The organism is Pseudomonas anguilliseptica (assembly GCF_021375795.1).
GTDB classification, from domain to species: domain Bacteria; phylum Pseudomonadota; class Gammaproteobacteria; order Pseudomonadales; family Pseudomonadaceae; genus Aquipseudomonas; species Aquipseudomonas anguilliseptica_A.
On the sequence record NZ_JAEIOI010000002.1, the window covers coordinates 392,355 to 448,090 of the forward strand.

At 59.3% G+C, this 55,736-nt stretch carries 55 protein-coding genes and 4 tRNA genes (2 of these 59 cut by a window edge); 29 read left to right on the top strand and 30 right to left on the bottom strand.

All coding sequences use genetic code 11. From position 1 onward, the window contains the following. Together IOD17_RS09660 and IOD17_RS09665 are read left to right on the top strand one after the other, a co-directional pair. On the top strand, positions 1-2,654 hold the 3' portion of the coding sequence (locus IOD17_RS09660) for an efflux RND transporter permease subunit (RefSeq protein WP_233684885.1). Its footprint begins 454 nt before the window's first position; only the last 2,654 of its 3,108 coding nucleotides appear in the window; its start codon lies off the left edge, out of view; it ends in the stop codon at positions 2,652-2,654. Then, the gene (locus tag IOD17_RS09665; RefSeq protein ID WP_233684886.1) at positions 2,651-4,138 is read left to right on the top strand and encodes an efflux transporter outer membrane subunit; all 1,488 of its coding nucleotides are present in this window, start codon (positions 2,651-2,653) and stop codon (positions 4,136-4,138) included. Before IOD17_RS09660 ends, IOD17_RS09665 begins: the two co-directional genes overlap by 4 nt. Here the strand turns inward: IOD17_RS09665 and IOD17_RS09670 are convergent. Further along, on the bottom strand, positions 4,086-4,937 hold the full coding sequence (locus tag IOD17_RS09670) for a LysR family transcriptional regulator (RefSeq protein WP_233684887.1): 852 nt from the start codon (positions 4,935-4,937) through the stop codon (positions 4,086-4,088). The two genes, IOD17_RS09665 and IOD17_RS09670, sit on opposite strands and share 53 nt — an antisense overlap. A 105-nt stretch (positions 4,938-5,042) precedes the next feature. Here IOD17_RS09670 and IOD17_RS09675 point away from each other — a divergent pair, with 105 nt between their 5' ends. Together IOD17_RS09675 and IOD17_RS09680 are read left to right on the top strand one after the other, a co-directional pair. After that, positions 5,043-5,501 (top strand): nucleoside deaminase, encoded by a 459-nt coding sequence (locus IOD17_RS09675; RefSeq protein WP_233684888.1) that lies wholly within the window; start codon positions 5,043-5,045, stop codon positions 5,499-5,501. Then, positions 5,494-6,711 (top strand): CynX/NimT family MFS transporter, encoded by a 1,218-nt coding sequence (locus IOD17_RS09680; RefSeq protein WP_233684889.1) that lies wholly within the window; start codon positions 5,494-5,496, stop codon positions 6,709-6,711. Before IOD17_RS09675 ends, IOD17_RS09680 begins: the two co-directional genes overlap by 8 nt. 9 nt (positions 6,712-6,720) lie before the next feature. Here the strand turns inward: IOD17_RS09680 and IOD17_RS09685 are convergent, their stop codons facing one another. The 5 genes from IOD17_RS09685 to IOD17_RS09705 all read right to left on the bottom strand — a co-directional run bounded on the left by IOD17_RS09685 (position 6,721) and on the right by IOD17_RS09705 (position 9,680). Further along, complete coding sequence (locus IOD17_RS09685; protein WP_233684890.1) at positions 6,721-7,725, bottom strand: TRAP transporter substrate-binding protein; 1,005 nt, start codon at positions 7,723-7,725, stop codon at positions 6,721-6,723. A gap of 282 nt (positions 7,726-8,007) precedes the next feature. Continuing rightward, entirely contained in the window at positions 8,008-8,508 is a 501-nt protein-coding gene (locus tag IOD17_RS09690) for a disulfide bond formation protein B (RefSeq protein WP_233684891.1), read from the bottom strand. Positions 8,509-8,581: 73 nt separating this feature from the next. Next, the gene (locus IOD17_RS09695; protein ID WP_233684892.1) at positions 8,582-8,986 is read right to left on the bottom strand and encodes a hypothetical protein; all 405 of its coding nucleotides are present in this window, start codon (positions 8,984-8,986) and stop codon (positions 8,582-8,584) included. 81 nt (positions 8,987-9,067) lie between these two features. Next, positions 9,068-9,466, bottom strand: a complete 399-nt coding sequence (locus IOD17_RS09700; RefSeq protein ID WP_233684893.1) for a hypothetical protein — start codon at positions 9,464-9,466, stop codon at positions 9,068-9,070. Between the two features lie 25 nt (positions 9,467-9,491). Next, entirely contained in the window at positions 9,492-9,680 is a 189-nt protein-coding gene (locus IOD17_RS09705) for a hypothetical protein (protein ID WP_233684894.1), read from the bottom strand. A 231-nt stretch (positions 9,681-9,911) separates the two neighbouring features. On the opposite strand from IOD17_RS09705, the gene katG reads away from it, so the two are divergent. The 3 genes from katG to IOD17_RS09720 all read left to right on the top strand — a co-directional run bounded on the left by katG (position 9,912) and on the right by IOD17_RS09720 (position 13,254). Further along, a complete protein-coding gene (gene katG / locus IOD17_RS09710; protein WP_233684895.1) occupies positions 9,912-12,122 on the top strand; it encodes a catalase/peroxidase HPI in 2,211 nt (736 codons plus the stop codon). Between the two features lie 154 nt (positions 12,123-12,276). Continuing rightward, a complete protein-coding gene (locus IOD17_RS09715; RefSeq protein WP_233684896.1) occupies positions 12,277-12,822 on the top strand; it encodes an ATP-dependent zinc protease in 546 nt (181 codons plus the stop codon). Positions 12,823-12,957: 135 nt separating this feature from the next. Then, a complete protein-coding gene (locus tag IOD17_RS09720; RefSeq protein ID WP_233684897.1) occupies positions 12,958-13,254 on the top strand; it encodes a DUF2388 domain-containing protein in 297 nt (98 codons plus the stop codon). On the opposite strand, the gene IOD17_RS09725 is transcribed toward IOD17_RS09720, so the two are convergent. Further along, positions 13,251-14,072, bottom strand: a complete 822-nt coding sequence (locus IOD17_RS09725; protein ID WP_233684898.1) for a helix-turn-helix domain-containing protein — start codon at positions 14,070-14,072, stop codon at positions 13,251-13,253. The two genes, IOD17_RS09720 and IOD17_RS09725, sit on opposite strands and share 4 nt — an antisense overlap. Before the next feature lie 108 nt (positions 14,073-14,180). Between IOD17_RS09725 and IOD17_RS09730 the strand changes: the two genes are divergently transcribed. After that, entirely contained in the window at positions 14,181-14,507 is a 327-nt protein-coding gene (locus IOD17_RS09730) for a DUF2834 domain-containing protein (RefSeq protein ID WP_233684899.1), read from the top strand. Next, the gene (locus IOD17_RS09735) at positions 14,504-14,935 is read left to right on the top strand and encodes an MAPEG family protein (RefSeq protein ID WP_233684900.1); all 432 of its coding nucleotides are present in this window, start codon (positions 14,504-14,506) and stop codon (positions 14,933-14,935) included. The genes IOD17_RS09730 and IOD17_RS09735 overlap by 4 nt, the downstream gene beginning before the upstream one ends. Before the next feature lie 93 nt (positions 14,936-15,028). Here IOD17_RS09735 and IOD17_RS09740 read toward each other — a convergent pair whose 3' ends face one another. From IOD17_RS09740 to IOD17_RS09755, 4 genes are all read right to left on the bottom strand, one after another. After that, positions 15,029-16,432, bottom strand: a complete 1,404-nt coding sequence (locus IOD17_RS09740) for an efflux transporter outer membrane subunit (protein WP_233684901.1) — start codon at positions 16,430-16,432, stop codon at positions 15,029-15,031. Continuing rightward, on the bottom strand, positions 16,429-19,608 hold the full coding sequence (locus IOD17_RS09745; protein WP_233684902.1) for an efflux RND transporter permease subunit: 3,180 nt from the start codon (positions 19,606-19,608) through the stop codon (positions 16,429-16,431). The genes IOD17_RS09740 and IOD17_RS09745 overlap by 4 nt, the downstream gene beginning before the upstream one ends. A gap of 100 nt (positions 19,609-19,708) precedes the next feature. Next, positions 19,709-20,947: a multidrug efflux RND transporter periplasmic adaptor subunit MexE gene (mexE, locus tag IOD17_RS09750; RefSeq protein WP_233684903.1), complete on the bottom strand. Its 1,239-nt coding sequence runs from the start codon at positions 20,945-20,947 to the stop codon at positions 19,709-19,711. Between the two features lie 173 nt (positions 20,948-21,120). Continuing rightward, on the bottom strand, positions 21,121-22,038 hold the full coding sequence (locus IOD17_RS09755) for a LysR family transcriptional regulator (protein WP_233684904.1): 918 nt from the start codon (positions 22,036-22,038) through the stop codon (positions 21,121-21,123). Positions 22,039-22,299: 261 nt separating this feature from the next. On the opposite strand from IOD17_RS09755, the gene IOD17_RS09760 reads away from it, so the two are divergent. Next, positions 22,300-23,322, top strand: coding sequence for a zinc-dependent alcohol dehydrogenase family protein (locus IOD17_RS09760; RefSeq protein WP_233684905.1), 1,023 nt, complete (start codon positions 22,300-22,302; stop codon positions 23,320-23,322). Positions 23,323-23,501: 179 nt separating this feature from the next. Here the strand turns inward: IOD17_RS09760 and IOD17_RS09765 are convergent, their stop codons facing one another. Together IOD17_RS09765 and gorA are read right to left on the bottom strand one after the other, a co-directional pair. Further along, entirely contained in the window at positions 23,502-24,125 is a 624-nt protein-coding gene (locus tag IOD17_RS09765; RefSeq protein WP_233684906.1) for a trimeric intracellular cation channel family protein, read from the bottom strand. A gap of 7 nt (positions 24,126-24,132) precedes the next feature. Beyond that, a complete protein-coding gene (gorA, locus tag IOD17_RS09770; RefSeq protein ID WP_233684907.1) occupies positions 24,133-25,491 on the bottom strand; it encodes a glutathione-disulfide reductase in 1,359 nt (452 codons plus the stop codon). An 82-nt stretch (positions 25,492-25,573) separates the two neighbouring features. On the opposite strand from gorA, the gene IOD17_RS09775 reads away from it, so the two are divergent. Continuing rightward, positions 25,574-25,996, top strand: coding sequence for a VOC family protein (locus IOD17_RS09775; RefSeq protein ID WP_233684908.1), 423 nt, complete (start codon positions 25,574-25,576; stop codon positions 25,994-25,996). A gap of 51 nt (positions 25,997-26,047) precedes the next feature. Here IOD17_RS09775 and galU read toward each other — a convergent pair whose 3' ends face one another. The 8 genes from galU to IOD17_RS09815 all read right to left on the bottom strand — a co-directional run bounded on the left by galU (position 26,048) and on the right by IOD17_RS09815 (position 30,850). Beyond that, on the bottom strand, positions 26,048-26,887 hold the full coding sequence (galU, locus tag IOD17_RS09780; protein WP_233684909.1) for a UTP--glucose-1-phosphate uridylyltransferase GalU: 840 nt from the start codon (positions 26,885-26,887) through the stop codon (positions 26,048-26,050). Positions 26,888-27,101: 214 nt separating this feature from the next. After that, positions 27,102-27,188: transfer RNA gene (locus IOD17_RS09785), tRNA-Leu, on the bottom strand. A gap of 112 nt (positions 27,189-27,300) precedes the next feature. Beyond that, positions 27,301-27,374: transfer RNA gene (locus IOD17_RS09790), tRNA-Cys, on the bottom strand. Positions 27,375-27,414: 40 nt separating this feature from the next. Next, a tRNA-Gly gene (locus tag IOD17_RS09795) sits at positions 27,415-27,490 on the bottom strand. 67 nt (positions 27,491-27,557) lie between these two features. Next, positions 27,558-28,118, bottom strand: a complete 561-nt coding sequence (gene pgsA, locus IOD17_RS09800; RefSeq protein WP_233684910.1) for a CDP-diacylglycerol--glycerol-3-phosphate 3-phosphatidyltransferase — start codon at positions 28,116-28,118, stop codon at positions 27,558-27,560. Positions 28,119-28,151: 33 nt separating this feature from the next. Continuing rightward, the gene (gene uvrC, locus IOD17_RS09805; protein WP_233684911.1) at positions 28,152-29,993 is read right to left on the bottom strand and encodes an excinuclease ABC subunit UvrC; all 1,842 of its coding nucleotides are present in this window, start codon (positions 29,991-29,993) and stop codon (positions 28,152-28,154) included. Further along, complete coding sequence (gene uvrY, locus IOD17_RS09810; protein WP_233684912.1) at positions 29,980-30,624, bottom strand: UvrY/SirA/GacA family response regulator transcription factor; 645 nt, start codon at positions 30,622-30,624, stop codon at positions 29,980-29,982. The genes uvrC and uvrY overlap by 14 nt, the downstream gene beginning before the upstream one ends. A gap of 136 nt (positions 30,625-30,760) precedes the next feature. After that, a tRNA-Ser gene (locus IOD17_RS09815) sits at positions 30,761-30,850 on the bottom strand. A 132-nt stretch (positions 30,851-30,982) separates the two neighbouring features. Between IOD17_RS09815 and IOD17_RS09820 the strand changes: the two genes are divergently transcribed. The 6 genes from IOD17_RS09820 to IOD17_RS09845 all read left to right on the top strand — a co-directional run bounded on the left by IOD17_RS09820 (position 30,983) and on the right by IOD17_RS09845 (position 34,192). Then, a complete protein-coding gene (locus IOD17_RS09820) occupies positions 30,983-31,651 on the top strand; it encodes a Bax inhibitor-1/YccA family protein (RefSeq protein ID WP_233684913.1) in 669 nt (222 codons plus the stop codon). Positions 31,652-31,824: 173 nt separating this feature from the next. Continuing rightward, a complete protein-coding gene (gene tusD / locus IOD17_RS09825) occupies positions 31,825-32,217 on the top strand; it encodes a sulfurtransferase complex subunit TusD (protein ID WP_233684914.1) in 393 nt (130 codons plus the stop codon). Between the two features lies 1 nt (position 32,218). Next, a complete protein-coding gene (tusC, locus tag IOD17_RS09830; protein WP_233684915.1) occupies positions 32,219-32,578 on the top strand; it encodes a sulfurtransferase complex subunit TusC in 360 nt (119 codons plus the stop codon). Further along, positions 32,578-32,877, top strand: coding sequence for a sulfurtransferase complex subunit TusB (tusB, locus tag IOD17_RS09835; protein ID WP_233684916.1), 300 nt, complete (start codon positions 32,578-32,580; stop codon positions 32,875-32,877). The genes tusC and tusB overlap by 1 nt, the downstream gene beginning before the upstream one ends. Continuing rightward, complete coding sequence (locus IOD17_RS09840; RefSeq protein ID WP_233684917.1) at positions 32,874-33,209, top strand: TusE/DsrC/DsvC family sulfur relay protein; 336 nt, start codon at positions 32,874-32,876, stop codon at positions 33,207-33,209. Before tusB ends, IOD17_RS09840 begins: the two co-directional genes overlap by 4 nt. Further along, entirely contained in the window at positions 33,206-34,192 is a 987-nt protein-coding gene (locus IOD17_RS09845) for a glycosyl transferase family protein (RefSeq protein WP_233684918.1), read from the top strand. The genes IOD17_RS09840 and IOD17_RS09845 overlap by 4 nt, the downstream gene beginning before the upstream one ends. On the opposite strand, the gene cysG is transcribed toward IOD17_RS09845, so the two are convergent. The 6 genes from cysG to ftsK all read right to left on the bottom strand — a co-directional run bounded on the left by cysG (position 34,177) and on the right by ftsK (position 41,856). Further along, entirely contained in the window at positions 34,177-35,571 is a 1,395-nt protein-coding gene (gene cysG / locus IOD17_RS09850; RefSeq protein WP_233684919.1) for a siroheme synthase CysG, read from the bottom strand. The genes IOD17_RS09845 and cysG overlap by 16 nt on opposite strands. Before the next feature lie 78 nt (positions 35,572-35,649). Next, positions 35,650-36,930 carry a serine--tRNA ligase gene (serS, locus tag IOD17_RS09855; protein WP_233684920.1) on the bottom strand — a complete coding sequence of 427 codons (1,281 nt, stop codon included), beginning with the start codon at positions 36,928-36,930 and terminating at the stop codon, positions 35,650-35,652. Positions 36,931-37,039: 109 nt separating this feature from the next. After that, positions 37,040-37,420, bottom strand: a complete 381-nt coding sequence (gene crcB / locus IOD17_RS09860) for a fluoride efflux transporter CrcB (protein ID WP_233684921.1) — start codon at positions 37,418-37,420, stop codon at positions 37,040-37,042. Next, positions 37,417-38,742 (bottom strand): replication-associated recombination protein A, encoded by a 1,326-nt coding sequence (locus IOD17_RS09865; RefSeq protein WP_233684922.1) that lies wholly within the window; start codon positions 38,740-38,742, stop codon positions 37,417-37,419. Before IOD17_RS09865 ends, crcB begins: the two co-directional genes overlap by 4 nt. A 32-nt stretch (positions 38,743-38,774) precedes the next feature. After that, positions 38,775-39,401, bottom strand: coding sequence for an outer membrane lipoprotein chaperone LolA (gene lolA / locus IOD17_RS09870; protein WP_233684923.1), 627 nt, complete (start codon positions 39,399-39,401; stop codon positions 38,775-38,777). Positions 39,402-39,450: 49 nt separating this feature from the next. Then, positions 39,451-41,856 (bottom strand): DNA translocase FtsK, encoded by a 2,406-nt coding sequence (gene ftsK, locus IOD17_RS09875; RefSeq protein ID WP_233684924.1) that lies wholly within the window; start codon positions 41,854-41,856, stop codon positions 39,451-39,453. A 230-nt stretch (positions 41,857-42,086) separates the two neighbouring features. Between ftsK and trxB the strand changes: the two genes are divergently transcribed. The 4 genes from trxB (at position 42,087) to infA (ending at position 44,863) form a co-directional block, all read left to right on the top strand. Continuing rightward, complete coding sequence (gene trxB, locus IOD17_RS09880) at positions 42,087-43,037, top strand: thioredoxin-disulfide reductase (RefSeq protein ID WP_233684925.1); 951 nt, start codon at positions 42,087-42,089, stop codon at positions 43,035-43,037. Positions 43,038-43,100: 63 nt separating this feature from the next. Then, entirely contained in the window at positions 43,101-43,781 is a 681-nt protein-coding gene (gene aat, locus IOD17_RS09885; RefSeq protein ID WP_233684926.1) for a leucyl/phenylalanyl-tRNA--protein transferase, read from the top strand. Between the two features lie 55 nt (positions 43,782-43,836). Then, positions 43,837-44,544 (top strand): arginyltransferase, encoded by a 708-nt coding sequence (locus tag IOD17_RS09890; protein WP_233684927.1) that lies wholly within the window; start codon positions 43,837-43,839, stop codon positions 44,542-44,544. Between the two features lie 100 nt (positions 44,545-44,644). Next, positions 44,645-44,863 carry a translation initiation factor IF-1 gene (infA, locus tag IOD17_RS09895; protein ID WP_002553999.1) on the top strand — a complete coding sequence of 73 codons (219 nt, stop codon included), beginning with the start codon at positions 44,645-44,647 and terminating at the stop codon, positions 44,861-44,863. A gap of 106 nt (positions 44,864-44,969) precedes the next feature. Here the strand turns inward: infA and clpA are convergent, their stop codons facing one another. Then, a complete protein-coding gene (gene clpA, locus IOD17_RS09900) occupies positions 44,970-47,240 on the bottom strand; it encodes an ATP-dependent Clp protease ATP-binding subunit ClpA (protein WP_233684928.1) in 2,271 nt (756 codons plus the stop codon). Between the two features lie 29 nt (positions 47,241-47,269). Further along, on the bottom strand, positions 47,270-47,632 hold the full coding sequence (gene clpS / locus IOD17_RS09905) for an ATP-dependent Clp protease adapter ClpS (protein WP_108488264.1): 363 nt from the start codon (positions 47,630-47,632) through the stop codon (positions 47,270-47,272). Positions 47,633-47,859: 227 nt separating this feature from the next. Between clpS and cspD the strand changes: the two genes are divergently transcribed. Beyond that, positions 47,860-48,123 carry a cold shock domain-containing protein CspD gene (gene cspD / locus IOD17_RS09910; RefSeq protein ID WP_233684929.1) on the top strand — a complete coding sequence of 88 codons (264 nt, stop codon included), beginning with the start codon at positions 47,860-47,862 and terminating at the stop codon, positions 48,121-48,123. An 80-nt stretch (positions 48,124-48,203) separates the two neighbouring features. Here the strand turns inward: cspD and icd are convergent, their stop codons facing one another. Further along, on the bottom strand, positions 48,204-49,460 hold the full coding sequence (gene icd / locus IOD17_RS09915; protein ID WP_090253672.1) for an NADP-dependent isocitrate dehydrogenase: 1,257 nt from the start codon (positions 49,458-49,460) through the stop codon (positions 48,204-48,206). Between the two features lie 324 nt (positions 49,461-49,784). Between icd and IOD17_RS09920 the strand changes: the two genes are divergently transcribed. The 7 genes from IOD17_RS09920 to IOD17_RS09950 form a co-directional block, all read left to right on the top strand. Further along, entirely contained in the window at positions 49,785-50,225 is a 441-nt protein-coding gene (locus IOD17_RS09920) for an NUDIX hydrolase (protein WP_233684930.1), read from the top strand. Positions 50,226-50,286: 61 nt separating this feature from the next. Then, the gene (gene mnmA, locus IOD17_RS09925) at positions 50,287-51,405 is read left to right on the top strand and encodes a tRNA 2-thiouridine(34) synthase MnmA (protein ID WP_233684931.1); all 1,119 of its coding nucleotides are present in this window, start codon (positions 50,287-50,289) and stop codon (positions 51,403-51,405) included. Continuing rightward, complete coding sequence (gene hflD, locus IOD17_RS09930) at positions 51,402-52,022, top strand: high frequency lysogenization protein HflD (RefSeq protein ID WP_233684932.1); 621 nt, start codon at positions 51,402-51,404, stop codon at positions 52,020-52,022. Before mnmA ends, hflD begins: the two co-directional genes overlap by 4 nt. Positions 52,023-52,026: 4 nt before the next feature. Continuing rightward, complete coding sequence (locus IOD17_RS09935; RefSeq protein WP_233684933.1) at positions 52,027-52,887, top strand: DMT family transporter; 861 nt, start codon at positions 52,027-52,029, stop codon at positions 52,885-52,887. 76 nt (positions 52,888-52,963) lie between these two features. After that, on the top strand, positions 52,964-54,334 hold the full coding sequence (purB, locus tag IOD17_RS09940) for an adenylosuccinate lyase (protein ID WP_233684934.1): 1,371 nt from the start codon (positions 52,964-52,966) through the stop codon (positions 54,332-54,334). Between the two features lie 78 nt (positions 54,335-54,412). Then, on the top strand, positions 54,413-55,579 hold the full coding sequence (locus tag IOD17_RS09945) for a cupin domain-containing protein (RefSeq protein WP_233684935.1): 1,167 nt from the start codon (positions 54,413-54,415) through the stop codon (positions 55,577-55,579). Further along, positions 55,572-55,736, top strand: the 5' end (the start) of a protein-coding gene (locus IOD17_RS09950) for a GNAT family N-acetyltransferase (protein ID WP_090253657.1). It continues 261 nt past the right edge of the window; only the first 165 of its 426 coding nucleotides appear in the window; it begins with the start codon at positions 55,572-55,574; the stop codon falls past the right edge of the window. Before IOD17_RS09945 ends, IOD17_RS09950 begins: the two co-directional genes overlap by 8 nt.

Genomic DNA, 55,736 nt, shown 5'->3' on the forward strand with positions numbered 1-55,736 from the left:
GTCAGCTGTACGACGTGGCCTCGACCATCCTGGCGCAGAAGCTCGCCCAGGTCACCGGCGTCGGTGAAGTGCAGATTGGCGGCAGCTCCTTGCCAGCGGTGCGCGTGGCCCTGGAGCCGCGCTTGCTTGATCACTACGGAATTGCCCTGGATGAAGTGCGCCAGAGCATCAGCACGGCCAACGCCAAACGGCCGAAAGGCGCGGTGGAAGATGGCGAGCGGCACTGGCAGGTGCAGGCCAGTGATCAACTGGAAAAAGCCGCTGATTACCTGCCGCTGATCATTCGTTACCAGGACGGCGCGGCGGTACGCCTGGGCGATGTGGCCAAGGTCACCGATGGCGTCGAGGACCGCTACAACAGCGGCTTCTTCAATGATGAGCAGGCCGTGCTGCTGGTGATCAACCGCCAGACCGGGGCCAATATCATCGAAACCATCGCCGGTATTCGCGAGCAACTGCCGGCTCTGCGTGCAGTGATTCCCGCCAGTATCGACCTGCAAGTGGCCATGGACCGCTCGCCGGTGATTCGCGCCACCCTGCACGAGGCTGAGCAGACCCTGCTGATTGCCGTGGTGCTGGTGATTCTGGTGGTGTTTGCCTTCCTCGGCCGCTGGCGTGCGGCACTGATACCGGCGCTGGCCGTGCCGGTATCGCTGGTCGGCACCTTTGCTGCCATGTACCTGCTGGGTTTCTCCCTGAACAACCTGTCGCTGATGGCGCTGATCATCGCCACCGGACTGGTGGTGGACGACGCCATCGTCGTGCTGGAAAACATCTCGCGGCATATCGAGGCCGGCGAAACGCCCATGGCGGCGGCCCTCAAGGGCGCGCGCGAGGTGGGCTTCACCTTGCTGGCGATGAACCTGTCGCTGGTCGCGGTGTTTATCTCGATTCTGTTTATGGGCGGTATCGTCGAGCGCCTGTTCCGCGAGTTCTCCCTCACCCTGGCGGTGGCCATTGTCATCTCGCTGCTGGTGTCGCTGACCCTGACGCCGATGCTCTGTGCGCGCTGGCTCAAGGCCGAAGCCATTGAGCCGCAACCCAGTGCCATGCAGCGTTGGGGCGGGACCCTACAAACGCGGGTATTGGCGTTCTATCAACGCAGCCTGGACTGGGCGCTGCGCCATTCCCTGCTGATGCTGTTCAGCCTGCTGGCAACCATCGCGCTGAACATCTTCCTGTTTGTCAGCGTGCCGAAGACCTTTATGCCGCAGCAGGACACTGGCCAGCTGATCGGGTTTATCCGCGGTGATGACGGCCTGTCGTTCCAGGTCATGCAACCGAAGCTGGAAATCTACCGCCGTGCGGTTCTCGCCGATCCGGCGGTGGAAAGCGTGGCCGGGTTTATCGGCGGCGGTGGCGGTATCAGCAACGCCTTTATGATCGTGCGCCTCAAACCGATCGGCGAGCGTCAGGCCAGCTCCCAGGAAGTGATCAATCGCCTGCGTCAGTCGGTGCCCAAGGTGCCCGGCGGGCGCATGTTCCTGATGCCGGACCAGGATCTGCAGATTGGCGGGCGGGAAGGGCGCAGCTCGGAAAATGAATACATGCTGCTGTCGGGCGATCTCGACGAGCTGCGCAAGTGGCTGCCGCCCGTACGCGAAGCCCTGCGCGCCTTGCCGGAGCTGACTGACATCGATGCCAAGGAGGCCGATGGCACTCAGCAAATTCGTCTGGTGGTCGAACGTGATGTGGCCAAGCGCCTGGGCGTGGACATGAACATGATCACGGCGGTGCTGAACAACGCTTTCAGTCAGCGTCAGGTGTCGACCATCTATGACAGCCTGAACCAGTACAGCGTGGTCATGGAGATCAACCCGCAGTTCGCCCAATACCCGGAAACTCTCGATCAGATTCAGCTGATCACGGCTGATGGTGGGCGCGTGGCGCTGTCCAGCTTTGCCCGTTGGGAGCGCAGCCTGGAAGAAGACCGGGTCAACCACCAGGGCCAGTTTGCTGCGGAAAACATCGGCTTTGCCCTGGCCGAAGGGGTCAGCCTTGATCAAGCCAGTCAGGCGATCAACACCGCGATTGCCCGAGTCGGCCTACCCACTGAAGTGCAGGGCGTGCTCGGTGGCACCGGTGGAGCCTTTCAAAAGACTCAGCAGAACCAGCCATGGATGATCCTGATGGCGCTGGTGGTGGTGTATATCGTGCTTGGCGTGCTCTACGAGAGCTATGTGCACCCGCTGACCATCCTCTCCACCTTGCCTTCTGCCGGCGTCGGCGCGCTGCTGGCGTTGCAGCTGATGAGCATCGAATTCAGCCTGATCTCGTTGCTCGGTCTGTTTTTGCTGATCGGTATCGTCAAGAAGAACGCCATCCTGATGATCGACCTGGCGCTGCAGCTGGAACGCCAGCAGCACCTGAGCCCGGAGGAATCCATCCGCCAGGCCTGCCTGCTGCGCTTTCGCCCGATCATGATGACCACCCTGGCCGCCATCCTCGGGGCATTGCCACTGATGCTGGGCAGCGCCGAAGGCTCGGAAATGCGCCAGCCGCTGGGCATCACCATTGTCGGCGGGCTGGTATTGAGCCAGCTGCTGACCCTGTACACCACTCCGGTGATTTATCTGTATTTCGACCGCCTGCGCCACCGGGTCAACCGCTGGCGCGGTGTGCGCACTGACGCTGCCCTGGAAACTCCGTTATGAAAGCCCTCGCTGCCTATCGTTTACCCACCTTGCTGGCGTTGAGTCTGGCCCTGAGCGCCTGTGCACTCGGCCCGGACTATCAGCGCCCGCAGCTGCAAACCCCGGCGCAGTTCAAACAGATCGAAGGCTGGACCCAAGCCCAGCCCGGTGATGCGCTGGCGCGTGGCAACTGGTGGCAGCTGTATGGCGATGCCGAGCTGAATGCTCTGGTTGAGCGGCTGAATGTCTCCAACCAGAACCTGGCCGCCAGCGAGGCGCAGTATCGCCAGGCCCGCGCTCTGGTGCGTGGCGCGCGAGCGGCGTTTTATCCAAGTCTGTCGAGCAGCGCCGGTGCTACCCGCAGCAGTCAGGGCAGCGGCACCACCAATACCAGCAGCAGTACCAGCGGCGTCAGCAAGAGCTATGACCTGAGCCTGAATGCCACCTGGGAGCTGGATATCTGGGGCAAACTGCGCCGCTCGCTGGAGTCCAGCCGCGCCGGCTTCGAGGCCAGCGCAGCGGATCTCGCCGCGCTAAAACTCAGCCTGCAGGCGGAACTGGTGCAGAACTACCTGCAACTGCGCGTGCTGGATGATCAGCAGCGCCTGCTCGATGCCACCGTCGCCGCCTATGCTCGGTCGCTGAAACTCACGGAAAACCAGTACAACGCCGGCATCGTGCCGAAATCCGATGTCAGCCAGGCCCTGACTCAGTTGAAAAGCACCCAGGCCCAGGCGATTGACCTGCAATGGCAGCGTGCGCAGTTGGAGCATGCGATTGCTGTGCTGATCGGTGTGCCGCCGAGCGAACTGAGTATCGCCGTGCGTGAGCAACTGCCGACCCTGCCGGAAATCCCCGTGGCACTGCCGTCGCAACTGCTGGAGCGTCGTCCGGATGTCGCCGCCGCCGAGCGTAGGGTGATGGCCGCCAACGCCGAAATCGGCGTCGCCGAAGCCGCCTGGTATCCGGACCTGAGCATCTCCGCCAGCGGCGGCTACCGTGGCAGCAGCTTTGCCGACTGGATTGATCTGCCCAACCGCTTCTGGTCCCTCGGCCCGCAGCTGGCACTGGCACTGTTCGATGGCGGCGCGCGCAGCGCCGAGCTGGAACGCAGCGAAGCGGCCTACGACCAGACCGTTGCGCAATACCGCCAGGCGGTGCTCGACAGCTTCCGTGAGGTGGAGGACTACCTGGTGCAACTGCGTGTGCTGGAGCAGGAAGCGCTGATCCAACAGGAAGCGCTGCAAGCTGCCCGCGAATCCCTGCGCCTGATCGAAAACCAGTACCGCGCCGGCACCGTAGACTTCAACAGCGTGGTTAACGTGCAAGCCACGGCGCTGAACAACGAACGCAGCAATCTCAGCCTGCTGGGCAGCCGTTTGACCGCCAGCGTGCAACTGATCGCCGCGCTCGGTGGTGGCTGGCAACAACAGGCATTACAGGAGCTGCCGCCTAAAGCTGAGCGCCAGCCTGCTCCTGACACAACAGGTACAAGCGCTCCTTGAGGGCATTGCCGGCCGGGCCGAGGTTCGCCCGGGCGTATAACGTCAGGTGCAGGCCTTCGATCACTGGCAGGCTGTCGATGACCCGGTGATCCGCCTGCACTACCCGACGCGGGAGCAGGCTGATACCCAGGCCGGCAGCCACGGCTGCACAGACGCTGGCCAGGCTGCTGCTGGCGTAGCTGATCCGCCAGGCACGGCCCTGCATGTCCAGGGTCTGGATCATTTCCTGGCGATACAAGCCGCCTGGGGCAAACACCACCAGCGGTAAAGGCTCGCGCTGCAAGGCCGGCTGCTGCCGGCTGTCCAGCCAGCACAGCGGTTCCGCCCAGGCTGCCAGGCAATCGCTGCCGGGGTTCATCTGCTTGCTCAGCAGCACATCGAACTGACCGTCACGGTACTGGCGCAACAACTCCGGACTGAGCCCACTGGTGACCTCCAGGCGCACGCTGGTTTGCGTGGCAGCAAAGTCGGCGAGCAGTGGCATCAGGCGTTCGGCAGCAAAGTCCTCTGGCACGCCCAGGCGCAACACGCCTTCACTTTGCTGGTGGCGCAGTACATCTTCAGCCTCATCGTGCAGCGCCAGGATACGACGGGCATAGCTGCACAGTTGTTCGCCTTCGGCGGTCATCAGTACCTGCCGTGCGCTCCGGTCGAGTAAACGGCAGCCAAGGTCATCTTCCAGACGCCGTATCTGCTGGCTGACCGTCGATTGGGTCAGGTGCAGGCGTTCAGCCGCGCGGGTGAAATTGCCGCAATCGGCAACGGCAACAAAAGCGCGTAGCAACTGGTGATCGAGCATCAGACTATTCCTGGATCAACTGATAGGCATGCTTATATTTAATTTCAGCATACTTGGCTGGCTCGGGATAATCGCCTGCCGTGATCAGTTGATAATGAGTACGCCATGTGCGATGAGCGCGATTTTCTCGAGCAGGCCGTTGGCCTGGCTGCTGCCAACCTGGCCCAGGGTGGTCGACCTTTCGGCGCAGTGTTGGTGCGTGACGGCCAGGTGATCAGTGCGGCAAGCAATCAGCTGCATATGCGCCACGACCCCAGCGCTCATGCCGAATTGTTGTGCATACGTCAGGCCAGCGAGTTGCTGGGCAGCAACCGCCTGGATGGCTGCGTGATCTACGCCAGTGGCCAGCCATGCCCCATGTGTTTGAGCGCCATGTACCTGTGTGGCGTCAACCGGGTGGTGTTTGCCGCCGCGAATGCCGACGCAGAACCTTTTGGTTTGTCCACGGCGGCGTTGTACCAGCAGTTGAGCCGGCCTCTGGCAGAACAGACCCTGCGCATCGAACAGCAGCCGCACAGCGCCATGCGCGGGTTGTATCAGCGCTGGCAGGCGCAGCATGCATAAACGCGAATCCGCTTGGCGCAGCCTGGTCTGGCTGCTGGTGGTGATCAGTCTGGCGCTCAACCTGCGGCCGAGCCTGACGGCCATCAGCCCGCTGCTCAATGACATTCGCACAGACGTTGGCCTGGGGTTCCAGATGGCGGGTCTGCTGACTACCTTGCCAGTGGTGTGCATGGGCCTGGTGGCGCTGCTCAGCGCTCAGGTCGAGGCGCGTCTGGGCGAGGGCAGGGGCATTGCCTGCGGCTTGCTGTGCATCCTGCTGGCCGGTGCGGCCCGCGGCGTGGCCGATCACAGCCTGTTGCTCTTGCTCACGGCGCTGCTGGCCGGTTTGGGCATCGCCTTGGTTCAGGTGTTGGTGCCTGGATTGATCAAACGCCGTTTTGCAGGGCGGGTGGCAATTGCCATGGGCTTGTACAGCGCTGCCCTGATGGGCGGTGGTGGCCTGGCCGCATGGCTCAGCCCGCATCTGGCGCAACGCACCGGTCACTGGCAGATGGGGCTTGCGGCATGGGCACTGCCGGCGTTGTTGGCGCTACTGATATGGCTACGCACGCCCTTGCGTGAGGCCCAGGCACTTGCAGCGGATCAGCGTCTGGGACGGTTTGTACGTAATCGACGAGCCTGGACACTGGCCCTGTACTTCGGCTTGAGCAACTGCGGCTATATGACCGTGGTGGCCTGGCTGCCGGCCTATTACCAGCAGTTGAGTTGGAGCAGCCAGAACAGCGGGGCGCTGTTGGCCTGGATGACACTGTTTCAGGTACTGGCAGCCCTGGCCATGCCGGCGCTGGCTCAGCGCACCCGAGAACGTCGCGGCTTGCTGAGTATCAGCCTGTTGGCGCAGTTACTGGGGTTTGCCGGGCTGTTGTTCTACCCGCAGCAGTTGCCCTTGCTGTGGGTGGCACTGATCGGTTTCGGCCTGGGTGCCTGTTTTGCCTTGAGCCTGATCCTCAGCCTCGACCATTTGCAGGAACCACGCGCTGCCGGGCAACTGGCGGCCTTCGTGCAGGGCATTGGCTTTCTGCTCAATGCCATGGCACCGGCGGCGGGCGGCTGGTTGCGCGAACACTCGGGCAGCTTTGCCAGTACCTGGCTGCTGATGCTGTTCTGCGTTGCACTGATGCTGGCACTGACGCAGCGCTTCAGCCCGGCCAGTTACTGGCGTATTTCCAGCAACCACCAGCAACCAACCGGCAGCGCCGTGCCTGAGTAAGGCCTGAATTCAGTCGCGCTTGCGGTTGACCGTTTGCGCGGCCTTCATCACGTCCGCGCCGATCGCCCCTGCAAACTGCTGCCAGACGGGCTGCATGGCCTTGCGCCAGGCCTCCCGTTGTTCGGCATTGAGGGTGATCACCTGGCTGCCGCTGGCCGCGGCAATGCGCGCCCGATCAGCCTGGTTGGCGGCTTCGGCCTGGCGGTTCACTTCAAAGGTCACTTCATCGATGATGCCTTCCAGCTGCATACGGACCTGGTGTGGGATGGCGTACCAGAAGCGTGGATTGCTCACCAGCATGTAGTCGAGCACGCCGTGGTTGGTCTCGGTTATAAACGGCTGCACGCTGTGCAGTTGCTTGCTGTAGATATTTGACCAGGGGTTTTCCGCCCCCTTTACCTTGCCGCTTTTCAACGCGTCGAAAACTTCGGCAAACGGCAGCGCCAGTGGTGTGGCACCGAGCTGGTTGAACTGCGCTTCAAGCACGCTGGACGGTTGAATACGGAACTTCAAACCGGCTGCATCACTGGGCAGCAACAGCGGTTTGATTGCTGAAAGCTGCTTCATACCATTGTGCCAATAGGCCAGGCCGACGATGTTGTGGTCTTCCATGGAACGCAACAGCTGACGACCCTTGGCACGTTTCTGAAAGCGGTTGACCGCGTCCAGGTCATCGAACAGAAACGGCAGGTCGAACACCTGCAACTGCTTGGTGTACTTCTCGAATTTGGCCAGCGACGGGGCCAGCAACTGCACTTCATTGTTGGTCAGGGCCTGGAGTTCATTGGCATCGCCATACAAGCTCGAGTTTGGGTAGACCTCAACCTTTACCTGGTCGCCCAGGCGCTCCTCTACGAGCGTCTTGAACAGCAGTGCGCCCTGGCCTTTGGGCGTGTTGTCTGCCACCACATGGGCAAACTTGATAACAATCGGCCCGCTGTCACTGGCCGCGTGCAGTGAGGTGGACGCGAGCAGCAGGCTGCCAACGGCGATGGCGCAGATCGACTTGAACATAGCGGTGTCCCTGTTCTTCTTATGGAGGGGGTGACGGCGGCCAGAGAACGTCTCGGCAGTCTGGCGGGGGCTGTCACTGCATTGCTCTGCGCAATGCCAGGGCTGTATCGCAATGCCTATGCCAGAGTGGCTGGCACGCTGGAGGGCAGGGAGGCTGAGAAAAGGGGTGTGATCAGGCGCACAGTGCGTGGCGACAAGTCGCCATTTTCACGCGAATATCGGCAATAAACCGCTTATTGGGAGCAGGGTTGGCGTGTTGCCGCCAACCCCTCAGGCCATTGATCAGCGGCGAATGGCACGCCAGCTGGCCAGCAGACTCATTACCAGCAGCACCACCACACTCAGCAGCGTCCAGTAGGTGAACGACAGCCCGAGAATGCGGTGATCGTTTTCGCCACACACACCAGCGCTCATAAACACCTCAGGCAGCCACTCATGCAGCGGCAGGTAGAAGGCGTAGAACGGGAAGGGCGAGCAGCTGGAGCTTTCCAGCACACCGCTTTCGATCAGCACCAGATGGCTGTTGTCGTATACCGCCATACCGGCAGCTACCAGCAGCAACGGCCATAAGGGCAAGGTCAGCCAGCGAAGGCCGACGCCTTCAAGCAGCAGGATCAGCAGACTCAGAACGCCGCCACAGAGCAGCCACAAGCGAATCTGAATGCACAGGGTGCAAGGCTCCCAACCGAGCAGGTGTTGCAGCAGCAAGGCACCGCCGAGCATGGCGAAGCAGGCAAGGCAAATCAGGACGAGCAGGGGCTTGAGTGAGGTGGGGCGGGACATCTGAATCTCCGAAAGGCCTGGTTGATAGACTCAGGCAGGTGGTGTGCTGCGCATCAGATGCGCAGTGCAGGCTTTAAGTTGCACTGCTGGGTGAGCGCTGCAGGTACAAGGCCAGCAGCGCAAGGATGATCGCCAACGTATAGGCAAACAAGCCCAGGTTGATACCCAGAATCAATTTTTCCGAACCATCGGAAAGCACCATCGAGCCCCCATAACTGTCACGCAGGGCATAGGCCAGCAGAAAGCCGCCCGTCACGAAGAACGTCAGCAGGCTGCTCAGGCGTAGGTTCGACCTGAACCACACCAACCAAAAGGAAAACGCGCCAATCGCACAGTTGGTCGCCAGCTGCCAAACCTCATGCAACCGGGCATGGGCTTCCCAGCCTGGATTGAATACATGGGAATCGTTCAGTTCGAAGATTGGCACCACCACGGCATAAAACACGATGCCTAGAGTCACCAGTAATTTGCTCAGCATGCACACCCTCTCTGTAGATCAGTAATAAAGACACGCCAAATGTTGGGCAACCCCTGACCTGAAGTGCAGCGACATAACCCGTCAGACTGGGCGATGCTCGGTACCCACGCCAGGGGTAAGAAACAGCAGGGTAGTGGGTTGCGTGGTTTTGGCTGTATGCCATACGCCCTGTGGCACCAGAACGTAGCTGCCGACGTGATCGAGCCGCAGGGCGCTCTCACCGCCAGGCTCCTCAAGCAGCAACAACGCACGGCCGCTTAACAGCATGACCAGCTCTTCACCTGCCGGGTGGCGCTCCCAAGTGGGCCAGTCTGCCGAGAAGCTGAAGGCAGACATCAGCCGCCCCTGATCCAGTTCAGGTCTGGCACCGCTGAGCAACTCACCCCAGAACTGCTCGGTGACAGTAATTGGCGCGGTTTTTCCGCCGTCCTGCACATGCAAGTACGTGTGCAGAATGTCCTCAGGCGAGTCGATGCTCATCCGCTGCTCCTTGGCCTGCTCAGGTTCAACGTTTGAGCAGCGCTGAATCCAGTTGGTTGAAGCACTGCACGATGCGCTCATGGCTGACATCGGCAAAGGTCTTTTGCGTCAGGCTGACCAGTACACCGGGTTTCACGCGGCCGGAACGCAACTGGCGTTGCATGTAGGCCAATACTTCGGCGTCAGTGGCGGGAGAAGGGCTGGGTTGATCCACGGTCGGCGGCTCTTGCTGGATAAAAATTCGACGTTCGATGAGTGTGCCCGATTCGCTGTGCTTTAAGAATATTCACTCACAATTGCCAGCGCAGTGCCGGGCATTAATCCATCGTCCTGGCGTCATATTCCCTGACTACTATAAAGGTCATACCGAAATCCTATTGGCCCGTTCGCCGTCCAGCTACCAAGCTGAGTCCACCCCGTTAGGTGAATACAACAGGAGAGAATCATGTCCAATGAAGCGAAGTGCCCGTTCTCGGGCGGTGCCGGCAAGAACAGCGTGACTGGTGGCGCCCCGAAGAACGCCGATTGGTGGCCCAACCAGCTCAACCTGAAAATTCTCCACCAGCATTCTGCCAAGTCCGACCCCATGGGCGCGGGCTTCAACTATGCCGACGAGTTCAAGAGCCTTGATCTGCACGCCGTGGTCAAAGACCTCACCGCCCTGATGACCGATTCTCAGGACTGGTGGCCCGCTGACTGGGGCCACTACGGCGGCCTGATGATTCGCATGGCCTGGCACGCTGCCGGCACCTACCGCATCCACGATGGCCGTGGCGGTGCAGGCACCGGCAACCAGCGTTTTGCTCCGCTCAACAGCTGGCCGGACAACGGTAACCTGGACAAGGCCCGTCGCCTGCTCTGGCCGATCAAGCAAAAGTACGGACGCAAACTCTCCTGGGCCGACTTGTTCGTACTGGCCGGTAACGTCGCACTGGAATCCATGGGCTTCAAAACCTTCGGCTTTGCCGGTGGTCGTCCGGATATCTGGGAGCCGGAAGAAGACACCTATTGGGGCTCGGAAACCGAGTGGCTGGCCACCAGCGACAAACCGCACAGCCGCTACACCGGCAATCGCGAGCTGGAAAATCCGTTGGCCGCGGTGCAGATGGGCCTGATTTACGTCAACCCGGAAGGCCCGGACGGCAACCCGGATCCCGTTGCCTCGGGTCGCGATGTGCGCGAAACCTTCGCCCGCATGGCCATGAATGATGAAGAAACCGTAGCTCTGGTAGCCGGCGGCCACACCTTCGGTAAAGCCCACGGTGCTGGCGACCCCGCACTGGTAGGCCCCGAGCCGGAAGCCGCTCCGCTTGAAGAGCAGGGCCTGGGCTGGATCAACAAACTCGGTAGCGGCAAGGGTGTGCACACCACCACCAGCGGTATCGAAGGTGCCTGGAAACCCAACCCCACCACCTGGGATAACGGCTATTTCGACATGCTGTTCGGCTACGAGTGGGAACTGACCAAAAGCCCGGCAGGCGCCAAACAGTGGACGCCGAAAAACTGCAAACCCGAGCACCTGATTCCGGACGCTCATGACCCGGCGAAGAAACACCCGCCGATGATGACTACTGCCGATATGTCGCTGCGCATGGACCCGGCCTACGAGAAGATCTCGCGCCGCTTCCACCAGAACCCTCAGGAGTTCGCCGACGCCTTCGCCCGCGCCTGGTTCAAACTGACCCACCGCGACATGGGCCCGCGCGCCCGCTACCTCGGCCCGCTGGTACCGGCCGAAGTGCTGATCTGGCAAGACCCGGTGCCGGCCGTCGACCATGCACTGGTGGATGCGCAGGACATCGCCGGCCTCAAGGCCAAGGTATTGGCATCCGGTCTGTCGATTGGCCAGTTGGTCAACACCGCTTGGGCTTCAGCTTCCACCTTCCGTGGCAGCGACAAGCGTGGCGGGGCCAATGGCGCACGTATTCGTCTGGCGCCGCAGAAAGACTGGGAGGTTAACCAGCCCGCCGAACTGGCCAAGGTATTGGCTGTACTGGAAGGCATCCAGAAGGACTTCAACGCAGCAGCTGCTGGCGGCAAGAAAATCTCCCTGGCCGACCTGATCGTCCTCGCCGGTGGCGCCGCTGTCGAAGCCGCAGCGAAGAAGGGTGGTGTCGATGCCGTGGTGCCATTCACCCCTGGCCGCACCGACGCCACTCAGGCGCAGACCGACGTCGACTCCTTCGCAGTACTGGAGCCCAAAGCTGACGGCTTCCGCAACTACACCCGCAAGGGTTACGAAGGCGTGGCAGCCGAGCTGTTGATTGACAAGGCGCAACTGCTGGAACTGACCTCACCGGAGCTGACCGTGCTGATTGGCGGTCTGCGTGCACTGAATGCCAATGCTGGCAAAGCCCAGCACGGAGTATTCACCAAACGCCCGGAAACCTTGAGCAATGACTTCTTCGTCAACCTGCTCGATATGGGCACCAAGTGGCAGAGGTCGGCTACCGACGGTGTGCTGGAAGGCCGCGACCGCAAAACCGGAGACCTGAAATGGACCGGCACCCAGGTGGACCTGGTGTTCGGCTCCAACTCCCAGCTGCGCGCACTGGCTGAGGTCTACGCCACCAGCGATGCACAAGCGAAGTTCGTGCAGGACTTCGTCGCCGCCTGGACTAAGGTGATGAACCTGGATCGCTTCGATCTGAAGTAACCCCACTAACGGCTTAACACGCCGCATGTGAAACCACTTCGCCCCGTCATGGTCATTCATGACGGGGCGAAGTGCTTATAAGTGCCTGATTCAGTTTGAATTCAGCCAGCATCGTTATTGTGGCCCCACGTTCAATCTCGACTGGAGCCTCAGCATGCGTAACCTCGTACCGTCCCCACAGATCACCGCAACGCTGGCATTGTGCGCCGCACTGTTCAGCACCGGCGTGATGGCCAACCAGCCGCAGATCTATGGCCTGCATGAGAAGGTTTCCCTGCATGAACTGGCCCTGGAGCTACCCGCCAAACTCGATACCGGTGCCGAAACCGCTTCGCTCAGCGCCAAGAACATCGAAATGTTCAAACGCGATGGCGGCGAATGGGTGCGCTTTCAGGTAGGTCTGGATAACGCCAAGCAGGCCCCGATCATCGAGAAACCACTGGCGCGCATGAGCTATATCAAACGCCGCGCCGACGACCGCCAGCCCGGTGACAAACAGCTCTACAGCGCACGCCCGGTGGTCGAAATGGACATCTGCGTGGGCGATGAACTGAAAAACATCGAGGTCAACCTGACCGACCGCAGCGCCTTTGAATTTCCGCTGCTGATTGGCTCAACCGCCCTAAAAGAATTCAACGCTGCAGTCAGCCCTGGCGTGCGTTACTCGGCTGGGCAACCGAGTTGTACGCAGGCCAGTTGATATGCGGGTTGACCGCAATGATTTCATTCGTCATAACGCGACCTTCCAAACAATTTTCGAGTTCTGCCTTTTTTATGCTGGCGACTCGAACAAAAGGTAATGGGAGCAGAGACATTGAAACGAATCCATCCATTGATGCTCACCACTCTCCTGGCAACTATTGACCAGGCCTGGGCGATGGAGGGACGTGGTAATTCGGTTGAACAGTTCTCCGTGGCTACCATCCTGGGTACAGCAGGTATCAGCATAACCACCAGTAACGCCATACAGGGCTACGCAAGCGCTCGCGACGATGCGCTGGTTTACGTTGCGAGCGCTGGAGGCATCCATGGTGCACAACTGGAGCAAGCACTGCGCCACTACCGCGATGCACACCCCAAGTCCACGTTAAGCAATATGCAAATAGCATTAGCCATCGCCAGCCAGGGCTAAACAGTTTCAGGAGCTTCCAACGAGCGTTCATAGGCCTGGGTCATGATCTGCCAGGTCGGCGCATCGGCGGGAATCAGGTGTTCGATGCGCAATGAGGCCACGGTAATGTCGAGTGGCATACCGAACGTAGTGAAAGTGGAGAGGAAATTCAGTTCGCCCTGTGCGGAGTCGACCCGAGTCATCAGCAGTGGGGGAAACTCATTCGCCAGTAGTGCAGGGCTAGAGGCTGCTGGCAGGGTTTCCAGCACTCTGGCCAGTTCAGGGTTGTCCAGGGCCTCGCGTGCAGCGCGCTGCCAGGCCACTGCGCGAACTTCTTCGGCATTGAGCAGGTGATCGCCTAGCCCACCCGGTTGCAGCAATGTACGCAACAGGTTCAAACCCTCGACGGCATCCGTAGGCAGCCCGATCAGGTCGAACAGCACGGCGGTGCTGGCGTTGGCGGCCAGAACGTCCCAGTTGCTGCCTAGTACGATGGCCGGTGCCGGGTTATTGGCCTGCAGCACATGGCCAATCGCCCCACGAATGGCATCCATCGCCGGGGCTGCGAGCGGTGATGCCTCGTAACGCGGCGCATAGCCGGCCGCCAGAAAAACGCTATTGCACTGCTCCAGCGGTGTATTCAGAGCCATCAGCAGGGCATGTAGTGTACTGGGGCTTGGCTTGGCGCGGCCGGTTTCGATGCAGCTCAGGTGTCGTTGGGAAATCCCCGTTATCAAGGCCAGATCGAGCTGGCTCAAGCGGGCTTGTTGTCGTAGCAGGCGCAACTGCGAACCGGCTGTTGCCGAGGATATCGTTCGAGAAAGCGGGCGCGAGTTCATATGCAGACTCTGGCAGTGCGAGCGGGGCAGCGTCTATGACCTGTCAGGTCATTGAACGCGCGGCGACGATATCACTAATTTTTCCTGGTCATTGATTAGGAGCAGAACATGAACCGACCCTATATTGCGCTAGCCGTCTTGCTGGCGTTTTCTCTGTATACCGCCTGGACCATGCTTATGGCCGAACAGTCGCTGCTGGCGTTCGGGCTTGAGCTGATTTCTCGACCGGACACGGCACAGGTGGTGATTGACCTCTATCTGCTGGGCGTTATGGCCTGCATCTGGATATACCGTGATGCCCGTTCGAAAGGCCGCTCGCTCGCTGCGATTGTGCCGTTCTTCGTGGTTACGGCTATTTTCGTCTCCATTGGCCCGCTGTTGTACATCGTCATGGATGGATTCACCCGCCCACGCCAGCCTGAGAGGTTGGCATGAACACTGTGCTGCACGCATACACGGTCTGTGTGCTGCTTTTGTTCCTAAAAATGCTGGCGATATCCTGCTATCAGGGTTATTTCCGCCTCAGGTACCTGGCTTTCGTCAATGCCGAAGACGCTGGCTTTTTCAAACGCACGCGTTCTCCAAATGAATTGCCGCATGTACAACGCGCTGCCAAGGCCTGGGCGAATGACTTGGAGAACATCCCGCTGTTTTTCGTTTTGGGCGCACTCGCTGTAGTGCTGAATACGCCCAACGAAGCGACTGTCGGAATTTTCTACGTGTTCACCAGTGCTCGTCTGCTTCACACCCTGATGTACCTGAACAGGCTGCAGCCATGGCGCACCATCGCTTATGGCGTAGCAGTCATCTGCCTTCTGTTGCTGGCGGCATTACTAGGGTTTGCAGTTTTTAGTGGCGTATAGCAGCAGGTCAAAAAAAGCCCCACGGCAAGGAGCAACTGCCATGGGGCGGGAAGGGGTTGGCCAGGCCAACCTGGGGGAGAGTCGTTAAGCAGATCAGGCGTTTGGCTGCCACCCACCGCCAAGGGCCTTGTAGATGGCGACGATGCCGCGATACAGCTCGACTTCCGCCTGGGCCTGGGCGTCTTCGGCGCTCAGGCGTTCGCGTTCGGCGTCGAGCAATACCAGAAAGTCCACTTCACCTTCGCGGTAGCGCACACGGGCTTGTTCGGCGGCGGCGCGGCTGGCGTCGGATTGGCGTAGCAGGGCGAGCAGGCGCTGTTGGCGTTTTCCGTAGTCGCTAAAGGCGTTAGCCGATTCCTCCAGGGCCAGCAGCACGTGCTGCTCATAGTTGGCCAGCGCGCCATCGGCTTCGGCTTCAGCCCCACGCAGACGTGCACGCACGCTGCCCAGGTCAAACGCGGCCCAGCTGATGGTCGGTGCCAGGCCCCAGGCTTGCGCTGCTGATGACCCCAGCTGCGAACCACGCCCGGCAGTGAAACCAAGGAAACCGGACAGACTCACCCGTGGAAACAGGTCTGCTGTGGCCACGCCTATATTGGCGGTAGCGGCGGCCAGTTGCCGTTCGGCGGCGCGAATATCCGGGCGGCGGCGCAGTAACTCGCCTGGGTCGCCCACCGGTAGCGCCTTGGCGATAGCGGGCAGTTCTTGCGCCGAGAGGTCCACACTCAACTGATCCGGGCGCTGGCCGAGCAGGGTGGCGATGCGGTGCTTGGCGCGCTGCTGCTGCGCCTGAAGTTGCGGCAGGCTGGCTTCGGTGCTGGCTAGGCGAGCGTCACTGCGCAGCACATCCAGCTGGCTACCAACACCAGCTTCACGCAACTGCTCGGTTATGGCGCGGGATTCCTGCTGGTTTTTCAGGTTGGCGCGGGCAATGCGCTCACGCAGCTGTGCGCCACGCAGGCTGCCGTAAGCATCCACAAGCTCGGCAATCAGGCTGACCTGCAGTTGCTGGTAATCCGCTTCGGCCACGTCCAGTTCGGCGTCGCTGGCTTCCAGTTGGCGCTGGATGCGGCCAAACAGGTCCAACTCCCAGAGCATGTCCAGCCCCAGGTCATAACGCTCGCCGCGCACGCGCTGCTCGGTCACGCCGGGTTGCTGTGCCTTGCCGAACTCACCGCTGGCACGACTGGTGATGGTCGGTAACTGATCGTTGCCGAGGTCATCACGGATGGCCTGGGCCGCCCGCAAGCGGGCAAAGGCCACGCGCAGCTGGCGGTTATCCTTGAGAGACTGCTCGACCAGTTGGTTGAGCACCGGGTCGTCGAACTGCTGCCACCAGCTTGCTTCAAAGCGCGAACGATCGTAGCTACTGCCTTGCGCGTTGCTCAGCTGGGCATCTGCAGTTTGCGGTGCCTGGTAGTCCGGGCCGACGGCGCAGGCTGTCAGCGCCAGGGTCAGCAGGCTGATGGCCAGCGGTTTGGCGTTAAAGGGCTTCATGCCTGCACCTCCTGCAAACGTACCGCTTTCTGTGCTTCGCGTTTCTCCACAAAACCGCGAATCAACACATAGAACACCGGGGTCAGCAGCAGGCCGAAGAAGGTCACTCCGAGCATGCCACTGAATACCGCCACGCCCATGGCATGACGCATTTCTGCGCCGGCGCCGGAAGACATCACCAACGGCACCACCCCCATGATAAAGGCGAAGCTGGTCATCAGAATCGGCCGCAGACGCAGGCGGCAGGCTTCCAGCACTGCACTCACGCGATCCATGCCTTCTTCCTGTTTCTCCTTGGCGAACTCGACGATGAGGATGGCGTTCTTACAGGCTAAGCCCACCAGTACGATCAAGCCGATCTGGGTGAAGATGTTGTTGTCGCCCCCCGCCAGAATTACCCCGGTGATGGCCGACAGCAGGGTCATCGGCACGATCAGGATCACCGCCAGCGGCAGGCTCCAGCTTTCGTACTGAGCGGCCAGTACCAGGAAGGCCAGCAGCACGCAGAGCGGGAAGACGAAGATCGCGCTGTTACCGGCCAGAATCTGCTGGTAGGTCAGGTCGGTCCACTCGAAGCTCATGCCGTTGGGCAGTTCTTCCTTGAGCAGCTTGGCCATCGCCGCTTCAGCCTGGCCGGAGCTGTAGCCGGGCGCTGCCGCACCGTTGATCTCGGCTGTGAGGAAGCCGTTGTAGTGCATCACCCGATCTGGCCCGGAGCTGGCGCTGACTTTAAGGAAGGCCGACAGCGGCACCATTTCGCCACGGTTGTTGCGCACCTTGAGTTGGCCGATCTGCTCCGGCTCCAGACGGAACTGCTGCTCGGCCTGTACGTTGACCTGGTAGGTACGGCCAAAGCGGTTGAAATCGTTGGCGTACAGCGAGCCCAGGTAGATCTGCATGGTGTCGAAGATGTCGCTGATCGCCACGCCGTGGGTCTTGGCCTTCTCGCGGTCGATGGCGGCATCGATCTGCGGCACGTTCACCTGATAGCTGGTGAACACCGACATCGGGTCCAGCTCTGGCAGCGCGCGGGCCTTGGCGATGACGTTCTGGGTTTGCACGTACAGTTCGTCGTAGCCGAGGTTGCCACGGTCCTGCACCTGCAGGCGGAATCCGCCGATGGTGCCCAGACCCTGCACCGGTGGTGGTGGGAAGATGGCGATATAGGCGTCCTGAATCTCGCTGAACTGCGCGTTCAGCTCGGCCGCAATCGCCGTGGCGCTCATCGACGGATCACTGCGCTCATCGAACGGTTTCAGCGGCGTAAAGACGATGCCGCTGTTCGGGCTGTTGGTGAAGCCGTTGATCGACAGGCCAGGGAAGGCCACGGTGTTTTCCACACCGGGGTGCTTGCCGGCGATTTCCGACATCTTCTTGATTACGTCTTCGGTGCGGTCCAGGGTCGCCGCATCCGGCAGTTGGGCAAAGGCCACCAGGTACTGTTTGTCCTGCGCCGGTACAAAGCCTGTGGGCGTAGTGGCAAAGCCCAGATAGGTCAGGCCCATCAAGCCGGCGTAGACGAACAGGGCGATGCCGCTGCCGCGCAGCACACGTTTTACGGTGCCGACATAGCCATGGCTGGCGCGGTCGAACAGGCGGTTGAACGGCGTGAACAGCCAGCCGCCAAACAGTTTGTCGAGCACCTTGGAGAAGCGGTCTTTCGGCGCGTCGTGGCTTTTCAGCAGCACGGCCGCCAGGGCAGGGGACAGGGTCAGCGAGTTAAAGGCGCTGATCACGGTCGAGATGGCAATCGTCAGGGCGAACTGCTGGTAGAACTGCCCGGTAAGCCCGGAAATAAACGCCGTGGGGATAAACACTGCGCACAGCACCAGGGCCGTGGCCACGATCGGCCCGGTCACTTCTTTCATCGCCTGCTTGGTCGCTTCCACCGGCGACTTACCGAGGCCGATATTACGCTCGACGTTCTCCACGACGACGATGGCGTCGTCCACCACGATGCCGATAGCCAGCACCAGGCCGAACAGCGACAGGGCGTTGAGCGAAAAGCCAAACATGTGCATCACGGCGAAGGTGCCGATCAACGACACCGGCACGGCAGCCAGCGGGATGATCGACGCGCGCCAGGTTTGCAGGAACAGAATCACCACCAGCACCACCAGGATGATGGCCTCGAGCAAGGTATGCACCACCGCCTCGATGGAGCCCCGCACGAAAATGGTCGGGTCGTAGACGATTTCGTAGTCCACGCCCTGCGGGAAGCTCTGTTTCAACTCGGCCATGCGGGCGCGCACCGCATCGGAAATCTCGATAGCGTTGGAGCCGGGACGCTGGAACACCGGGATGGCAACCGCCGGTTTGTTGTTGAGTAAGGAGCGCAGTGCGTACTGACTGGAACCCAGTTCAATGCGTGCGATGTCTTTCAAACGGGTGATTTCACCGTTCTCACCGGCGCGAATGATGATGTTCTCGAACTCTTCCTCGCTGACCAGACGTCCCTGGGTGTTGATCGACAGTTGGAAGCTGTTGCCGGCATCCGAGGGCGGCGCACCGAGCGAGCCGGCTGCAACCTGACGGTTCTGCTCGCGAATGGCATTGACCACGTCGCTGGCGGCCAGGCCCCGTGACGCGACCTTGTTCGGATCGAGCCACACGCGCAACGAATAGTTGCCCAGGCCAAACAACTGCACATCGCCCACGCCATCCAGACGCGCAAGCTCGTCCTTGACGTTGAGCGCGGCATAGTTGGACAGATACAGCATGTCGTAGCGGTCGTCCGGAGAGGTCAGGTGCACAACCATGGTCAGGTCGGGTGAAGCCTTGTCGACGGTCACACCGAGACGCTGCACTTCGGTGGGCAGGGTCGGCATGGTTCGGGTTACGCGGTTCTGTACCTGCACCTGGGCTTTGTCCAAGTCGGTACCGAGGGCGAAGGTCAAGGTTAGGGTCATCTTGCCGTCGGCCGTGCCCTGGGAAGACATATAGAGCATGCCTTCCACCCCGGTAATCGCCTGTTCCAGCGGCGAGGCAACGGTTTCACCGATTACCTTGGGGTTGGCACCGGGGAAGGTGGCGCGCACCACCACGGTGGGCGGCACCACTTCCGGATATTCGCTGATCGGCAACTGGAACAGCGAGATGGCTCCGCCGATCAGGATTAACAGTGATAGCACAGCTGCGAAGATCGGCCGCTGAATAAAGAATTGCGAGAAGTTCATCAGAAAGTCCTCGGACGCTGGTGCGCCAGGCCCAAACGGCCACGCGCACCCTACGAATCAGGTTGTCGGGTAGGGGGCGCAGTACGCCCCAGGCGTCATGTCAGCCGCGCGGCTTGCCGCTGTTGGTGTCCTGCTTGGCGACCCGTGGCGCATCGTGCTCATCGACTGACTGGCGCAGGCGCAGCAGTTGCGCGAGGGTTGCTTCGTCTGCCATCGGCACGCTCTGCGGATCAACCGTGGAGCCGGGGAAGGCGCGTTGTAGGCCGTTGACCACGATCTTCTCGCCCTTGACCAGGCCCTGACGCACGATGCGCAGGCCTTCCAGCTTCGGCCCCAGTTCAATGGCGCGGTATTGCACGGCATTGTCCTTATCGAGCACCAGGACGAATTTCTTGCCCAGGTCGGTGCCGACCGCTTCATCCTTGATCAGCGCGGCAGCGTACTGACCGCTGCCAACCAGCTTCAGGCGTGCATACAGGCCTGGAGTAAAGCGGCCATCACGGTTATCAAACACCGCGCGGCCACGGATGGTGCCGGTCTGCGGGTTAACCTGGTTGTCGAGAAAGTCCAACTGCCCCAGGTGCGGGTGGCCGTCTTCGCTGGACAGCCCCAGGTACACCGGGCTGGCATCGCGCGTCTGACCGCCGGCCTGGCGCGCCAATTCGACGTACTTGAGGAACACGCGCTCATCGGCATCGAAGTAGGCGTACACCTTGTCGGTGCTGACCAGGGTGGTCAGCAGGCTCTGCCCTGCATTTACCAGGTTGCCCTCGGTGATTTCTGCCCGGCTGACACGGCCATCAATCGGCGCGGTAACTCGGGTGAAGCTCAGGTTAAGACGGGCGTTATCCAGTTCCGCCTGGATGCCGGCCACAGCGGCTTTGGCTTCTGCGGCGGCGCTGGCGCGGGCATCAGCCAGTTCGGCAGAGATGGCGTTACTTTGGCGCAGGCGTTCGCCACGATTGGCTTCAGTTTGCGTGCGCGCCTGGCTGGCACGGGCCTGTTGCAGCTGAGCTTCGAAGCGTTTGACTTCGGCCTGGAACGGTCGTGGATCGATCTGAAACAGCAGATCGCCTTTCTTCACCAGGCTGCCTTCGGCAAAGGCAACGCGATCAACGAAACCGGATACCCGTGGGCGAATTTCCACTGACTCTGGCGCTTCCAGGCGGCCGGTAAATTCATCCCATTCGTTGATCGGTTGTTCGATGACGGCTGCTACGCTGACTTTTGCAGCAGGCATCTGCTGTGCGGTTTCCGGCGCTTTACCGCATGCACTCAAGACCAGCACTGCGGCCAGGGCCAAAGGGAAATGCCAGCGATTGTTATTGGACTGTTCCATGTGTGTATCCGCCCGAGGGTGTTGTGATGGGGCGGAGTCTGCTGCGCGCTTTGGCGTGGAACGAATCGAATGCCGCGAAGGTGACTATCATCGTGAATGATGATGAAGGGGGTTATATCGATTTCAACTATGTGAGCAAGGTGCTCGGGCGCACCTTGATTGCGAGGCAGGGCTTATTCCAGGCTGTCCGGATCACCGCAGAACATCTGGATGCGCGAACGCAGCCAGCGTTCCGCTGGATCGTTATCCTGAGCGCCACGCCAGGCCATGTGCAGTTCGAAGGTCTGCGTCGGCAGGGGCAGTTCTTCGGCACGAACCCCGCCCGCAGAGGTCAATGCTGCTGCGGTGTAATCCGGCACGGTGGCCAGAATATCGGTGCCGGCGAGCAGGGTGCCCAGGCCATTAAACTGGGGCAGGGCGAGTACTACGCGACGCTTGCGACCCAGTTTTTCCAGTTCGGTATCGATAAAACCACCCAAGTCGCCGGCAAAGGACACCAACGCGTGCGGCCTGGCGCAGAAGTCATCCAGGCTCAGCGCGCCTGGTGCGGTATCGGCGCGTAGCAGCTTCGGTTTGCTACGGCGCAGCACTTTGCGCTTGGCGTTGGCCGGCAATTCCTCGGTATAGGCAACGCCCACGGAAATCTCCCCGGAGGCCAGCAAAGCAGGCATCAGCAGGTAGTTGGTACGGCGAATCACCAGTACCACGCCGGGTGCTTCGGCGCGCAGGCGTTTGATCAGCGGTGGCAATAAGCCGAATTCGACATCATCCGACAGGCCAATGCGAAATACCGCATTGCTGGTGGCTGGATGAAAATCTGCTGCACGACTGACTGCCGTAGAGATCGAATCCAGCGCTGGCGAGAGCAGGGCGGCAATCTCCATGGCGCGGGCGGTGGGTTCCATGCTGCGGCCGGTGCGCACAAACAATGGGTCATCGAACAGGCTGCGCAAACGGGCGAGGGCAGCACTGATAGCCGGCTGGCCGAGAAACAGTTTTTCCGCCGCACGGGTCACGCTGCGTTCATGCATCAGCGTTTCAAAGACGATCAGCAGGTTGAGATCGACGCGGCGAAGATCGTTACGGTTCATCCGGTGTCCATTCTGGAGTGGCTGCGGTTTTGCGCGCGAATCAGGCTAATGCCGAATGCTGTCACCAGGCAATATGCGCGGAGAAATGATGTGTGCGTGACGCATCATCACCGACAAGCATGGTGAATATCAGCCCTGAGCGGTGGAATTGCTGGCAAAGCCCGGATAAAGTCCGTGGCCATAAGAGGTCGCCATGACTGTATCGCGCAGAAATGCTGAACAGCTGCCGCGACCTGAATGGGTCAAACGAAGAGGTTTGCGATGTCCCGCATAGTGCGTTTCCACGAATTTGGTGAGGCCGATGTCCTCAAGATCGAAGAGCGCCAAGCACCTGCGCCCGCTGCAGGTGAAGTGCTGGTCGGTGTTGAAGCTGTAGGTGTCAGCTGGTACGACGTGCTCTGGCGGCAGAACCTGGCCAATACACCGACACAACTACCAGCAGGCCTGGGCCACGAACTGGCCGGCGTGGTGCTAGCCGTCGGCGATGGTGTGACTGATCTGGCTGTCGGTGATCGAGTAGCTAGCTTCTCGGGGCACAGCGCCAACCGTTATCCCAGTTATGCCGAGCACGTGGTGTTGCCACGCAGCTCCTTGGCGCGTTACCCGGACAACCTGACCGTACAACAGGCCGCCGTGCACTATCTGCCGTCGATGGTCGGCTGGTTCGGTTTCAGCGAACTGGCACGTTTGCAGCCTGGTGAAACCGTGTTGGTAACGGCCGCAAGCCGCTGTTGGGGTCCGTACATCGTGCAAATGGGCAAAGCCTTGGGCGCAACGGTCATTGCAGCCACAGCTTTTGCCGAGGACAGCGACTTTCTCAAGCAGCTGGGCGCTGATCACATCATCCTCACTGAGGAGCAGGATCTGGTCAGCCGCGTCAGCAAGCTCACCGATGGCCGTGGCGTGAACGTGGTGATGGACGCACTCGGAGGCCCGCAGATGTGCCTGCTGGGTGATGCCATCGCGCCACGCGGTCGACTGATCCTGTTTGATCTGCAAGGCGGCAACGAAACGCCGTTCCCAGCCTGCGCAGCGTTCCAGAAGAACATTCAGTTCTTCGTGCATTGCATCGGCAACTTCACCGGCAAGGAAGAGCTGAATATTCCGCAGGATGCAGCCGCTGTGGCCAAGGCCGTGCAAGGCATCAATCAGCTGACGGCAGATGGTTTGCTCAAGCCGTTGGTCGACAAGGTGTACAGATTCGACGAAGTAGTCGAAGCGCATCGTTACATGGAAACCTGCCCAAGCCGTGGCCGTGTAGTGCTGGATCTCGGCGCGGGTTAAACATAACTCACATTATACGGAGCCCGAATTAGGGCGAGAGCAGTGAATCCTGAGTGATCTGGGTTCACCGCTCGGAGCATTATAGTTCGCATAATGTATATTATGTTAAATTAAATATATTGAATGTGAGTGCTGCAACAGTCTTTGAATCCCCGTTGCAGCCTTCAACTCTCTCCTGTTCAGTCGCGATCCAATAAATGAAAGCTGGGCAACGCTATATGCCAACGAATGGCTGCCAGACGAATCAGTAGCACGGTGAGCATGGCCACACCCGTATCCAACCAGTGCGGCGTACCCAGCGCGCGCATTGCGATAAATACCAGTGCACCGGCAATGCATGCTGTGGCGTAGATTTCTTTCTGGAAGATCAGCGGGATTTCGTTGCAGATCACATCACGCATCACACCACCAGCAACCCCAGTCATCACCCCCATGATCACGGCTGTGCTGTGCGGTACGTTATGCTGCATGGCGACTTCGGTACCGATCACGGTAAATACCGCTAAACCGAAAGCATCGGCCAGTAGCAGGCCTTTCTCGTGAATTGGTTGGGTCAGCCGCACCCAGACCACCGTACCAACGGCTGCCAGCGATGCGACGACGATATACAGGTCGTTGCGAATCCAGCTGACCGGATGGTTGTCCAGAATCACGTCACGCAGCGTGCCGCCGCCCAGCGCGGTGACGATGGCAATCACCAGCACGCCGAACAGATCCATGGATTTGCGCCCGGCCATCAGCGCGCCGGTGATAGCAAATACTGCGACGCCGAACAGATCGGCCAGATAGAACAGTTGCGCCATGCTGACCTCAGAACGAAACAGGAGTACGCATGGTGACGAATTCTTCGGCGGCCGTTGGGTGCACACCGATGGTTTCATCGAACAGCTGCTTGGTCGCACCTGCTTTAAGTGCCACAGCCAGGCCTTGAACAATTTCCCCGGCATCCGGGCCGACCATATGGCAGCCCAGTACGCGGTCTGTGGCAGTGTCCACCACCAGCTTCATCAGCGTGCGCTCCTGACTTTCGGTCATGGTCAGTTTCATCGGGCGGAATCGGCTTTCAAAGACTTTAACGCTGTAGCCCTCCTCCTTTGCCTGCTCCTCACTGAGCCCGACTGTGCCGATATTCGGCAGGCTGAATACAGCCGTCGGGATCAATTGGTAGTCGACCTTGCGGTATTCCTCCGGCTTAAACAGACGTCTGGCGACCGCCATGCCTTCGGCCAGCGCAACAGGCGTCAACTGCACGCGGCCGATCACATCACCAATGGCGAGAATTGAAGGCGTGCTGGTCTGATACTGCTCATCGACCTTGATAAAGCCGCGCTCGTCCAACTCGACCTGGGTGTTTTCCAGCCCCAGGTTATCCAGCATCGGGCGGCGCCCAGTGGCGTAAAAGATGCAGTCAGCCTCCAGCACACGACCGTCCTTGAGGGTGGCCTGCAGGCTGCCATCGTTCTGTTTATCGATGCGGACGATATCGCTGTTAAATTGCAGATCCACACCGCGTTTGTTCAGTTCGTCCTGCAGATGCAGCCGTACGGCCTTGTCAAACCCGCGCAGGAACAAATCACCGCGATAAAGCAGCGAAGCGCGCGCGCCCAGTCCGTTGAAGATCGAAGCGAATTCCACAGCGATATAACCGCCGCCCACCACGAGCACCCGCTTGGGCAGTTGCTCAAGGAAGAAGGCTTCATTCGAACTGATGGCATGTTCATGCCCCGGGATTTCAGGAATTTGCGGCCAGCCGCCAGTGGCGATCAGGATGTGCTTGGCGCTGTAACGTTGACCGCCAAGCTCAACACTGTGCGCGTCGACAATCCGCGCGTGGCCTTCCAGCAAGGTCACGCCACTGTTTACCAGCAGGTTGCGGTAGATGCCATTGAGTCGTTCAATTTCGCGGTTCTTGTTGGCAATCAATGTAGCCCAGTCGAAGTTCGCGCTGCCCAGTGACCAGCCGAATCCCTGGGCTTGCTCGAAGTCTTCGGCGAAATGCGCGCCATACACCAGCAGCTTTTTCGGCACACAACCAACGTTGACACAGGTGCCACCCAGATAACGGCTTTCGGCAACGGCCACCCGTGCACCGTAGCCAGCGGCAAAGCGCGCCGCACGCACACCGCCGGAACCGGCACCGATCACAAACAGGTCAAAATCGTAGGTCATCTCAGCCTCCAGAACAGGCCGTCAGCATACCCCAAGGCGCGCCAGCGCCTAAACTTGCAACATGCGAAACAGGAGAACAGTGATGCGCCCTACCCTTACTCATCTGGCCTTGCACGTGCCGGACTTGGATGCGTGTGTAGTCTTTTATGAGCAGTTCTGTGCGATGCAGGTGATTCACCAGCGCGCCGGTAAAGGCTCAAAGATTGTCTGGATGGCCGAGCCCGGAAAGGAACATAGCTTTATCTTCGTGATTATGCCCGGCGGTCAGGACCGTCAACTGGCTGCGGATGACTACAGCCACTTTGGCTTTGCTCTGGAGAGTCGCGAGCAGGTCGACAGCATTGCAACCCAGGCAAGGATTGCCGGCTGCCTGGTCTGGGAGCCGCGTGATGAGCCCTACCCCGTTGGCTACTACTGCGGCCTGCGTGACCCGGCAGGCAACTATGTGGAATTCAGCTACGGCCAGCAATTAGGGCCTGGCGCTGAACATATGTCGTTGCCCTGAACGCACACAGCCACCCGAAGGTGGCTGCGTGGTGTAGCGGTCAAGCCTTAATCAGTAGGCTTTGCCGGTCTTGTAGAGGTTCTCGAAACAGAAGTTGGTCGCCTCGATATAGCCTTCAGCACCGCCGCAATCGAAGCGCTTGCCCTTGAACTTATAGGCCATCACGCAGCCGTTCTGCGCCTGCTTCATCAGCGCGTCGGTGATCTGGATTTCGCCGCCCTTGCCGGGTTCGGTTTGCTCGATCAGTTCGAAGATATCCGGGGTTAGGATATAGCGACCGATGATCGCCAGGTTTGACGGTGCATCTTCCGGACGCGGCTTCTCGACCATGCTGTTGACCCGGTAGATGTCGTCACGAATCATCTCGCCGGCGATCACGCCATATTTGTGAGTCTCTTCTGGTGGCACTTCCTGGATGGCCACAATCGAGCAGCGGAATTGGTTGTACAGCTTGACCATCTGCGTCAGTACGGCGTCGCCTTCCAGGTTCATGCACAGGTCGTCAGCAAGCACCACGGCGAAAGGCTCGTCACCAATCAGCGGACGGCCACAGAGAATGGCGTGACCGAGGCCTTTCATCTCCACCTGGCGGGTGTAGGAAAAGCTGCATTCATCGATCAGACGACGGATGCCAACCAGATACTTTTCCTTGTCGGTGTCGCGGATCTGGTGCTCAAGCTCGTAGCTGATGTCGAAGTGATCTTCCAGGGCACGCTTGCCGCGACCGGTAATCATGGCGATTTCTGTCAAGCCAGCTTCCAGCGCCTCTTCGACGCCGTACTGGATCAACGGCTTGTTCACAATCGGCAGCATTTCCTTAGGCATAGCCTTGGTGGCTGGCAGAAAACGAGTACCGTAACCGGCTGCTGGGAACAAGCATTTCTTGATCATGAGAGACCTTGGAGGATGAAGGGGTGAAAATTGCGTGCGCAGTTTATCAGGCCCTACGGGCCTTACAATGGCCTGCACACAGCCTTTTCGGTTACTGGCGCAGGTCGCACTGAATCGGACAAAAGCCCCGGCCCATTGTTCAGTTGAGCCATATGCCGGGCACAAAAAAACCGGCTGCTTGGGCCGGTTTTTGCGTTCAGATGAACTGTACTTATGGTGCCCGAAGCCGGGGTCGAACCGGCACGAGGTTACCCTCGAGGGATTTTAAGTCCCTTGCGTCTACCGATTTCGCCATTCGGGCGGTAGCGCTACGTTGCGAGGCTTGGACTATATACAGCCCTTGGATACCTCGCAAGGCCTCAAGCTTAAATGAAAAAGCCTCGTAAATCAGTGATCTACGAGGCTTTTCTAATTGGAGGCTGAGGTCGGAATCGAACCGGCGTTCACGGATTTGCAATCCGGTGCATAACCACTCTGCTACTCAGCCTTGAAACTAAACGGACCGTATCAGACGGTCCGTTGAAAACTGGAGCGGGAAACGAGACTCGAACTCGCGACCCCGACCTTGGCAAGGTCGTGCTCTACCAACTGAGCTATTCCCGCTTGTCGTGTTGACGGGCGCCATTCTATAGCTTCGGAGCTTTCCGTCAACACCTTGATTCAAAAAAGCTTATTTCTTTTCAGAGGTGATCCGCAGGTGCGGCCACGCAGCCAGCAGGTACTGCACCATGGACCAGAGCGTAAGCACTGCAGCAATGATCAGTAATGCATAACCGAGTAAAACCCAAATAGTAAAGGTTGGCGGATTGGCCAACAGGATCACCAGAGCCATCATCTGTGCGGCGGTTTTCCACTTCGCCAGCTGAGACACCGCAACCTGCGCCCGAGCACCCAGTTCCGCCATCCACTCGCGTAGGGCTGACACGACAATTTCGCGACCGATAATGATTGCTGCCGACAAGGTCAGCCACAGGTTGGAGTGCTCATCCACCAACAACACCAGCGCAACAGCCACCATCAGCTTGTCGGCGACCGGATCAAGAAAGGCGCCAAAGGGGGTGCTCTGCTCCCAGCGGCGCGCCAGGTAACCATCCAGCCAGTCGGTGGCCGCTGCAATGGCGAACACTGCACTGGCGGCCCAGTAACTCCAACTGAAGGGAAGGTAGAACAGCAGAATAAACACCGGAATCAGCAGAACCCGGAGCACGGTAAGCAGGTTGGGGATATTCATCGACACAACTTGGCTGTAAAGAGAGCCGGCATTCTACTCGCTGTGCAGTGCGGCATAAATCGACTCGGCAAGCTTTTTACTGATACCGGGCGCTTTGGCAATTTCTTCGATGCTCGCACGGGACAATTCCTGCAGCCCGCCAAAATGATTGAGCAACTCACGCCGCCGCTTGGGGCCTACACCGGCAACCTCTTCAAGCGTCGACGTGCGTCGGGTCTTGCCGCGTCGGGCGCGGTGGCCGGTAATGGCAAATCGGTGCGATTCATCGCGGATTTGCTGGATCAGGTGCAGGGCTGGCGAGTTACCCGGCAAGGTGAACTCATGCGCGGCATCATTCAGGTACAGGGTTTCCAGACCCGGCTTGCGCGTGGTGCCTTTGGCCACGCCGAGCAAAATCAGATCAGGCACTGCAAGCTCTTCCAACACTTCCCGCGCCATGGCTAATTGGCCTTTGCCGCCGTCTACCAAGAGGATATCGGGCAACTTGCCTTCGCCCTCCTTGATCTTGCTGAACCGCCGCGTCAGCGCCTGATGCATGGCAGCGTAATCATCGCCCGGCGTCACACCTTCGATGTTGTAGCGACGGTAATCGGATTTCAGCGGGCCTTCCGGGCCAAATACCACGCAGGAGGCCACGGTCGCCTCACCACTGGAATGACTGATGTCGAAACATTCCAGGCGCTGCGGTACTTCATCCATATGCAGCGCCTGAGCCAGGGCATCGAAACGTGCTGCCACGTGTTCACGATTGGCCAGGCGCGCGGCCAGGGCTTGCTCGGCATTGGTCACTGCCAGATGTTGCCAGCGGGCGCGAGTCCCACGGACGCGATAGCTGATGCTCAGCTCGCGACCGCGTAACTCATCGATGGCTGCAATCAGTGTGGGGAAATCCTCGTGTTGTGCATTGACGATCAATTCACTCGGCAAGTCGCGCTCCTGACTGCTCAGGTAGTACTGCGCCAGGAAGGCCAGGAGAACGTCACTGCCCTCCTCTTCAATCGCCACTTGCGGGAAGAAATTCTTGCTGCCCAGCACCCGCCCGCCGCGCACACTGATCAAGTGCACGCATGCGCCACCCGGGTTGACCATGGCGGCGACCACATCCACATCGCCTGTACCGCCTTCCATGCTCTGTTGATCCTGTACCCGGCGCAGCAGCGAAATCTGGTCGCGCAGCGCTGCCGCGCGCTCGAAATCCAGGGTCATGGCCGCAGCCTGCATACCACTCGACAATTCATCGGTCAGCGCGTTGCTGCGGCCTTCAAGGAACATCACCGAGTGGCGCACATCTTCGGCGTACTCGGCCGGCTCGACCAAACCGACACAGGGGCCTTTGCAGCGCTTGATCTGATACTGCAGGCAGGGGCGTGTACGGTTTTTGTAGAAACTGTCCTCGCACTGGCGCACCAGAAAGGTTTTCTGCAGTAGATTCAGGCTTTCACGGATGGCGCCGGCACTTGGATAGGGGCCGAAATAGCGCCCCTTTAACTTCTTCGCGCCGCGATGAATGCTTAACCGTGGAAAATCCCCGTCGGAGAGCAGCACATAGGGATAGGACTTATCGTCACGCAGCAGGATGTTGTAGGGCGGCCGCCATTCCTTGATCAGCGTTTGCTCAAGCAGCAGTGCTTCGGTTTCATTGGCGGTGATGGTGGTTTCGATCTGAGCGATCCGCGCCACCAGCGCAGCGGTTTTCGGTGCCAGGCCGCTTTGCCGAAAATAGCTGGCCAAGCGCTTTTTCAGGTTTTTCGCTTTGCCCACGTACAGCAGCTTGGCGTCCGCGTCGAACATGCGGTAGACGCCGGGGCGACCGCTGCAGGTGGAAAGAAACGCGCTGGGATCGAATGTCGCGCGGCTGTCGTCAGTTGCTGGCATCAATCATGCCGTGGCGCACAGCCAGCAGGGCCAGCTCGACATCGCTGGTGATCGACAGCTTTTCGAAGATACGGTAGCGGTAGGTATTCACGGTTTTCGGCGACAGGCAGAGCTTGTCGGAAATCGTCTGCACCTTCTGGCAGCCGGCAATCATCAGCGCAATCTGGATTTCCCGCTCGGAGAGCAGATCGAATGGCGAATTGCTGCTCTGTGGCTGAAAGGATTTGAGCGCCAGTTGCTGAGCAATTTGCGGGCTGATGTAACGCTGCCCGCTGAACACCATGCGAATGGCCTGAACCATTTCTTCCAGGGCCGCGCCCTTGGTCAGATAGCCGGCGGCACCGGCCTGCAATAGGCGCGTTGGAAAAGGGTCTTCTTCACAGACGGTGACCGCAACAACCTTGAGGTCAGGATGGCTGCGGATCAGTTTACGCGTGGCCTCGAGGCCGCCAATACCCGGCATCTTGATGTCCATCAAGACAACATCTGGTTTCAGCTCACGGGCTTTCTTCAGGGACTCTTCGCCGGATTCGGCTTGGCCAACCACTTGCAAACCATCGATATCGGCCAGCATGCGGGTGATGCCGGTGCGTACTAGGTCGTGGTCATCAACAACGAGTACTCTGATCAAGCGTCACCCCGGTCAACATCAACTGCGTGGAGCAGTTGCTGGGTTGAAAGTCTGATGTATTGAGTCACCAGCTTGGCGCATAACCGTCAAAAGGCAAGCGTCAATAAATGATCGCTAAATGACGGCCAGAGGAATATGGCGGAAGCGGTGAGATTCGAACTCACGGAAGAGTTTCCCCTTCGACGGTTTTCAAGACCGTTGCATTCAACCGCTCTGCCACGCTTCCGGCGATTGCGGGCGGCAATCTTACCCGAACGCAACACGCTGTCAAACTCTCTGTATTGGCTGGTTATCTGCCTCTGCTATGATCGGGCCTGACCTTGGTCACGGAACCATCAGCCCTTTCAGGAGTGTCGCCATGAATGAACACAACTATGCACTAGAGCATACGCAGGTTGAGCAGCAGGAAGTCAGCCGCGTCCTGCGTAACACTTACGGCCTGCTGGCCATCACCCTGGCCTTCAGCGGCCTGGTGGCGTTCATCGCGCAACGCGCCAATGTGCCCTATCCAAACATTTTTGTGGTGTTGATTGGCTTCTACGGCCTGTTCTTCCTGACTGCCAAGCTGCGTAACTCGGCTTGGGGCCTGGTTTCCACCCTCGCCCTGACCGGTTTTATGGGTTACACCCTCGGTCCGATCCTCAATCGCTATATGGGCATGGCCAACGGTGCTGAAGTTGTCAGCTCGGCGTTCGCCATGACAGCCCTGGTGTTCTGCGGTCTGTCGGCCTACGTGTTGACCACGCGTAAGGACATGAGCTTTCTCAGTGGCTTTATCACTGCGGGCTTCTTCGTCCTGATCGGTGCGATGGTTGCCAGCTTCTTCTTCCAGATCAGCGGGCTGCAGCTGGCGATCAGCGCAGGCTTTGTGCTGTTCTCCTCGGTCTGCATCCTGTATCAGACCAGCGCCATCATTCATGGCGGTGAGCGCAACTACATCATGGCGACCATCAGCCTGTATGTATCGATCTACAACCTGTTCGTCAGCCTGCTGCAGATTTTCGGCATCATGGGCGGCGACGACTGATTCAAGTTGCTGTGCAAAGCCCGCTTCGGCGGGCTTTTTTATGCACGCCATCCATGGCCTGTACCCTTCGGGTCCTACGTTAAAAATGACTCCCGCTCATTTTTTATGCCTACCGCGCGCATCTTGGTGACTCAGGCTTTATCATTCCGGCAAATTGGCTTGCCAGGTTCGCTATGAAGTTTGCCATCGCCCTCTTTTCCCCACCGCATGCGCCCTCCTCGCGCCGAGCCTTACGTTTTGCTCAGGCCGCATTGGCGGGCGGGCATCATATTGTGCGGCTGTTCTTCTATCAGGACGGCGTCCACAGTGCCTCAAGCAATGTGGTCAACGCTCAGGATGAACTGGACTTACCGCGCGAGTGGCGTGAATTCGTTCAGGCTCAGCAACTCGACAGTGTGGTCTGCATCGCGGCCGCCCTGCGCCGTGGCGTATTAAACGCCGATGAGGCGCAGCGATATTCGCGCAGTGCAGCCAATCTGGACGCGCCGTGGGAGTTGTCTGGCCTGGGCCAGTTGCATGAAGCCGCGCAGTTGGCTGATCGCCTGGTGTGTTTCGGAGGCCCGTAACATGAGCAAATCCCTTCTGATCGTCAGCCGCCAGGCACCTTGGTCCGGGCCATCTGCCCGCGAAGCTCTGGATATCGCCCTGGCTGGCGGTGCCTTCGACTTGCCAATCGGCATGCTGTTTCTCGATGACGGAGTTTTCCAGCTGAGCAGCGCACAACAGCCGGCCAGCCTGCAACAGAAAGACTTGGGCGCCAATCTGCAAGCGCTACCAATGTTTGGCGTCGAGGCGTTGTATGTCGCCCAGCGCAGTCTGGCCGAGCGCGGCCTGCTGGGGCAGCCCATGCGTCTGGCCGCTGAATGTCTGGATGATGCCGCGCTCAGCGCCTTGATTGACCGTTACGACCAGGTAATTACGCTCTGATGGCTACCTTGCATGTGCTTTCCCACTCCCCTTTTACCGACAGCCGTTTGAGCAGCTGCCTGCGCCTGCTCGGCAGCCAGGATGCTCTGCTGCTCTGTGGTGATGCGGTCTACGCCCTGCAAGCCGGCAGCGCACAACGCCAGGCACTTGAGCTGATGCCCGAGAGCATCGCCCTGTATGCCCTGGATGAAGACGTGCAGGCCCGCGGCCTGGTACTACCTGAGCGCCTGAACCTGGTTGACTACCCTGGTTTCGTGGCACTCAGTTGCCACTACGACAAGGTGAACACCTGGCTATGACCTTATTGAGTATTGAGGGTCGTGATTTGCCGCTGGATAAGGACGGCTACCTGGTTGAACTGGCCGACTGGTCTGAATCCGTGGCGGCCGCCCTGGCTCTGCGCGAAGGCATTAACCTGAATGCCGAGCACTGGGAAATTCTCTGGCTGGTGCGCAGCTTTTACGATGAATTTCAGCTTTCGCCGGCCAATCGCCCGCTGATCAAATTCGTTGCCAGCAAGCTTGGCCCCGAAAAGGGCAACAGTCTCAACCTCAACCGTCTGTTCAATGGCACTCCTGCCAAACTTGCCGCCAAGCTGGCGGGCCTGCCCAAGCCGACCAATTGCCTATGAACCTGGTTACCCCGCCGGAACACCCTTTTGCACAATTTGTACGCATTCTCGGTAAAGGCAAGCGCGGCGCGCGCAATCTGACCCGCGAGGAGGCCCGTGACGCCATGGGCATGCTACTGGATGGTCAGGCCGAAGAAAGCCAGCTTGGGGCATTTCTGATGCTGCTGCGGCACAAGGAAGAAAGCGCAGAGGAAATGGCCGGTTTTGCCGAGGCTGTGCGTGCACGCTTGCAGGCGCCAGCGATTCAGGTTGATCTGGATTGGCCGAGCTATGCCGGCAAGAAGCGTCACCTACCGTGGTTTCTGCTGGCGGCCAAGGCGCTGGCCAACAGCGGTATTCGCATTCTGCTGCACGGCGGCGGCCCGCACACAGCCGGGCGTATGTACAGCGAACAGTTACTCGAAATCCTGGACATTCCACTGTGCCACAACTGGGGCAGCGTCGAACAGGCACTGGCGCAACATCACCTGGCATTTATCCCGCTTGGCGACTGGATGCCGCAACTGCAAGGGATGATCGACCTGCGCAATATCCTCGGTCTGCGCTCACCGATTCATTCGCTGGCGCGCATCCTCAACCCGTTAGGCGCGCGTTGCGGCCTGCAGAGCATCTTTCATCCGGGTTATCAGGCGGTGCACCGTGAAGCCAGTCAGTTGCTGGGCGATACGGCCTTGGTGATCAAGGGTGAAGGCGGCGAAATCGAGATCAACCCGGACGCCACCAGCCACCTGTACGGCACAACCCAGGGTGAGAACTGGGACGAAGAATGGCCTGCGCTTTCGCCACTGCGTCACGTAAAACCCGAAGCGCTGGAGCCGGCTCATCTGGCCGACTTCTGGCGCGGGGACGTGGCCGATGATTACGGCCAGCTTGCCGTGATCAGCACCATGGCGCTGGCCTTGCGCGCCCTCGGCGAGCCGCGCGAACACGCATTGGATCGCGCGGCTCAGCTGTGGGTCGCGCGCAATCAGAGGCTGGCTTGAGCCCCTTCGAACCAGGCCAGTTTCTCTCTTAACTGCACCACTTCGCCGACGATCACCAGGGTCGGCGCGTGCACTTCATGCTCTGCCACCAGCTCAGCCAGATTGGCCAATGTACCGGTAAACACTCGCTGGTTCTGCGTGGCGCCCTGCTGAATCAAGGCTGCGGGCGTGGAAGCGGAACGGCCGTGAGCTATCAGTTGCTGGCAGATCATCGGCAGACCCACCAGCCCCATATAGAACACCAACGTCTGGCTGCTAGCCGTCAATTCCCCCCACGGCAGGTTGCTGCTGCCATCTTTCAGGTGCCCAGTGACGAAACGTACCGACTGAGCATGATCACGATGAGTCAGCGGGATGCCGGCATAAGCCGCGCAGCCTGAGGCAGCGGTGATGCCCGGCACCACCTGAAACGGAATACCGTGGGCGGCCAGCTCTTCAATTTCCTCGCCACCGCGACCGAAGATAAACGGGTCACCACCCTTGAGGCGCAGTACACGTTTACCCTCTTTGGCCAGGCTGACCAGACGCTGATTGATCTGCTCCTGCGGCAGCGCATGCTCGGCGCGTTGTTTGCCCACATAGATACGTTCGGCGTCACGTCGGCATAGCTCGATAATAGCTGGCGCCACCAGGCGGTCGTAGAGAACCACATCGGCTTGTTGCATCAGGCGCAGTGCGCGAAAGGTCAGCAAATCCGGGTCACCCGGCCCGGCACCGACCAGGTACACCTCACCCAGGGCACGAGGCGCGATACCGGCAATTTTCTCCTCCAGCAGGCGCTGGCCCTCCTGCAACTTGCCAGCAAAAACACTCTCGGCCACCTGCCCCTGAAACACGTCCTCCCAGAACACTCGGCGCTGCTGCACGTCAGGGAACAGGCTCTTAACCTGGGCGCGGAAGCGTTTAGCCAGGCCGGCCAGTTGGCCATAGGTAGCCGGAATCCAGGTCTCGATCCTGGCGCGAATCAGGCGCGCCAACACGGGCGCATCACCACCACTGGTCACTGCCACGATAAGCGGTGATCGATCGACGATCGCCGGAAAGATCACGCTGCACAGCTTCGGCGCATCCACCACATTGACCGGAATACCCAGGACCTGGGCTTGTTGGGAAATCTCGGCATTCAACGGCTCATCATCAGTTGCCGCAATGACCAGCACCACCGCTTGCAGATCGGCCGGCTGATAAGGCCGCAGCAGCACTTCACCCTGACTGGCGGTGGCCATAGCACACAACTCGTCACGGATCTCTGGTGCCACAACCCGCAGCCTGGCGCCTGCATCACTGAGCAGACGGGACTTGCGCAGCGCAACTTCGCCGCCGCCAACTACCAGCACCAGGCGATCTTGCAGTTTGTGGAACAGGGGAAGGAAATCCATTGCGCCGCTCTCGGTCGGGGTCGGGTAAACAAAACGGGGCGGCACTGGCCGCCCCGTCGCCGGTCACTGAAATCAGTCTTAGCCGATGATTTCGATGCCGCCCATATAAGGTTTGAGCACCTCTGGTACGCGGATGCTGCCATCGGCCTGCTGGTAGTTCTCCAGCACGGCCACCAGGGTACGCCCCACCGCCAGGCCAGAGCCGTTGAGGGTGTGTAGCAGTTCCGGTTTGCCGGTTTCCGGGTTGCGGTAGCGCGCCTGCATACGGCGGGCCTGGAAGTCGCCGCAGTTGGAGCACGAGGAAATCTCGCGGTATTTGTCCTGGCTCGGCACCCAAACTTCCAGGTCATAGGTTTTCACCGCGCCGAAGCCCATATCACCGGTGCACAACGCTAGTTTGCGGTACGGCAGCTCGAGTAACTGCAGCACGCGCTCGGCGTTGGCAGTCAGGCTTTCCAGCGCTTCAAAGGATTGGCTCGGCTCAACGATCTGCACCATCTCGACCTTGTCGAACTGGTGCTGACGGATCATGCCACGGGTATCACGGCCGGATGCACCAGCTTCACTGCGGAAGCATGGGGTGTGAGCAACCAGCTTCAGCGGCAGCTGCTTGGCATCGAGAATCTCGCCGGCAACGATATTGGTCAGCGACACTTCAGCTGTAGGGATCAGGTACAGATCGGCTTCGCCTTCGCGGGCGATCTTGAACAGGTCTTCTTCGAACTTCGGCAGCTGGCCGGTGCCTTGCAGCGCCGGGGCCTGCACCAGATACGGCGTGTAGGCTTCTTCGTAGCCATGTTCGCTGGTGTGCAGGTTGATCATAAATTGCGCCAGCGCACGGTGCATGCGGGCAATCGGCCCGCGCAGCACAGCAAAGCGCGCGCCGGACAACTTGGCGGCGGTTTCAAAATCCAGCCAGCCATGCTGCTCGCCCAAGGCGACGTGATCCTGAATCGGGAAGTCAAAGCTGCGCGGTGTGCCCCAGCGCGATACCTCGACGTTGCCCTCCTCGTCTTCACCAACCGGCACCGACTCGTGCGGCAGGTTGGGAATGTTCAGCAACAGGTTGTCCAGCTCGGTCTGGATGGCATCCAGCTCGCGCTTGCCCTCTTCCAGGTCGCTGCCCATCTTGTCCACTTCGGCCAGCAGCGGCGCAATGTCTTCACCACGCTGCTTGGCCTGGCCAATGGACTTGGAGCGGCTGTTACGCTCAGCCTGCAGCTGCTCGGTGCGGGTCTGCACGGTCTTGCGCTGGGCTTCCAGGGCTTCGAAACGGGCGACATCAAGGACAAAACCACGGGTAGCCAGGCGCTCGGCCACTTCTTGGAGCTGGGTACGAACGAGTTTGGAATCGAGCATGTTCTGGTCTCAACACATCACTAGGGTTTGCATGGCCGTGGCCATGGCGCGCAATGCCGCGCAGTTTAAGGCTTTAACCGGTTGTGCTGCCACCGTTAGCTGGCGCGGCTTACTGGGACAGGCGCGCCAGGGCAAAACCGCCCCACACGGCCAGCACGCCGCCCAGAATGCTGCACAGCAGATAGGCAAAAGCTTCATTGAGGCGGCCGCTTTCAAACAGCTTGAGCACTTCCAAGCTGAAGGAGGAAAAGGTGGTAAAACCGCCAAGCACACCAATGATCAGGCCACTGCGCAACTCGATAGGCAGATCACTGCGCAGCAGGAACAGGCCAGAGAGCAGGCCGATCAGCAGGCAACCGATGATATTGACGGTAAACGTGCCAAGGTAGAAATGCCGTGGCCACTGCGCCACCACCCAGCTGCCAGTCAGAAAACGCAGCACGGAACCCACGGCACCGCCCAAAGCCACTGCCAGCGCCACACGAATCATGGTTTTCTCCGTTGCCGAGGGCTATTGCGATCCTGATTTTTCAGGTGCTGCAGCTTATCGCGAATTTTCAGCTCCAGGCCGCGTGGCACCGGCTGGTAATACTCACGCGGCGCGAAGGCCTCGGGAAAGTAGTCTTCACCTGCCGCATAGGCATCCGGCTCATCATGGGCATAGCGGTATTCATCTCCATAGCCCAGCTCTTTCATCAGTTTGGTCGGCGCATTGCGCAGGTGCAGCGGCACCTCTTGCGAACCATGCTCGGCAGCATCACGCATGGCGGCCTTGAAGGCGTTATAGACCGCGTTGCTTTTCGGTGCGCAGGCCAGATAGACAATCGCCTGTGCCACGGCCAGCTCACCTTCGGGGCTACCTAGGCGCTCCTGCACATCCCAGGCGTTCAGGCACAGGGTCAAGGCGCGCGGGTCGGCGTTGCCGATATCCTCGCTGGCCATGCGCACCACGCGGCGGGCGATATACAGCGGATCGCAGCCGCCATCGAGCATGCGTGCAAACCAGTACAGCGCACCGTCCGGGCTGGAGCCGCGCACGGATTTGTGCAACGCGGAAATCTGGTCGTAAAAAGCCTCCCCGCCCTTATCGAAACGCCGGCGGGTATCGCCGAGCAGATTGAGCAGCAAGTCACTGCTGATCTCCCCCCCGTCTTCGGCTAGGTCTGCAGCGTTCTCCAGAAAGTTGAGCAAGCGTCGGCCATCACCATCGGCGGCGGCCTGGAGAATCGTGAAACTTTCCTCTGGCAGGCTTAGCTGACGCTCACCCAGGCCCTTCGGGTCGTTCAGGGCGCGCTCGACCAGTTTACGCAGTGCGCTTTCATCCAGGCTTTTCAGCACATACACGCGCGCCCGTGAGAGCAAGGCGTTATTCAGCTCGAAGGAGGGGTTTTCCGTGGTGGCGCCGATAAAGATAAGCGTGCCGTCTTCCACGTAAGGCAGAAAAGCATCCTGCTGCGACTTGTTGAAACGGTGTACTTCGTCGACAAACAGGATGGTCTGGCGGCCGTATTGCGCGGCATGCTGCTGCGCCACTTCCACGGCCTGGCGGATTTCCTTGACGCCAGAGAGCACGGCGGAAATGGTCTCGAAATGTGCGTCGGAAACCTGCGCCAACAAGCGCGCCAGGGTGGTCTTACCGACACCTGGCGGGCCCCAGAAAATCATCGAATGCAGGGTGCCCTGCTCCAGCGCCTCACGCAAGGGTTTGCCACGGGCCAACAAGTGCTCCTGACCCACATACTCATCCAGGCTGGCTGCACGCAGCCGGGCAGCCAGGGGTTGAGCAACGGGGGCCTTGCGAAACAGATCCATGACTGCGGTTTAACGCCTCGGGTGCGGGGTGCTTACTCTTGGATCACGTCGGCACCGGCCGGGATCTCGAAGGTGAATTGCGCATCATCCTGCGGCTCGTTCATCTTCACGTTGAGAAACAGGATGTTGGTGCGCTGACCGATGCTGTCAATCAGTTGCATATCGTTGAGCACCTTGTTGCGAAATGACAGGCGCAGGCTGTCGAACAGGGTGTCCTTGGATTTTGGCTTGAGGATGAAATCGACCACGCTACCGCCTTCGTTATGGCTGATCTCGAAGTTCTCACGAATCTTCGACACGTCACCGGACAGCAGCAGCGCTGGGGTGTGGGTCAGGCGTTGATCGAGGGTCTGGATAGTCACCTGTTGCAGGTCCGGGTCATATAGCCAGACCTTCTCGCCATTGGATACCAGCAACTGCTCCATCGGCGCATCGGTGTGCCAGCGGAACAGGCCAGGGCGTTTCAGCGCCAACTGGCCAGCGGTTTCCTGCAGCTGGGTGCCGCTGCCGTCCAGGGTCAGCTGGGAAAAACGCGCATTGATGGTCTGCGCCTGGTTAAGTAACTCGGTCAGGCGTTGAATGGCCACTTCATCATCGGCTACAGCGGAGATGCTGGTAAAACTCAGCAGGGTCAGCACTAACATGCGAATCAGGCGCATGGGGGTCCTCATCTATTCGGGTATTCGGGGCAGCAATCTGGGTCCGGCACTAGTCGCGCATCGGGCCTGGAGCTATGACCTCGCGCGAGCCATTGGTGTTCATTGAGGTAACCACACCGGCCATTTCCATGGCTTCAATCATGCGCGCAGCGCGGTTGTAGCCAATTTTCAGTTTGCGCTGAACGGCGGAAATCGAGGCGCGACGGCTTTCAAGGACGAAATTGACCGCCTCATCGTAAAGCGGGTCGGCTTCGCTGCCTTCACCACCGCCATCGCCGCTGCCGCCCTCAAAACCACTCCCCGACTCCTCGACGCCATTGAGAATGTCATCGATGTAGTCAGGCGTGCCGCGTTGCTTCCAGGCCTCGACCACCCGGTGGACTTCATCATCGGATACGAAGGCGCCGTGTACGCGAATCGGCAGGCTGGTGCCGGGCGGCATATAGAGCATGTCACCATGACCGAGCAGTTGCTCGGCGCCACCCTGGTCGATAATGGTGCGCGAGTCGATCTTGCTCGATACCTGGAAGGCCATACGGGTCGGGATGTTGGCCTTGATCAGGCCGGTAATCACGTCCACCGAGGGGCGCTGGGTCGCGAGAATCAGGTGAATCCCCGCAGCACGGGCTTTCTGCGCGATACGTGCGATCAGCTCTTCGACCTTTTTACCAACGATCATCATCATGTCGGCAAATTCGTCGACCACCACCACGATGGTTGGCAGGGTTTTCAGCAGCGGCGCTTCATCGTGCATGCTTTCGCGCTTGTATAGTGGATCGGCGAGTGGCTCGCCCGCTTCTTCCGCATCCTTGACCTTGCGGTTGAAGCCGGCCAGGTTGCGCACGCCCATCTTCGACATCAACTTGTAGCGCCGTTCCATCTCGGCCACCGACCAGCGCAGGGCGTTGGCGGCTTCCTTCATGTCGGTCACGACCGGACAGAGCAGGTGCGGAATACCTTCGTAGATCGACAATTCGAGCATTTTCGGGTCGATCATGATCAAGCGCGCGTCTTCTGGGCTCGACTTGAACAGGATCGATAGGATCATTGCGTTGACCCCCACCGATTTACCCGAACCGGTGGTGCCCGCCACCAGCAAGTGCGGCATGCGCGCCAGGTCGGTGATGATAGGCTTGCCGGCAATATCGTGGCCCAGCGCCAGGGTGACCGGCGATTTGGCGTCGTCGTATTCCGGCGAGGACAGCACCTCGGAGAAACGTACGATCTGCCGGTCTTCATTGGGTATCTCGATACCGACGGTGGTTTTGCCAGGAATAACTTCAACCACGCGCACGCTGGTTACAGCCAGTGAGCGCGCCAGGTCTTTGGCCAGGTTGGCGATGCGGCTGACTTTAACCCCGGCTGCCGGTTGAATTTCGTAGCGGGTAATCACCGGGCCTGGGTGGATCGAGTCGACCGAGACTTCTACGCCGAACTCCTTCAGCTTGAGTTCCAGCAGATGGCCGACGCCTGCCAGTGACTCGGGGGAATACGCGACTTTCTTGGTTTCGGCCGGATCGAGGATGGAGATGGGCGGCAGCGTACCCTCGATGGCGCTGTCGACGAACAGCGGCACCTGCTTTTCTTTCAGGACGCGTTTGCTGGGCTCCGGTGCTTTCGGTGCTGCCGGTGGGGTAATCACCGGAGCCGGACGGTTAACCCGCTCGCTCATGTGTTTGTTCAGCGCATCTTCGCGCTCGATCAGCCGCTCCTTGACCTTGGCCTGCTCGCGGCGATCCAGCACGATCGGAGCTGACACTTCGCTGACCCGCTCATCCACTTCACGCAGTTGTGCTACCAGTTGCTTGCGCTCCAGGCGCGCATTCCACCAGCGGTTAGCCAGGCTCTGAATCAGCTCGATCAGGTCCAGGGTGATCTTGCCAGTCAGGTCCATGACCTTGAACCAGGACAGATCGGTAAATACGGTCAGCCCGAACAGAAACAGGGCAATAAACAGCAAGGTACTGCCCTGCACATTCAGCGCATTAATTGCCAACTGGCCGAGGCTTTCGCCAAGAGCGCCGCCGGCCGATGCAGGCATGCTGGAACTGGCCTGGAAGTGGATATAAGCCAGCGCTGCGCCGGAGAGCACCAGAAACACCAGACCGATCAGCCGCCAGGAAAATAGCCAGCCGCTCCACTGCCAGGGCTGATGACGTGCACGAAACACCTGCAGGGTCTTCACCGCCAGCAGCAGCGGGAACAGATAGGCGAAATAGCCCAGGGCCATAAACAGAATATCGGCAAACCAGGCACCGGCACGACCGGCGGCGTTCTGCACCTGCTCGACGTTACTGGTGTGGGTCCAGCCCGGATCGCCCGCATCGTAGGTCAGCAAAGCCATCCACAGGTACAGGCAAAGCGCGCCAAGGCCTATCAGAGCGCCTTCTTTCAATCGATAGGGTAACTGCTGACGCCAGAGAGGTGCTTGTACGGTTGGGCTAGATTTCTTCAAAACGCATCTGTTCCTGCGCCAAAGGCGCCGAATAATTGGTTAACGGCAAAATATGCAGCGATTGTACGGGTTTAGTCAGACGATACCAAAACGAGCTGTATGCATAAACAGCTCGAGTGGTTGACTCCCGCTCCTTGCCTGCTTCGGTGTAGCATATCCGCCAACATCTTCCGTGCGGCTCAATTGGAGCATGCATTCTCTTTTGTGACAAAGGCTTATGAGGTGTTTTTATGAGCGAAGTCAAGCATTCACGCTTGATCATCCTGGGCTCCGGCCCTGCCGGTTATAGCGCTGCCGTTTACGCTGCCCGCGCCAACCTCAAGCCTGTGATCATTACCGGCATCCAGCCCGGCGGTCAGCTGACCACCACCACCGAAGTGGATAACTGGCCAGGTGATGTTGAAGGCCTCACCGGTCCGGCGCTGATGGAGCGTATGCAGAAGCATGCCGAGCGCTTTGAAACCGAGATCGTCTACGACCACATCCACACAGCCGAGTTGCAGTCGCGCCCTTTCACTTTGAAAGGCGACAGCGGTACTTACACCTGTGATGCACTGATTATTGCCACGGGCGCATCGGCGCAGTACCTGGGCCTGCCCTCGGAAGAAGCATTTTCCGGCAAGGGTGTATCGGCCTGCGCCACCTGCGATGGCTTCTTCTATCGCAACCAGGTGGTTGCGGTAATCGGCGGCGGTAATACCGCCGTTGAAGAAGCCCTGTACCTGTCGAATATCGCCAAGGAAGTGCACCTGGTGCACCGCCGCGACAAGCTGCGCTCGGAAAAAATTCTGCAGGACAAACTGTTCGACAAGGCCGCCAACGGCAACGTGGTGCTGCACTGGAATCACCAGCTGGAAGAAGTGCTGGGCGACAACACGGGCGTTACCGGTGCACGCCTGAAGAACACCCAGACGGGTGCGACCACTGATCTGCCGCTGGCCGGTGTGTTTATTGCAATTGGCCATAAACCCAACACCGACCTGTTCCAGGGGCAGCTGGAAATGCGCGATGGTTACCTGCTGATCAAAGGTGGCAACGAAGGTAACGCTACTGCTACCGGCATCGAAGGTGTATTCGCTGCCGGTGATGTGGCCGACCATGTCTATCGTCAGGCCATTACTTCGGCTGGTGCTGGCTGCATGGCAGCGCTGGATGTCGAAAAATTCCTCGACGACAATTGATCGACCACAAGGCGGGCTATCTGGCCCGCCCTACCCGCCTCCTGTCCGATTCCGGCCCTACCCATGCTGACGTGGTTGCAACGCGAGTCGCTGGACTTTCCTCCACTTAATAGCGCGCTGCGCGAACCCAATGGACTGCTCGCGGCGGGTGGCGACTTGCGCCCTGAACGCCTGATTCAGGCCTATCGCCACGGCTGCTTTCCCTGGTTTCAGGATGGCCAGCCGATTCTCTGGTGGTCGCCCGACCCACGCACGGTTCTACTGCCTGATGAGTTGCATGTCTCGCGTAGCTTGGCCAAGGTATTGCGCCAAGGTCGCTATCGGGTAAGTTTTGATCAGGCGTTCAGCGAGGTTATTCGCGCCTGCGCCGCACCACGTAGTTATGCGGCAGAAACCTGGATAACCAGCCCCATGCAGGATGCCTACCTGGAATTGCACAGACGCGGCATCGCTCATTCGGTGGAAGTCTGGCGTGACGGTGAGCTGGTGGGCGGGCTTTACGGCCTGGCGATGGGCCAGCTGTTCTTTGGTGAGTCGATGTTCAGCCGCGCCGACAATGCATCCAAAGTAGGTTTTGCCACACTGGTTGAACGGCTGAAAGCCTGGGGTTTTGTCCTGATTGACTGCCAGATGCCCACTGAGCATCTGCTCAGTCTTGGCGCCCGAACAATCAGCCGTAATGAATTTGCGCGCTACCTCGCCCTTCATCTTGACCAGCCCAATCAGGCTGACTGGGTTGCCTAGGCGAGTTTGTCAGCCTGGCTTACACTTGGTTGAAGACTGATCCTGAGAGTCGATCATGACCGAGCTGGCCCGCCTAAAGTTTTACGCCACTCAACCACATCCCTGCAGCTATCTGCCCGACGAACAAGCCACTACGTTGTTCCTCGACCCCAGCCAGCCCATGGATGCGCAGGTGTATGCCGAACTCTCGGAAATGGGCTTTCGCCGCAGCGGCGATCACCTCTATCGCCCCCACTGCCAGCACTGCACCGCCTGCATCCCGGCGCGCATCCCGGCCGCAGCCTTTCGCCCCAGTCGTCAGCAGCGGCGCATTCTCAAACGCAACGAAGACATCCAGGTGCGCCCGGTGCGCCCCTGCTTCAACGACGAGTACTACGCCCTGTATGTGCGCTATATAGAAGCACGGCACGCCGACGGCGATATGTACCCGCCCAGCCGCGACCAGTTCTCCACCTTTCTGGTACGGGATCTGCCGTTTTCCCGTTTCTATGAGTTCCGCCTGCAGGGCCGCCTGCTGGCCATCGCCGTGACCGACGTGCTGCCCAACGGCCTGTCGGCGGTGTACACCTTCTATGACCCGGATGAAGAACGCCGCAGCCTGGGTCGCTTCGCCATTCTCTGGCAAATCGCCGAGGCCCATCGCCAGGGACTGCATGCGGTCTACCTCGGCTACTGGATCAAGAACTGCCGCAAGATGAGCTACAAGACCCAATACCGTCCGATTGAGCTGTTCGTCAATCAACGCTGGGTCAGCCTTAACTGAAGCCCTTGGCGCAAACCCCAATTTTCGGGCACAATGCACGCCGCTTTTGCCTGGCGCCAGTTGCACCGGGCCATTCATTGGATACCGAGGGCTTTACTGCATGTCGAAAGAAGACAGCTTCGAAATGGAAGGCACTGTCGTCGACACCCTGCCCAACACCATGTTTCGCGTGGAGTTGGAAAACGGGCACGTCGTTACTGCGCACATCTCCGGAAAGATGCGCAAAAATTACATCCGCATTTTGACTGGTGACAAAGTTCGCGTTGAACTTACACCTTATGACTTGAGCAAGGGCCGCATTACCTATCGCGCCCGTTAACAGGCTGCTGAAAACTCCGTTTTCCGGTATCTGTTACACCACGCTCCAGTAAAAACGCCCGGCATTGCCGGGCGTTTTTGTGCGCGCAAGAAACTGTAGATGGCCGTTAGGCCATCTCAGCGGTGGTTTCAAAGTCGAAGGTCAGCTCGCCATCGGCGATATCAACATGCACAACCCCTCCGTGTTCAGCCAGTTCGCCAAACAGAATCTCTTCTGCTAACGGTCGCTTGATCTTGTCTTGGATCAAACGCGCCATTGGCCGAGCGCCCATCTGCACGTCATAGCCACGCTCCGCCAACCAGTTACGCGCAGCATCGCTGACTTCAAGCATGACACGCTTGTCCTCCAGCTGTGCCTGCAACTCAGTGAGGAACTTGTCGACAATGCTTTTGATCACCTCATGGCTCAGGCGGCCGAACTGGATAATGGTATCCAGACGGTTACGGAACTCTGGGGTGAAGCTCTTCTTGATCACTTCCATGGCATCGGATGAGTGATCCTGGTAAGTGAAGCCAATTGATGCGCGCGAAGCCGTTTCGGCGCCAGCGTTGGTGGTCATGATCACGATCACATTGCGGAAGTCCGCCTTGCGCCCGTTATTGTCGGTCAGCGTGCCATGGTCCATGACCTGCAACAGCAGATTGAAGACTTCCGGATGCGCCTTTTCGATTTCATCGAGCAGCAGTACACAATGTGGTGTTTTGGTAATGGCTTCGGTGAGCAAGCCACCCTGATCAAAACCCACATAGCCAGGTGGAGCACCGATCAGCCGCGAGACGGTATGCCGCTCCATGTACTCGGACATATCGAAGCGAATCAGCTCAACGCCCAAAGCCTTGGCCAACTGCCGCGCCGCTTCGGTTTTACCGACACCGGTCGGCCCGGCAAATAGGAATGAACCGACTGGTTTGTCCGGCGCCTTGAGGCCCGCTCGTGAAAGCTTGATCGCGGTAGACAGCGAGTCAATCGCCGCATCCTGACCAAACACGGTGAGCTTAAGATCGCGCTCAAGGTTACGCAGCAATTCCTTGTCCGAGCTGCTGACATGCTTTGGCGGAATCCGCGCAATCTTCGCCACGATATCCTCGACCTGAGCGACATCGATACGAGTCAGGCGCTTGTCTGCCGGCTGCAGGCGCTGGTAAGCACCGGCCTCGTCAATGACATCAATGGCCTTGTCTGGCATATGTCGGTCATTGATGTAGCGCGACGCCAATTCAGCCGCTGCGCGCAGCGCTTCATCGCTGTATTCAATGCTGTGGTGCTGCTCGAAACGACCTTTCAGGCCACGCAGAATACCAATGGTGTCTTCCACCGAAGGCTCCACCACATCGACTTTCTGGAAACGCCGCGCCAGAGCACGGTCTTTCTCGAAGATACCGCGGAACTCCTGGAACGTGGTTGAACCAATGCAGCGGATTTCTCCTGACGACAGCATCGGTTTGAGCAGGTTGGACGCATCCATGACACCACCTGAGGCGGCGCCGGCACCGATAATGGTATGGATTTCATCGATAAACAGAATCGCATGCGGACGTTTACGCAGCTCGTTGAGCAGCGCTTTCAAGCGTTTCTCGAAGTCCCCCCGGTATTTGGTGCCTGCCAGCAGCGCACCGAGATCCAGTGAGTAGACAACGCTGTCGGCCAGCAAGTCAGGCACCTGAGCATCAACAATGCGCTTGGCCAGCCCTTCGGCGATTGCGGTTTTACCCACGCCAGCCTCGCCCACCAAGAGTGGATTGTTCTTGCGACGACGCGCCAGAATCTGCGCAACGCGCTCAACTTCCTGCTCACGCCCGACCAACGGGTCGATGCGACCCTGACGCGCCAGCTCATTCAGATTGCTGGCATAGGCATCCAGCGGATTGCTGGAGCTGGAAGACTCACCGCCTTCCTCATCCTGCATTTCCTGTTCGGTTTCTGAATGACCGCCATGGCCTGGCACCTTGGAGATGCCGTGGGCAATAAAATTGACCACATCAATACGCGCGACGCTCTGCTGTTTGAGCAGGAACACCGCCTGACTTTCCTGCTCGCTGAAAATCGCCACCAGCACATTGGCGCCCGTCACTTCACGCTTGCCGGAACTCTGCACATGGAACACCGCACGCTGCAGAACACGCTGGAATCCCAACGTAGGCTGAGTTTCGCGTTCTTCATCGTGCTGTGGAATAAGCGGTGTGGTGGAGTCGATAAACTCCTGCAGATCATGCCGCAGCTTGTCCAAGTTGGCTCCGCACGCACGCAGTACGCTGGCGGCAGCCTCGTTATCCAGGAGGGCCAGCAGCAAGTGCTCAACCGTCATAAATTCATGACGCTTGGTGCGAGCCTCCTTGAAAGCCAGATTGAGGGTGACTTCGAGCTCTCGATTTAACATAGCTTCACCTCATGCCCAAGTGTCCGGCGTTAACCGTCTTTCTCTATTTCACAGAGTAGCGGATGCTGGCTCTCTCTCGCATATTGATTCACCTGTGTCGCTTTGGTTTCAGCAATATCGCGGGTAAACACTCCACACACTGCCCGCCCCTCTGTATGGACGGTCAGCATGATCTTGGTCGCCAGTTCTCGATTCAGGTTGAAGAACACCTCGAGTACCTCGACCACGAAATCCATGGGCGTGTAGTCATCGTTAAACAACACCACTTTATACATGGGGGGAGCCTGCAGAGCGGGCTTGGATTCCTGAACGGCCAGGCCGAAGGAATCGTCCTCATGCTCTGCGGGGCGATCCTGATTGAATGTTAGTCGAATCTGGCTACGTGCATGCATGCTGAAGAGCTTCGTTTAATGGGCGAATAGTCTGTGCTAGACAGAGTTTGAACGGCTTCTCAGCCAGTTACAGCATTGCCTTGACTATCGGCAAAACGGTGTTACAAACAATGAATACCCAGCATGGGTATTAAGGGGTTTCACACGCAGGCCGCCTTGGCGAACCGGGTGTGGAATTGAAGTGGATGATACTCCAGTGATGGAGTCCTTTGCAGAGGGATATCAGCATGGTTAGCGGTAAGGTCAAGTGGTTCAACAACGCCAAAGGCTATGGATTCATCCTGGCCGATGGTCGAGATGAGGACCTGTTCGCCCACTACTCGGCTATCCAGATGGACGGCTATAAAACGCTGAAGGCTGGCCAGCCGGTAAGCTTCGATATTATTCAAGGTCCAAAAGGACTCCACGCCGTAAACATCAGTGCGGCTACTGCCGCCAGTGAAGCGCCCGCCGCAGTTAAGCACCACCAGGGCGTAACGGTTGAAGTCTGATTAGAGTCATCTGGGCAGTTAATCGCCCACAAAAAAGGCCGGTCACTTGACCGGCCTTTCTTTATGCGCAGCTGATTGGCTTACATGTGCGAAATCAGTGCATCACCGAATGCCGAGCAGGACAGCAGCTTGGCACCATCCATCAGGCGCTCGAAGTCATAGGTCACGGTCTTGGCACCGATGGCACCGTTGGTGCCCTTGATGATCAGATCGGCCGCCTCGGTCCAGCCCATATGGCGCAGCATCATTTCAGCGGAGAGAATCAGCGAACCGGGGTTCACCTGATCCTTGCCAGCGTACTTCGGTGCAGTACCGTGGGTGGCTTCGAACATGGCAACGGTATCAGACAGGTTGGCGCCCGGCGCGATGCCAATGCCGCCTACTTCAGCCGCCAGGGCGTCGGACAGGTAGTCACCGTTCAGGTTCAGGGTGGCGATCACGTCGTACTCGGCCGGACGCAGCAGGATCTGCTGCAGCATGGCGTCAGCGATGGCGTCTTTGACGATGACGTTTTTGCCGGTTTTCGGGTTCTTGAATTGCATCCAAGGGCCGCCATCCAGCAGGGTTGCGCCGAACTCTTCAGCGGCAATTTCGTAGGCCCACTCTTTGAAGGCACCTTCGGTGAACTTCATGATGTTGCCTTTGTGCACGATGGTCAGCGAGTCGCGGTCGTTATCAACCACATACTGCAGAGCTTTACGTGCCAGACGCTTGGTGCCTTCTTTGGAAACCGGCTTGACGCCGATACCGCAGTCCTGGTCGAAGCGAATCTTGGTAACACCCATTTCCTCTTTGAGGAACTTGATGACTTTGGTCGCTTCCGGCGAACCGGCCTTCCACTCGATACCGGCATAGATGTCTTCCGAGTTCTCGCGGAAGATGGTCATGTCGACATCGCCAGGCTTTTTAACCGGGCTTGGCACGCCTTCAAACCAGCGCACAGGGCGCAGGCAGACATACAGGTCGAGTTGCTGACGCAGAGCAACGTTCAGGGAGCGGATACCACCACCGACTGGCGTGGTCAGCGGGCCCTTGATGGAAACGACGTAGTCTTTGACCGCGTCCAGGGTTTCCTGAGGCAGCCAGGTATCCTGGTCGTAAACCTGAGTGGCTTTCTCGCCAGCGTAAACTTCCATCCAGGAGATCTTGCGCTCACCGCCGTAGGCTTTCTGTACGGCAGCATCAACGACTTTGATCATGACCGGGCTGATATCGACACCGATACCATCACCTTCAATAAAGGGGATGATTGGATTGTTCGGTACGTTCAGGGATGTATCGGCATTGACGGTGATTTTGTCACCGGTGGCAGGCACCTGGATCTTTTGGTATCCCATGCTGGACTCCGTTGTTTTCGTGGTCTGGCATTCAGTCACGCAGATGACGTGCTGAATAGATCTTTTTGGGTCTCGGAAAGGCGAGTTATTTTTGTAGTTTTTCTACAGAAAGTCACGCACTTTATCCATTGAAAACATTGCACATGCGCGTTCTTGCGGGCATCAGGCTGATTAGCAAAACGGCTTTGTAGTCAAACTACAAGCACGCTACACAGCGCTTGTGCCAAGACGATTTCATCCTAGCAGCTCATTGCCCAATTGCTTCGATCATCACCATAACCGGTGACTGCGGCTATGATCACGCGCCCGCTCAAGGAGTTCCGTATGCGCTTTACTCCACACGTCACAGTCGCCACCGTAGTCGAAGATCAGGGGCGGTTTCTGCTGGTTGAGGAAATGGCCGATAACCGCGCCGTATTTAATCAGCCTGCTGGCCACTTGGAAGCCGACGAAAGTCTGATACAGGCCGCACTGCGCGAAACCCTCGAAGAAACCGGCTGGGATATCGAGCTGACGGGTGTAGTCGGTATCTACCTGTATACCGCCCCCAGCAATGGCATCACCTACCAGCGCGTGTGTTTCGCCGGTAAAGCACTGCAGCACCGCCCTGATCACCCGCTGGATGACGGCATAATCGGCCCGCGCTGGCTGACCCGCGACGAGCTGACGGCAGAACCGGAGCGCTGGCGTAGCGAGCTGGTATTGCGCTGCATCGATGATTACCTGAGCGGTCAACACTTTGCCCTGAGCCTGATTCGCGATTAACGTCAAGGCCGCACGGCCTGATAGAATCGCCACCTTTCTTCAAGCCGTGCCCAGTATTCCCATGTCAGATCCAACTACCCAGCGCGTTATTGTCGGCATGTCCGGCGGTGTAGATTCGTCCGTTTCAGCCCTTCTGTTACTTGAGCAGGGCTATCAGGTCGAAGGCCTGTTTATGAAGAACTGGGACGAAGACGACGGCACCGAATACTGCACCGCCATGGATGACCTGGCCGACGCGCAAGCCGTGTGCAACAAGATCGGCATCAAACTGCACACGGCCAATTTCGCCGCCGAATACTGGGACAACGTGTTCGAGCACTTTCTTGCCGAATACAAGGCCGGGCGCACACCGAACCCGGACATCCTGTGTAATCGCGAAATCAAGTTCAAAGCCTTCCTCGATTACGCCCTGATGCTCGGTGCCGACCTGATTGCCACCGGCCACTACGTACGCCGCCGGGATGTCGACGGGTGCACAGAACTGCTCAAAGGCCTCGATCCGAACAAGGACCAGAGCTACTTCCTGCATGCGGTGGGCGGTGAGCAGATCGCCAAGACCCTGTTCCCAGTCGGTGAGTTGGAAAAGCCGGCGGTACGCGCGATTGCCGAGAAGTACCAACTGGCCACAGCCAAGAAGAAGGACTCGACCGGCATCTGCTTTATCGGTGAAAGGCGTTTCAGCGATTTCCTTAAGCAGTACCTGCCCGCTCAGCCCGGCAATATCGAAACCACCGAGGGCGAGATCATCGGCCGCCACCATGGCCTGATGTACCACACCATCGGCCAGCGCCAAGGCTTGGGCATCGGCGGTTTGAAAGACGCCAGTGACGAGCCCTGGTACGTCCTGCACAAGGACCTGAGCCGCAATGTGCTGGTGGTAGGGCAAGGTAATGAACACCCCTGGTTGTTCAGCCGCGCCCTGCTCGCCTCGGAGATTTACTGGGTCAACCCGATTGATCTGAGCACGCCGCGCGCACTGACTGCCAAGGTGCGTTATCGCCAGACTGATCAAACCTGCACGCTGGAGAAAACCGCCAGCGGCTACCGCGCAGTTTTTGCCGAACCCCAGCGCGCCGTCACACCAGGCCAATCCGTGGTGTTCTACGACGGTGAAATCTGCCTCGGTGGAGGCGTGATTGAAACCGCCGAGCCCTGGACTGCGCGGGAGCAAACGGCGTGAATCCAATCCGCGAGCAACTGATTGCCCTTGGCGCAGTCTTCGAATCGGCCGTGCTGGTCGACAAACTGGCGCGCACCGGCCAGGTCAGCGAAGCGGCCGTGGCCTGTATGATCAATAGCCTGCTGGTGCGCGACCCAAAGGACACTCTGGACGTTTACGGCGGCGATGACCTCAACCTGCGTGATGGCTATCGTGCCCTGGTGGGCGCGCTGGAGCGTGACCCCGCCAGCCTGCAGCGTGACCCACTGCGCTATGCCCTGGCACTGCTGGCCCTGGAGCGCCAGCTGGACAAGCGCGGCGACATGCTGCAAGTGATGGGCAGCCGTCTTGACCAGGTGCAGCAACAGGTCGAGCACTTCGGTCCGACCCATGAGAATGTGATCGCCAATTGTGGCGGGCTGTACCAGGACACCATCAGTACCTTCCGTCAGCGCATCCAGGTGCAAGGCGATATGCGCCATCTGCAACAAACCAACAATGCCGCGAAAATCCGCGCACTGCTGCTCGCCGGCATTCGCTCGGCGCGCCTATGGCGCCAACTGGGCGGTCATCGCTGGCAGATGGTGTTCAGTCGCGGCAAGTTGCTCAAGGAACTCTACCCGCTGCTGCGGTCCTGAGCGCATGAGTTCGCGCTCGGTCAAACCACTGCAGGGCGCTGCCTTGCTGGCGCTCTCCGCCTTGCTGTTTTCCCTGATGGGCGTGGGCATCCGCGAAGTGTCGGTCAGCGTCAACAACGAATCGGTGGTGTTCTTTCGCAACCTGGTCGGTGTGCTGTTCTTTATGCCACTGGTCTTGCTCAAAGGGGTTGATCCGCTCAAGACCACCCGCTTGAAGTCTCACCTATGGCGCACCACCTACGGCCTGGCGGCGATGTATTGCTTCTTCTACGCCATTGCTCACCTGCCACTGGCCGATGCCATGCTGTTCACCTACTCGGCACCGGTGTTCACCCCACTGATTGCCTGGTGGTGGCTCAAGGAGCCGCTCAGTAAGCGCATGCTGCTGACCACTGGCATCGGTCTGGTTGGCGTACTGTTGGTGGCCAAACCCTCAGCAGCACTGCTCGACAGTCAGGCCCTGATCGGCCTCGCAGCCAGTGTGCTGGCGGCGTTCGCCTTTGTCTCGATCCGCGAAATGAGCGACACCGAGCCGGCTTTTCGCATCGTCTTCTACTTTTCCCTGTTCAGCGCCCTGATCTCAGCCATCCCGCTGACCTGGGCCTGGCAGCCGATGACCCAACACGAGCTGGGCTTGCTGCTGGTGATCGGCTTGCTGGCAACCGCCAGTCAGATCGTCATGTCCAAGGCCTACGGCCTGGCACCACCCGGGCTGATCGGCCCCTTCGCCTACCTGGCGATTGTGTTCGCTGGACTGATTGCCTGGCTGCGCTGGGGTGAAACGCCCGATCTGACCTCGTTGCTGGGCGCCGCACTGATTTTCAGTGCCAGCCTGCTGTCGATCAGTCGTCGCAAAGGCAGCTGAAGCAATCGCGGCCGGGCGTTGATTTCATGTATGATACGCGCCCTTTTCAATGCCCGATTGTCCGAGAACGCCTCCCATGCAGCTTTCCTCGCTCACCGCGGTTTCCCCCGTCGATGGCCGCTACGCCGGCAAAACTAGCGCTCTGCGCCCCATTTTCAGCGAATACGGCCTGATCCGTTTCCGCGTTTTGGTTGAAGTGCGCTGGCTGCAGCGCCTGGCCGCCCATGAAGGCGTATCCGAAGTAGCACCCTTCTCCGCCGAAGCCAACGCCGTGCTCAATGAGCTGGCTGACAACTTCGCCGTCGAGCACGCCGAGCGCGTCAAAGAAATCGAGCGCACCACCAACCACGACGTCAAAGCCGTGGAATACCTGCTAAAGGAACAAGCGGCCAAGCTGCCTGAACTGGACAAGGTCAGCGAGTTCATTCACTTCGCCTGCACCAGCGAGGACATCAACAACCTGTCCCACGCCCTGATGCTGCGCGCCGGCCGTGACGACGTGCTGCTGCCACTGATGCGTCAGACCGCCGAAGCGATCCGCGAGCTGGCAATCAAATTCGCCGACGTGCCGATGCTTTCGCGCACCCACGGTCAGCCGGCATCGCCGACTACCCTGGGCAAAGAACTGGCCAACGTGGTCTACCGCCTTGAGCGCCAGATCGCTCAGGTAGCCGCCGTGCCGCTGCTGGGCAAGATCAACGGTGCCGTGGGCAACTACAACGCCCACCTGTCCGCCTACCCGCAGATCGACTGGGAAGCCAACGCCAAGCAATTTATCGAAGGTGACCTGGGCCTGCAGTTCAACCCTTACACCACGCAGATTGAGCCGCACGACTACATCGCCGAGCTGTTCGACGCCATCGCGCGCTTCAACACCATCCTGATCGACTTTGATCGCGATATCTGGGGCTACATCTCCCTGGGCTATTTCAAACAGCGCACCATCGCTGGCGAAATCGGTTCCTCGACCATGCCGCATAAGGTCAACCCGATCGACTTCGAAAACTCCGAAGGCAACCTGGGTATCGCCAACGCGCTGTTCCAGCATCTGGCCAGCAAGTTGCCAATCTCGCGCTGGCAGCGCGACCTGACCGACTCCACCGTGCTGCGTAACCTCGGTGTCGGCTTCGCCCACAGTGTTATCGCTTACGAAGCCAGCCTCAAGGGCATTGGCAAGCTGGAGCTGAACGAAGTCCGCATCGCCGCCGACCTCGATGCCTGCTGGGAAGTGCTCGCCGAGCCGATCCAGACCGTGATGCGCCGCTACGCCATCGAAAACCCGTACGAGAAACTCAAGGAACTGACTCGCGGCAAGGGCATCAGCCCCGAAGCGCTACTGAGCTTTATCGATGGCCTGGACATGCCAGCCGCAGCCAAGGCCGAGCTCAAGCTCCTGACCCCTGCCAGCTACATCGGCAACGCGGTCGCCCAGGCCAAGCGCATCTAGCCGGCAACAGCCTCCCAGACGCCCGGCTGCGCCGGGCGTTTTTATTTATGGGTATTTACTGACTTCAAGGGCTTAGCGATGAATCCTGATACTCCGCTGCAACTGTTGGGTGGCCTGACAGCCCGTGAGTTCATGCGTGACTACTGGCAGAAGAAACCGCTGCTGGTGCGCCAGGCCATTCCTGGTTTCGAAAGCCCGATTTCTCCTGATGAACTGGCCGGCCTGGCACTTGAGGAAGAAGTCGAGTCGCGCCTGGTTCTCGAACATGGCGCACATCCTTGGGAGCTGCGCCGCGGCCCGTTCGCCGAAGACGCGTTCGCTGAGCTGCCTGAGCGCGATTGGACCCTGCTGGTGCAAGCGGTCGACCAGTTCGTCCCTGAAGTCGCCGAGCTGCTGGAAGAGTTCAAGTTCCTGCCCAAATGGCGTATCGATGACGTAATGATCAGCTTCGCCGTGCCAGGTGGTGGCGTGGGTCCGCATTACGACAACTACGACGTTTTTCTCCTGCAGGGTTACGGCAAACGCCGCTGGCAGATCGGCCAGCAGTGCAATACTGATAGCCCGATGCTGCAACACGCGGATCTGAAGATCCTCGCCGAATTCGTTAAAACTGAAGAATGGGTTCTGGAACCCGGCGACATGCTCTATCTGCCGCCGCTCCTGGCCCACTGTGGTACCGCTGAGGATGACTGTATGACGTATTCCGTAGGCTTCCGTGCGCCAAGCGCTGCTGAAGTCCTGACCCATTTCACCGACTTTCTCGGCCAGTTCCTGCCTGACGAAGAGCGCTACAGCGACGCTGACGCGCAACCGACCAACGACCCGACGCAGATTCAGCGCGACGCCCTGGATCGCCTCAAGGCGCTGCTCAACGAGCACATGAGCGATGAACGCCTGCTGATGACCTGGTTCGGTCAGTTTATGACCGAGCCGAAATACCCGGAGCTGATTGCCGGTATCGAGATCGACGAAGAAACCTTCCTCGCAGGCCTTGAAGATGGCGCCATCCTGATCCGCAACCCCAGCGCGCGCATGGCCTGGTCGGAAGTCGGTGAAGACCTGGTGCTGTTCGCCAGCGGCCAGAGCCGCCTGCTTTCAGCCAGCCTGCGTGAGCTGCTGAAACTGGTCTGCTCCGCCGATGCCCTGCATATCGAAAACCTCGGCGCATGGCTTGCCGATGATGAAGGGCGTAACCTGCTGGTTGAACTGGTCAAACAAGGCAGCCTGGAGTTTGCTGATGAGTGAGATACAGGTTCGCCTGGCCGACTGGCAGAAGGACAATGCTGACCTGCGGCGTATTCGCGAAACCGTGTTTATCGCTGAACAGGCCGTTCCGCCGGAACTGGAATGGGATGCCGAAGATGCCGATGCCGTGCATTTTCTCGCCCTGGAAGGCGATTAC

Excerpts from the sequence above, each read along its gene's own strand:
- IOD17_RS09745 (WP_233684902.1), bottom strand. The coding sequence starts at position 19,608 with ATGAACTTCTCGCAATTCTTTATTCAGCGGCCGATCTTCGCAGCTGTG.
- clpS (WP_108488264.1), bottom strand. The coding sequence starts at position 47,632 with ATGCATGCACGTAGCCAGATTCGACTAACATTCAATCAGGATCGCCCC.
- IOD17_RS09845 (WP_233684918.1), top strand. The coding sequence starts at position 33,206 with ATGAACCTGGTTACCCCGCCGGAACACCCTTTTGCACAATTTGTACGC.
- IOD17_RS09890 (WP_233684927.1), top strand. The coding sequence starts at position 43,837 with ATGACCGAGCTGGCCCGCCTAAAGTTTTACGCCACTCAACCACATCCC.
- IOD17_RS09840 (WP_233684917.1), top strand. The coding sequence starts at position 32,874 with ATGACCTTATTGAGTATTGAGGGTCGTGATTTGCCGCTGGATAAGGAC.
- mexE (WP_233684903.1), bottom strand. The coding sequence starts at position 20,947 with ATGGAACAGTCCAATAACAATCGCTGGCATTTCCCTTTGGCCCTGGCC.
- IOD17_RS09670 (WP_233684887.1), bottom strand. The coding sequence starts at position 4,937 with ATGCTCGATCACCAGTTGCTACGCGCTTTTGTTGCCGTTGCCGATTGC.
- purB (WP_233684934.1), top strand. The coding sequence starts at position 52,964 with ATGCAGCTTTCCTCGCTCACCGCGGTTTCCCCCGTCGATGGCCGCTAC.
- IOD17_RS09680 (WP_233684889.1), top strand. The coding sequence starts at position 5,494 with ATGCATAAACGCGAATCCGCTTGGCGCAGCCTGGTCTGGCTGCTGGTG.
- mnmA (WP_233684931.1), top strand. The coding sequence starts at position 50,287 with ATGTCAGATCCAACTACCCAGCGCGTTATTGTCGGCATGTCCGGCGGT.
- IOD17_RS09945 (WP_233684935.1), top strand. The coding sequence starts at position 54,413 with ATGAATCCTGATACTCCGCTGCAACTGTTGGGTGGCCTGACAGCCCGT.
- IOD17_RS09920 (WP_233684930.1), top strand. The coding sequence starts at position 49,785 with ATGCGCTTTACTCCACACGTCACAGTCGCCACCGTAGTCGAAGATCAG.
- IOD17_RS09690 (WP_233684891.1), bottom strand. The coding sequence starts at position 8,508 with ATGTCCCGCCCCACCTCACTCAAGCCCCTGCTCGTCCTGATTTGCCTT.
- lolA (WP_233684923.1), bottom strand. The coding sequence starts at position 39,401 with ATGCGCCTGATTCGCATGTTAGTGCTGACCCTGCTGAGTTTTACCAGC.
- tusB (WP_233684916.1), top strand. The coding sequence starts at position 32,578 with ATGGCTACCTTGCATGTGCTTTCCCACTCCCCTTTTACCGACAGCCGT.
- uvrC (WP_233684911.1), bottom strand. The coding sequence starts at position 29,993 with ATGCCAGCAACTGACGACAGCCGCGCGACATTCGATCCCAGCGCGTTT.
- cysG (WP_233684919.1), bottom strand. The coding sequence starts at position 35,571 with ATGGATTTCCTTCCCCTGTTCCACAAACTGCAAGATCGCCTGGTGCTG.
- IOD17_RS09760 (WP_233684905.1), top strand. The coding sequence starts at position 22,300 with ATGTCCCGCATAGTGCGTTTCCACGAATTTGGTGAGGCCGATGTCCTC.
- tusC (WP_233684915.1), top strand. The coding sequence starts at position 32,219 with ATGAGCAAATCCCTTCTGATCGTCAGCCGCCAGGCACCTTGGTCCGGG.
- IOD17_RS09765 (WP_233684906.1), bottom strand. The coding sequence starts at position 24,125 with ATGGCGCAACTGTTCTATCTGGCCGATCTGTTCGGCGTCGCAGTATTT.
- icd (WP_090253672.1), bottom strand. The coding sequence starts at position 49,460 with ATGGGATACCAAAAGATCCAGGTGCCTGCCACCGGTGACAAAATCACC.
- IOD17_RS09740 (WP_233684901.1), bottom strand. The coding sequence starts at position 16,432 with ATGAAGCCCTTTAACGCCAAACCGCTGGCCATCAGCCTGCTGACCCTG.
- gorA (WP_233684907.1), bottom strand. The coding sequence starts at position 25,491 with ATGACCTACGATTTTGACCTGTTTGTGATCGGTGCCGGTTCCGGCGGT.
- serS (WP_233684920.1), bottom strand. The coding sequence starts at position 36,930 with ATGCTCGATTCCAAACTCGTTCGTACCCAGCTCCAAGAAGTGGCCGAG.
- IOD17_RS09675 (WP_233684888.1), top strand. The coding sequence starts at position 5,043 with ATGTGCGATGAGCGCGATTTTCTCGAGCAGGCCGTTGGCCTGGCTGCT.
- pgsA (WP_233684910.1), bottom strand. The coding sequence starts at position 28,118 with ATGAATATCCCCAACCTGCTTACCGTGCTCCGGGTTCTGCTGATTCCG.
- IOD17_RS09755 (WP_233684904.1), bottom strand. The coding sequence starts at position 22,038 with ATGAACCGTAACGATCTTCGCCGCGTCGATCTCAACCTGCTGATCGTC.
- IOD17_RS09820 (WP_233684913.1), top strand. The coding sequence starts at position 30,983 with ATGAATGAACACAACTATGCACTAGAGCATACGCAGGTTGAGCAGCAG.
- crcB (WP_233684921.1), bottom strand. The coding sequence starts at position 37,420 with ATGATTCGTGTGGCGCTGGCAGTGGCTTTGGGCGGTGCCGTGGGTTCC.
- trxB (WP_233684925.1), top strand. The coding sequence starts at position 42,087 with ATGAGCGAAGTCAAGCATTCACGCTTGATCATCCTGGGCTCCGGCCCT.
- IOD17_RS09720 (WP_233684897.1), top strand. The coding sequence starts at position 12,958 with ATGCTCACCACTCTCCTGGCAACTATTGACCAGGCCTGGGCGATGGAG.
- IOD17_RS09715 (WP_233684896.1), top strand. The coding sequence starts at position 12,277 with ATGCGTAACCTCGTACCGTCCCCACAGATCACCGCAACGCTGGCATTG.
- IOD17_RS09935 (WP_233684933.1), top strand. The coding sequence starts at position 52,027 with ATGAGTTCGCGCTCGGTCAAACCACTGCAGGGCGCTGCCTTGCTGGCG.
- IOD17_RS09775 (WP_233684908.1), top strand. The coding sequence starts at position 25,574 with ATGCGCCCTACCCTTACTCATCTGGCCTTGCACGTGCCGGACTTGGAT.
- tusD (WP_233684914.1), top strand. The coding sequence starts at position 31,825 with ATGAAGTTTGCCATCGCCCTCTTTTCCCCACCGCATGCGCCCTCCTCG.
- IOD17_RS09685 (WP_233684890.1), bottom strand. The coding sequence starts at position 7,725 with ATGTTCAAGTCGATCTGCGCCATCGCCGTTGGCAGCCTGCTGCTCGCG.
- IOD17_RS09735 (WP_233684900.1), top strand. The coding sequence starts at position 14,504 with ATGAACACTGTGCTGCACGCATACACGGTCTGTGTGCTGCTTTTGTTC.
- IOD17_RS09865 (WP_233684922.1), bottom strand. The coding sequence starts at position 38,742 with ATGGATCTGTTTCGCAAGGCCCCCGTTGCTCAACCCCTGGCTGCCCGG.
- IOD17_RS09695 (WP_233684892.1), bottom strand. The coding sequence starts at position 8,986 with ATGCTGAGCAAATTACTGGTGACTCTAGGCATCGTGTTTTATGCCGTG.
- katG (WP_233684895.1), top strand. The coding sequence starts at position 9,912 with ATGTCCAATGAAGCGAAGTGCCCGTTCTCGGGCGGTGCCGGCAAGAAC.
- infA (WP_002553999.1), top strand. The coding sequence starts at position 44,645 with ATGTCGAAAGAAGACAGCTTCGAAATGGAAGGCACTGTCGTCGACACC.
- IOD17_RS09725 (WP_233684898.1), bottom strand. The coding sequence starts at position 14,072 with ATGAACTCGCGCCCGCTTTCTCGAACGATATCCTCGGCAACAGCCGGT.
- IOD17_RS09700 (WP_233684893.1), bottom strand. The coding sequence starts at position 9,466 with ATGAGCATCGACTCGCCTGAGGACATTCTGCACACGTACTTGCATGTG.
- aat (WP_233684926.1), top strand. The coding sequence starts at position 43,101 with ATGCTGACGTGGTTGCAACGCGAGTCGCTGGACTTTCCTCCACTTAAT.
- IOD17_RS09665 (WP_233684886.1), top strand. The coding sequence starts at position 2,651 with ATGAAAGCCCTCGCTGCCTATCGTTTACCCACCTTGCTGGCGTTGAGT.
- galU (WP_233684909.1), bottom strand. The coding sequence starts at position 26,887 with ATGATCAAGAAATGCTTGTTCCCAGCAGCCGGTTACGGTACTCGTTTT.
- clpA (WP_233684928.1), bottom strand. The coding sequence starts at position 47,240 with ATGTTAAATCGAGAGCTCGAAGTCACCCTCAATCTGGCTTTCAAGGAG.
- IOD17_RS09730 (WP_233684899.1), top strand. The coding sequence starts at position 14,181 with ATGAACCGACCCTATATTGCGCTAGCCGTCTTGCTGGCGTTTTCTCTG.
- cspD (WP_233684929.1), top strand. The coding sequence starts at position 47,860 with ATGGTTAGCGGTAAGGTCAAGTGGTTCAACAACGCCAAAGGCTATGGA.